Genomic DNA, 57,671 nt, shown 5'->3' on the forward strand with positions numbered 1-57,671 from the left:
CCACTAAAATTACAAAATTCCATCCGAAAACTTCCTTCTGCAATTTCCGTTCGACTTGCATGTGTTAGGCACGCCGCCAGCGTTCATCCTGAGCCAGGATCGAACTCTCTCGTTAAAAGTTTGATCCGGTTTAGACTTAAGCTTGGCTTATTCTTAACCGTTATTACTGTTTAAGGTTTTGTTCTTGAAAATCTCTCGAACTTAAGGCCTCTACCTTATCGGCCTTTGTTCTTGGAATTTTCAGGGTTTTATATACTGTTCAGTTTTCAATGTTCCTGTCGTTCCCGTCAGGCGAGCGACTTAATTATTATATCAAATCTTAATCGCCTTGTCAAGAACTTCTTTATTCTGTTATTTGTTTTCGCTCCGTCCCCGCTGATATGAGAATCGCTTCTGATCCGGATCGGCGCTGCGTTTCATTCGCAACGGAGCCTATCTTATCACCCTGAAATGGATTCGTCAAGCGAATTTTATATTTTTTAAAAACAATTTCTGTTTGATGGATCAAAAGCAGGAAAACCCTGTATTCCCGCCATTTTCATAAAAAGAGGAGCGCCGCGGCGCCCCTCCGAAAATGATTTTACAGTCTTATTTTTTGATATTGTGTTAATATCATATACAATTTATCGAATACTACCGGTTTGTGTTTGGAATTCACATTCATCGTTCACCGTTCTGCATTCACCGTTCCGGCTTACGCATTCCGCGCCCCGTGTTCAACATTCAGGCATTCTCCGCCGTCTGTGCAAACTGAGAATTATACAGATTGGTATAGAAGCCATTTTTCGACATCAGCTCTCTATGATTTCCCTGCTCAATGATCTTTCCGTCCCGCATGACAAGAATCTGGTCTGCATTGCGGATCGTCGAAAGACGGTGTGCGACAATAAAACTCGTCCGCCCCTTCATCAGCTTTGCGAACGCCTCCTGAATCAGAATTTCCGTTCTCGTATCGATGCTCGATGTCGCCTCATCCAGAATCAGCATCGGCGGAAGGCACAGCATAACTCTTGTGATGCAGAGAAGCTGCTTCTGTCCCTGACTCAAACTGTCATCGGTGACCGGTGTGTCCAGGCCCCTGGGCATGCGCCGGATAAATCCCCAGCTTCTTGCCTCTTTTGCCGCGCGGATAATCTCTTCATCCGTCGCATCCGGCCTTCCGAATGCGATATTTTCCCGAACAGTTCCCGCTTTCAGCCAGGTATCCTGAAGCACCATACCATAAGTGCGTCGAAGGGAATGTCTGGAAACCTCCCGAATATCCTGCCCGTCAATCCGGATACTGCCGGAATCCGTATCATAAAACCGCATCAGGAGATTGATCAGAGTTGTCTTGCCGCATCCCGTTGGTCCGACAATTGCCGTTGTTGTGCCCGGTTCCGCGCAAAAACTGAAATCCTGAATCAGTGCTTTCTTCTTATTATATGAGAAATCAATATGATCCAGTGCAACCTCTCCCCGACTTTCCTGCAGTTCATCTGTTGAGTCCGCGCTTTCCGGCCGGGCTTCGATCAGTTCAAATACCCGCGCCGCACAGGCAAGTGCATTCTGAAGCTCCGTCACGACCGAGCTGATGTCGTTGAACGGCTTCATATACTGGTTGGCATAGACCAGAAGCACCGAGAGTCCTCCTACGGTCAGAGAGCCGTTCAGAATCCGATGTGCTCCCACCAGCGCAACCACCGCATAGATCACATTGTTCACGGCTCTCGTGGACGGATTGGTCAGAGAGCTGAAAAATATTGCACTCCGGGAATATTTCTCCAGTTCGAAGTTAATCTCCCGGAACCGTTCGGATGCTGCCTTCTCGTGACCGAAAGCTTTCACAATCTTTTCGTTTCCGATCATCTCGTTGATCAGCGCTGTCTGCCGCCCGCGGGTTGTGGTCTGTTTCCGAAACATCTGAAAAGATCTGCCGGCAATGAATTTGGCCACAAGGAAGCTGACCGGAGTGAGCACCAGCACGATCAGGGTAATCTCAATATTTTTGGAAAACATGAAGATCAGCGTCACGCCGATGGTAATCAGACCGGAAAACAGCTGTGTGAAACCGAGAAGAAGTCCGTCGCTGAGCTGATCGACATCCGCGATCACCCGCTGAACTACATCGCCGGTGGAATGACTGTCCAGATAGGAAAGAGGAAGCTTCTGAATCTTCCGGATCGCATCCGACCGGATATCCCGTACCGTACGGTAGGTTAGACAGTTGTTGATCCGGTTCATGGCCCATGCCGCAATGGAAGAGACTGCGACAACCATTCCGATGTTCCGGAGGTACGATCCCATCTCCGCAAAATGAACGTTTCCCGGCGCGATGATCCGGTCAATTGCTTCTCCGAAAAGAATTGGCACGTAGAGCTGGGTGACCACGGAAATTCCGGCCAGAAGAATGCTGAACGCCAGAAGGATTTTATAGTTTCCGATCACCCGCATAACCTTCTTCAGTGTCTGTGAAGAAGACGAATCCCGAAAGCTTTTGTCATTTCGATTCTCTGCCATCAGACCATCGCCTCCTTCCCTGTTTCATCGCCTTCACCCGGCTGAACCCCACGTCCCGCTTCGAATTCCGTCACCGGTGTTTCAAACCGCCGCGCCGTTTTTCCCGGATCCTCATCGGCTTTTCGTTCTATGTTTCTTTCCGCGTTTCTTTCCGTTTCTTCCTCCGGACGCTCATCCGAAAACTGGGAATAATAAATCTCCCGATAGACCTCGCAGTCTCTCATCAGTTCTTCGTGAGTGCCGTTTCCGACAAGCTTTCCGTCATCCAGAACGAGAATCCGGTCTGCCTCCCGCACACTGGATGTTCTCTGCGAGACGATGAAGACGGACATATTGCCCGGAAGACTCCGGATCGCCCGTCGAAGGGCGAGATCCGTCGAATAATCCAGCGCACTCGCCGAGTCATCCATGATCAGAATCTCCGGTTTCTTGACCAGCGCCCGGGCAATTGTCAGTCTCTGCCGCTGTCCGCCGGAGAGGTTCCGCCCGTTCTGCTCGATCTTCGCGTCCAGCATTCCGTCTTTTCCCTCCACAACTTCCCTCGCCTGTGCGAGGTCAATTGCCTCCCAGAGTTCCCTGTCCGAAGCATCCGGATTTCCCCAGCGAAGATTCTCCCGTATCGTCCCCTCAAAGAGAACCGCTTTCTGTGGAATCACTCCGATCTTCCGGATCAGCTCACCCTCCGCGTAATCGCGGGCATCCTTTCCTCCGATCCACACCTCTCCGGAGTCCGGATCATAAAAACGGGGGATCAGATTCACGACCGTGCTCTTTCCGCTTCCGGTTCCGCCGATCACGCCGATGGTCTCGCCGGACTTCGTCTCAAACGAGATCCCGGTAACCGCATCCGCCCCGGATCCTGCATAGGAAAATGTCACATTCCGGAAACAAACGGAGGAATCCGTATCGCAGCCGTCTGCGACGGCCTTTTCCTCTGTGCTTCCGCTCGTGCAGTCTGCCGCGGCCTTTTCCTCTGTGCTTCCGCACGTTCCATCTGTGCCGGTCTTTTCTTCTCCGCTTCCATTCCTGCCGTATCCACCCGCTTTCTGCGACATTTTCCGGTACGTCATGGTGTTCTTCACGTCAAACATCGCGCTGATGCGCTCGGCACAGGCAATGGACTTGTTGATGGTAATAATCAGTGACGCAAGCTTGATCAGTTCCACGATAATCTGCGCCATATAATTATAGAGAGCAACCACATCTCCCTGTCGGATCGCGCCGAGTTCCACACGGATCGCTCCCTGCTGAATCAGAAGGATCGTCGCGGCATTGATCAGGAGATAGGTTCCCGGATTCATCAGAGCGGACAGTTTTCCGACTGCCTCATTCATGCGGGTCAGCGTGTCGTTCCTCTCCTCAAACTCGCGAATCGAATCCTCTTCTTTGCAGAATGCACGGATTACACGCACCCCCGTCAGATTCTCGCGGGTTGTTCCCAGAAGACGATCGAGTGCTGCCTGTGCACGGGCAAACATCGGAATTGACCGGAACATAATCCCGAAAACCACAATCGAGAGCACCGGGATCGCACCGAGGAAAATGAGCGCGCACCGCACATCAATTGCAAAGGCCATGATCATCGCGCCAAATACGATAAAGGGACTTCTCAGAAGAAGCCGAAGCGACATGTTGATTCCGGTCTGGACCTGATTGACATCGCTGGTCATGCGGGTAATCAGCGTATCGGTACCCAAACGGTCAATTTCGGTATAGGAGAGACTCTGGATGTGATCAAAGAGATCCTGCCGGAGTCCGGTCGCCGCGCCGACACTGGCCTTCGCCGCGAACCACTGGGCAGTAAACGAAAACCCCATCCCGAGTGCAGTCAGCGCAATCAGCATCGCAAATGACTGCCAGACGTAACCCATATCGCCACGGGCAATACCGTTGTTGATGATCCTTGCCACCACAATCGGTACAAACAGGTCCATCAATGCCTCCAGCAGTTTAAAAAACGGGGCGAGAACCGCCTCCGTCCGGTATGCCCGGATATAATACATGATCTTTTTCATGGTTAATCCTCCTGCAATTTTACATTGCCGAAATCATCATATCATATTAAAATCCATATAAGGCATATATCTTTTGTTAGCATCCATATCGAATGTATATAGATTATTGTTTTAGGGGTTCCCATCATTTCCCGGTGGAATCCCGGCAGGATTTCCGGCAGATTTCCATTCCATTCTCATACCTTAAGGAGATACCATGAACATTGATCAGCTCCATTACTTTGCCGTCATCGTCGAGACCGGAACCATTTCCGGCGCGGCGCGCCGGCTTCATATGTCCCAGCCGCCTCTCTCCCTGCAGATCCGAAATCTGGAGACAGAGTACGGCGTCCGGCTTTTTGAACGGGGATCCAGACAGATCCGTCTGACTGAGGCCGGCCGTCACCTGTACTCCTATGCCCGGAAAATCCTTGAACTCCGGGATCTCGCAGAGCATGATCTTGCCCGCATCCGGGAGGGCAAACAGGGAACCGTCCGCATCGGTGTCATCTCCTCCGGCTCCTGCCGCGCATTCTTTGACGGAATTGCGGCCTTTCAGAGCATTTCACCGGATGTCCGCTTTTCGATTTATGACGGGAACACGTATGAGATTCTGGAAGAACTTGAGCGTGAAAAGATTGAGCTGGCCGTCATCCGAACCCCGTTCCCGGATCGCGGTCTCGACAAGATCCCGCTGCAGGAGGATCACATGGTGATCGCGGGAAAGGAAGAATTTCTGAGGGTACTTCCGGACGGACCGCTTCATCTCTCCGATCTGGAAGGCACTCCGCTTGTCTGCTACCGCCGCTGGGAGAAGATTATCCGGGAAAAACTTCGGAATTCCTCTTTTTCCCTTGATTTTTACTGTGTCAATGACGACGCGCGAACAAGTCTTCAGTGGGCAAGGGCAGGATTCGGCGCGGCGCTTCTTCCCGCCTCCGCCCTCAATGCCGCACCCGATCTTCCTTTCCGCGCACTGGCGGATGAAGATCTTGCCAGTACCCTTTACCTGGTCCGTCCGGCCGGGCGGATTCTTTCCGACGGCGCAGAAGCCCTGTTCCGGACTTTTCGCGTCCCAAGGAAATCAGAATAAAAGAGCGGACAGATTCGTTCAGCAGACTGCGGCGCGGAAGCCCTGTCCCGGACTTTTCACAGTCAAAAAACAAGTATAAACAGATATAAGCATAAACGATGGATGAAAGTCATTCCGAAGACTTCAACGCCCCATCCCCTCATTCCTGAGGAGATGGGGCGTCATGTTCTCAAAGCATCTCTGCCAGTTCCAGAATCAGTTTTTCGCTCTTTTCCCAGCCAAGACACGGATCGGTGATGGATTTTCCGTAACAGCCCTCGCCGATTGTCTGTGCGCCGTCTTCGATGTAACTCTCGATCATCAGGCCTTTCACGATGCTGCGAACATCCGGATTCACATGCATGCTGTGAAGCACATCCTTCGCGATGCGGATCTGTTCCAGATATTTCTTGCCGGAATTGTTGTGGTTGGTATCCACGATGACCGCCGGATTCGGAAGATCATTTTCCTGATACATTTTCAGAACTTCCATAATATCTTCATAGTGATAGTTCGGTGTATTCATGCCGTATTTGTCGACGCTTCCGCGCAGAATCACATGTGCCAGAGGATTCCCCTTGGTCTGGACCTCCCATCCGCGATACAGAAACCGCTGCGGGCACTGCGCCGCATAGATCGAGTTCATCATGACCGTCTTGTCTCCGCCGGTCGGGTTCTTCATGCCGACCGGGATGCCGACACCGCTGGCGGTGATGCGGTGAATCTGATCTTCCACCGATCTTGCACCGATCGCCACGTAAGAGAGCAGATCCGAGAGATAGCGGTGATTTTCCGGATACAGCATTTCTTCCGCACAGGTAAAGCCGGTCTCCCGCACAATACGCTGATGAAGCTCACGGATCGCGATGATTCCCTCCAGAAGATCTTCCTCACCTTCCGGATCGGGCTGATGAAGCATGCCCTTGTAGCCGGTTCCCCTGGTTCGCGGCTTGTTCGTGTAGCATCGCGGAATGATGAAAATCTTGTCCTTCACTTTTTCCTGAATCCTGATCAGCCGGTTCATGTAATCCAGAACCGAATCCTCGCGGTCAGCCGAACACGGTCCGATGATCAGAAGAAACTTATCATTTTTTCCGGTAAAGATATCGGTTATCTCCTGATCTCTCGCTTCCTTGATCTTCGCCATCTCCTCCGTCACCGGATAACGCTCCTTCAGGAGCTTCGGAATCGGAAGTTTTCTGATGAACTGCATATCCATATCCATAATGATGTTCCTCCCTTTGCCATCCACTGAATCTGACCGGCACGGCAATGCAGGTGTTCTGCATTTCGTCTGCAATCGCGGCACCGTTCTGCTGTTCGTATGCCGCAAAAAAACGCCGGTATTCTCCGGAAAGGGAATCTCCATATCGGATTCCTTTTTTCTTTTTCCGAAGATACCGACGATTATACTTCTTTTACACTTTAAAGTAAAGAGGCTTTAAAGTGTTTTTTCTCAGAGCAGTGTCCGATTTGATTCATAACCATCCGGAAGCGCTGAACTGTTTTTTCTCTTCACGATGATGGCTCATCGTTCCCATCGATCAACCCGCATTTAAATCCGATCCGTTGTGATCTCCCCCGCAAGAAAGACGCGGAACAGTATCCACGCGATCACTGTCGTCACCAGATCTGTCACCAGCTGCGCGGAAATGACGCCCGTATATCCAAACATGGCAGACATAACCGCCATCACCGCGGCATACACCACTCCCTGACGGCAGATCGAAAGAAGAAGAGACGGAAGGCCTTTTCCTGTCGACTGGAACGCGCAGATCATGACCAGTCCGATCCCCATCAGCACCATACTCGGCATCTGAAGCCGAAGCATTACCGATCCCTGCGCGATCAGCGCCTCATCTTTGATGAATACGCCGACCATAACCGGTGCAATCAGCGCAAGAACTGCCGCGATTGCCGCTCCGCACCCGCAGACCATCTGAAGCGCAAACTTCATCACGCTGCGGAATCGGGGCATATTGCCTGCGCCGTAAGTGTAGCCCATCAGCGGCTGACCGCCAAATCCCAGACCGACGATCACAAGTGCGGCAATATTGACCACTTTCAGAACGATTCCCATGACCGCGATGGACTCATTGCCGTACGGCAGAAGATTACGGTTGGTAATGATCATGCCGATGGTCTGCATAAAGTTTGTGACGGAAGCCGGCAGTCCGATTGAAAAAATGGCCGCCAGCTCCGGACGGAAGATCCTGAGTTTCCGGACATCGAGGGACATCAGCGGACATTTTTTCCATATGTACCAGATGGAAAACACATCCGAACAGATGTATCCGATCACAGTCGCGATGGCCGCACCGGCGGCTCCCATGCCGAGTCCGAAGATGAATACCGGATCCAGAACCATGTTCACGACAGCGCCGATAAATGATGCGATCATGGATGCGTTCGGTGAACCGACCGACCGCAGAAGATTCGTCGGGACCAGCGAAAAAATGATAAACGCCGCTCCCATCACGATCCAGGTATAATATCCGGAGGCATAACTTACCGAAGCACCGTCCGCGCCGAGAAATGCAAGGATCGGGGTCCGGAATGCCATCATCACAAAAGACACGGCCACCCCGAACGCCGCTGCGCCGTACAGGCAGAAAATGCTGAGACGTCGCGCATCTTCATGACTTCCGCAGCCGAGAAGTCTTGAGATCACGCTGCTTCCTCCAAGGCCAAAAATATCACCGAACGCCAGCATCAGCATAAAGAGCGGCGCGCAGACCGACACACCGGCAATCAGATCAGTGTTTCCGGTCAATGCGATAAAATAGGTGTCCACCATATTGTAGATCAGCTGCACGACCATGCTCAGAACAACCGGGATGGCCATCTTCAGATACGCCCTGTGAATCGGCGCCCGTTCAAAAAGTTCGTTTTCCATTCTATCCCTCCGTATCCTCAACGTTCGCCAGCGGACTTTGGTTCCCCGTCCCCTCATTTCTGAGGGGAAGTCGCGGACTTTGCGCGCCGCCGCTGGTCACCGTTAGGTGACAGCTTCCTTGGCGAAGCTCTTAGCGACACATATTTCACTTAGCGGCTTTGCCGCTTAGTGAAATAGCGTGCTGCGGCTGGTCTTTTCGAGCTTAGAGCGTGCCATGGAAATTCACTTAGCGACACATATTTCACTTAGCAGCTTTGCCGCTTAGTGAAATAGTGTGCTGCGGCTGGTTTTCTCGAGCTTAGTGAATTTGCTTACAGCGGCGTGCGCATCCTCGCGGATCGTTTTTATTTCCTAGGGAATTTCGGAGAAATTTCCTAGGAAATAAAAAAACTCCGGACCAGGTGAAATCCTGATCACGGAGTTTCTATCATTTGTGTTATCGGGATACATCCCGAATAGCACGATCATTCGCAAAGCGACGTCCCGTAGAATAGCATATTGCTTCAAAAAAAGTCAAGCTTTTTTCGCCGTTCCGCCCTCCTGGCCGCCGGGGCATCACTGCACTTTCGGCGCATACGTTCGATAGAGATCGAGATACTCTTCCTCCACATCCGCAAACGGTCTCCAGCTGAAATTCAGATAGATATGCAGTTCCGGTTTCGGGCGGTCCATCTCCTGCCGGAGCAGTTCCGTCATGTCATACCAGAGCATATCGTCATCAATTCCCTTTACAATCGCTTTTTCTTCCTCCGTCAGTGGTGTTCCCAGAAACTTTTCGTAGATCATGTCCAGAAGCCTGTTCTCCTGCTCCTTATATTCCGGCATACGGATCTTCACCGGTCTCGGCACATCGGACAGATAGCACTCACTGGCGTCATGGATCAGGCAGGCCAGAATCACTCTCGGCGGAAGTCCTCTGGCCTCCGCCTCCCTCGCACAGTTGATACAGTGCTGTCCCACCGAAAAGAACGTGCGGACATGTCCGTTGCCGCGGCAAAGGTACGGAAGTGCGTGTGCGATATCCTCGATATCCAGCATTTCCGCTTCCGGATTCATCGGATCAATATGCTTTCCGGTGTATGTTGTGATTGTAATTGTCTTATCGGTATACATATAATGTTACCACTCCATCTTCCAGATATGGTCTGTGCGGTCCTTTCCGTCGGAATAATGCATCGCACCGGACTCAAAACTTACCAGAATCATTCCGTCCGGTGTTGCCGATACCGCTTCCGTCATTGGCAGCGCCGTCACGGCTTTGGTCAGACAATTGGAGTCCAGAATAAAGCCCGGCACTTTGGAACTGCCGACCTGAAAATCCTGCAGCGTCGCATGTGTTGAGCTCGTGTCAAAGGACATCAGACGGGATTCTGATTTTCTTCCGTAAGACTGGCTCAGCAGCATCTGACCGTTTGAGAGACTCGTGATTCCCTGAATCCGGTCCGGAGCTGCCATCACCATATCCGGGACCGGATATCCGTCCGGGCCGGCCTCATCGAAGCGCTCCACGCTCTTTTTGGAGAGATCGTATCCCAGAATATAGCAGCCATACTCGGCATTTTCAGCCTTGGTCGTATAATTCATGTCCGCGGACAGATCATAATTCCCCTTCGGGTGATAAAAATTGCCGACCCACAGACAACCGTCGGAAAAATTCATAAAGGACGGGGAAACCGGTACACGGAAGGTCTTTTTGATCTTAACTTCCTTTGTTCCCTCGCCTTCCAGTTCCTTCATCGGAATCTCCGCCACCTGATAGTGTCCCTCCGCATCCGCGGGCGCTGACACGAAGAGCGTATCGTCGGAGATCGCCAGTCCGCCGACATGGCTGGAAAAACGGCTTCCATCCGCATTATAGAGATATGCCTCCGCAGTCAGGACTCCATCCTCATCCAGAATGCTGATCACCGACGGAATATCCGCCTTGGAATAGCTTGCAATATACGTTCTCTTATCTTCCGCGCAGTAGCACATTCCCTGCGGGATCATTCCCTCATTCAGTCCCGGAATCACCGCCCACGGCTTTGCGGATTTGAGAAACGGTTTGTATTCTTTTATACCGGTATAAGTCGGCTTGCCGACCGTTTTGGTCTGTGTCAGACGCAAACCGGTTTCCGCAACGGATCCGCTCTCCGCCGCCGCGGAACGGTCTTCCGCATCCGCTGCGCTCTCCGCTGCCTCCGTGGAAACGTCTTCCGCGCCTGCTGCGCTCTCTGCATTTTCCACAGTCTCTTTTGCCGCCTCTGTCGCAACCGCCGCAGACGTATCCTTTGCATCCTGCTTCGGCCCGCAGGCGGCAATGCCCGCTGCCGTCAGCATTGCTGCCGCAAAAGCCGCAGCCTTACAGACCTTTCCGCTTCGTCCTGTTCGTTTTGTCATATATACTCTCCTGTCTGTTCCATTTTCCTGTCGGAGACAGCACTCCGCGGTCTCCAACATTCCGCGGCAGTCCTCACATCGGGAAACATTTCCTGCCCCGCCGTTTTCACAAACTCTGCCGGCACAGAATACCGCTTCTGTACCGGCAGAGTGTTCTGTTTTATTTATTCCGGACCGGCCGCATTTACTCCAGGCCCAGTTCTTTCCTGGTAAATGCCCTCGTATGCGCCTCTTTTCCGTAACGGTCGCGAAGAATCAGATACGCATATTCTGTATCTTCCGGAAGGTCAAAATCCGCCCCGGTGATCTCGCCGCCGTCCGGCCGGTAAACATTCTGGCACAGTTTCATGCTCCGCACAAGGATCGCTCTCTGAACTCCGCTCATCTCCACATGGACATGCCCGTGTTCTGCGGTCAGACACCGGATCTCCGGTCCCGTCGACGCATAAAAGTTTCCTTTTTTCAGTGCCTCCATAACAGCGGGATAAGTCAGTTCCTCCGCCATCACCATGGTCCAGCTTCCAAAGGAATCGCTCAGAAGATCATCAAAGGGCTTCTTGTTATGGTTATCGTCCGCGCCGTGGCAGTACAGCATCTTTCCGTTCATGAGAAATGCGTCATACAGCCCGTTGTTGCACTCGCTCCCGTTGATCGTATACGATCCCGTATTGTAGATCTCGAGGCTGTAGAGTCCGTTCAGCCGAAGAAGCGTATCCTCGCTTTCCATGGACCACACCGGATGGTTCATCGCCACAAGGTAGCCGGCCGCGCGGGCACAGTCAATGAAATTCTGGATATATTCCAACGTATAGAGGCGCGGTCCCTCCGGTCCGCACTTCGGCAGCTTTTCCGCAATCTCATGCGGAAGATATTTGCAGAACTTCGGATCATAGCCGACATAAGTCTCACAGTCCGGCCTTTTTGCCAGAAGGTTGATGTGGATCTCCGGATGGAGCGGATCATAGCGGCACTCGGGATCCGGCCGGATGTATGCCTCGTATCCGGTGATCATAAGAAAATCTTCGCGGTTCAGCTCCGGGTGCGCCATCGGCGCCTCATGATCGGTGATCGCAAGGATCGAATATCCGCGTTCCCGATAGGCCTGCGCCATCGCTTCCGGTGTCAGATTCCCGTCGGAAATCGTGGTATGACTGTGAAGATTCGCTTTGTACTGATGTTGTCCTTTTCCGATAATATCCATCTTTCGCCTCAATCTGACTGACAAGGTCCTCAGGACGACTTCCGTTCTCCTGTCCTTTCAGCGCTTGTCCCTTCATTTTACTTTATCCGCACAAAATGTCAAATTAAGAAACCCTTTCAGCGGTGTGCGCATCACACGGAGCGCTTTCTTTCGCAGGAAATGGAAATGCGAAACCGCCCTCTGAAACGAAACCGGCGAAAGTCTCCGTATCGATGCCGGAAACTCCCGCCCTGTTCCTTTTCATTTTTGCTATTTCTTTTTTCGATTTACTTTTTTCGTTTTTTCTTTTTCCGGATTTATTTTTTTGGTTTTCTTATTCGTTTTGTCTTATCCGGTTTGTCTTATTCTTTTTCTTATTCGGCTTTTCTTTCCGTTTTACCTTTTTCCGTTTTACCTTTTTCCGATTTTGCCCGGGCGTTTCTCCTTGTTTCAGTCCGGTTATTTCATCGCCGCCTTGGAGTATCCGGTCATCATATACTTCTGGAAAATGAAGAACAGAATGACAACCGGAAGAATGGCCAGAACTGCGCCCGCCATGATCTGGTGATAGTTGGATACCGCCTGGCCGGCAAAGGTATTCTTCAGATATGCGAGTCCGACCGTCAGGACTCTTCTCACCTCATTGCCCGCAATGATCTTCGGCCAGAAATAAGCATTCCAGCCGTTGGTGAAGGTCACGAGAGTGATGGTGTAAATGCTCGCCTTGCTCATTGGAACGAGAACATACCAGATGCAGCCGAGGCGGCCGAGTCCGTCGATTCTTCCCGCATCGATGTAGGACTGGTCAATGGACATAAAGCTGTTCCGGAGCATGAAAATATAGTAGGCCGAAACTGCCTCCGGAAGGATCAGTCCCAGATAGGTGTCATTCATGGTCCAGTCCGAGCACATGATGTAGATCGGGATAAAGGTGACCTGCAGCGGAATCATCAGTGCGCCGAGCACGATATAGAAGAACCCGTCGCGGAATTTGAAATGTCCTCTCGCAAAGCCGTAAGCCGCAAGGATTCCCGTCACCACCTGAGAGATCAGGATTCCTGCGGTCATCACGATCGTGTTCCAGTAGTACTTCAGGAAGTTTGCTTTCTGAAGCACATATCCGTAGTTTTCCGGGTGGAAGGATCTCGGAAACAGTGTCGGGAACGGCAGCTGCACCTCTTCCGCCGACTTGAAGGACGTGCTGATCATCCAATAGAGCGGGAACAGCATGATGACCGTGATCACCACCGCTGCCACGGTCTGTGCCCACCATCCCGCCGTATGTTTCTTGTTTTTCTTCTTTACCGAAAATTCGTGACCCTGCGGGTCCACTGCAACCATTGTATTCGCCATTTTCTTCCTCTCTTCCTGTGACCTGTGCGGGCAAAGCACGCACTGGGACTCTGTTTTCCCGTCCGATTATGAATCGTAGGTAATCTTTCCTTTCGAGATCTTCATGGTTGCTACCGTGATCACCAGAAGAATCAGGAAGAACATCACCGCTGCCGTCGCCGCGCGGTCCATGCGGAAATCAACCATCGCATATCGGTAGATCAGATAGACGAATACTTCGGTCGCACGGTTCGGTCCGCCGGACGTCAGGATATCCACCGACTGGAATACCTTCATCGACGAGAGGAAGGTGGTGACAAAGAGGAACAATGTGGTCGGTCCAAGAAGGGGAAGCGTGATCCGGAAGAACTGCTGTGTCGAATCCGCCCCGTCCAGCGCGGACGCCTCATAATAATCTTTCGAGATCCCTGCCATGGCGGCCAGATAAATCATCATGCCGTACCCGATGCAGCGCCATCCGGTGAGCATCAGCACCGACGGAAGTGCCGTCGCTTTCTGATTCAGCCAGTCGATCGGAGCGATGCCAAGGTAACTCAGCGCATAATTCAGAACACCGGACTCCGTGTTGAGAATCCAGAGAAAGATAACCGCCGCGGAAGACATGGCCACATACTTCGGCATAAAAATGATGGCTCTCAGCACGCTGAACGATTTCGTCATGCGGTTGAACAGCAGTGCAAAGATCATTCCGCCGACGATAGTTACGGTCAACTCCCCGAGCGAATAGAGGAAAGTAACCTCGAGAGAGTTCCAGAGATATTTCGCTCCGGTTCCGGCGAACAGCCACTCCCAGTTCTTGAGTCCGACAAAATGCCATGTCTCATTCAGAAGATTCCAGTCGGTCAGGCTGATCTGAAACAGCCGGACGATCGGATAATAAACAAAGACCATGAGAAGAACGAGTGCCGGCACAATGCAGAGGAAATCGCCGATTTTCTCTTTCTGCCGCGGATTCAGCCCGGCCTTCGCCGGTGTCTTTCCCGCCGAAGCGCCTGTCTCGGGTTTCGTATTCTCTTTTATTTCCATATCAACCATAGATTTCTCCCCCAAAAGCAAAGTCTGCAGGCGAACTTCGGTCCCCCGTATCCTGACTGTCAAAACTCTATGACACGAAACGCAAAAGTCCTCCCGCAGGGATAACCTGTAGGAGGACCGGGGACATTTCTCTTCTTCTTTGTCTCCTGCCGCAGTGGGCTTATTCAGTTTATCCGCTCATTTCCGGATCCTGCGGCCGGAAACATTTCTCTTTCGAAGTTCTCCGAATTACTTGTGATCGGCAAGGATCTCGTCGATCTCCTCAACCATGCTGTCGGACTGTTCCTGAGCATCGGAGAACTCGGTCATCATGGTAACCATGTAGTTCTTCCATGTGGTTGCAAGCTCGGACCACGCCGCATTCTGGATTCTCGGATTTACCAGATCCAGATTGTCGAAGATGCACTGGAATGCCGGCTTCTTCTCAAGGAATGCCTTGCCTTCATCGGTGTGAAGAACAGACTTACGGGTCGGTAAGTAACCGGTTCCCTCTGCCCACTTCATATTGACTTCCTTACCGCACAGGAACTGCAGGAACTGCCATGCAGCATTCTTGGTCTTCTGGTCGTTCTTGGACGGAATTCCCAGAACGCATCCGCCGACCTCAGAGTTCTTTGTGCCGTCTGCAGCTGCCGGATACCATGCCATGCCGACATTGAAGTCACACTTGCTGACATAGTTGTTGTACAGAGAGGAGGTATGCATAACGGCAAATGCCTTCTTGTCATAGAAATCCTGACGCATGTTCGCAGATGCATCGGTTCCCTGACGATAGTTTACAAGACCGGCCTTTGTCCAGTCCTGAATCTTCTTGGTGCGGGCAACGGCTGCCTCGCTGTTCAGATCGCACTTATTTTCCCCGTTGATGATCTTTACGCCATCGTTCAGATACAGTGTCTCGAAATACCACTGATCCCATCCCGGAATCTCCAGACCGTATACGCTTGTGGTTCCGTCTGCCGCCTTCTCGGTTGCCTTCTCGAGGAATGCGTCCATGTCATCGATCTTGGTCGGAATCTCAATTCCCTTTTCCTTCGCCATATCTGCATTGTAATAGATTACCTGCGTGGAGTGAAGGAACGGAAGGGAAACCTGTTTGCCCTCATACTGCGCACTGACCAGAAGTCCGTCCGCAAAGTCGGTTGCATCATAGCCGGTCGCCTTGATGTACGGATCCAGATCTTCATACAGACCGCTTGCTCCGTAAGATGCGACATAATCGGTGTTCGCAACGACAACCGCCGGAAGTCCGGTTCCTGCCGCATTTGCCGCGATCAGCGCCTCATTGATATCTTTGTATGCGCCCTTATATTCCGCCGTTACATGAATCTTGTCCTGACTCTTGTTGAATTCGTCCACCACTTCATTGACAAGATCCGTGTACTGATCCTCGAGTGCATGCCACCATACGATCTCAATCGGTTCGGTAACCTCATACTTGGAGGCATCTGCCGCTTCTGTCTTCCCGTCCGCTGCCTGAGACTCTGCTGCTGTCGTCTGGGCTGCTGTCGTTGCTGCGGCAGATCCGGTGGAACCGGAGCATGCGGTCAGAGCCATCGCTCCGGCCAGTGCAAGCGCTGCGCTTTTCTCGAGTGTCTTCCATTGCATTTTTTTCATATGTTTTTCCTCCTCTGAGCGATTCTATTCATAGCGGTCTTTCCGCAAATCGCCAAAAACGTTTGATTTGAAAATGCATGTAAATGATAATAACAGCAAAATGTCAGATGGTGCCGGTGGTTGTAAACTAAAATATATGCCAATAAAGCAACGTCTTTTTCGGCTTATTTTGTCATTTTGCCCACTTTCAAAACTCAGTATAATCCATATTATACTTTTTTACAATATTTATATATTGTTATAATTTTACCGAGAATTGTGTTTCTGAAACACAATTTTGACGTCATTTCCGTTCATTTCTGTTTCTTACACCGAAATCTTTACAAACACAAAATTCATAAGATAAGAAGACGCTAGGATCACTCCGCCGATCCAAAAGAAAAAGAAACCGCTCAACTGGTAGAACAGAAGGAAAAATGCCGCCGGAAGAAGCATCATCACAATGGTCACCGGCACACATTTCATCGCCATGGCGGGCGCATCCCGCAGAATTTTCCCGACCGGATGATCAAACACTGCCAGAATTCCGTACATGTACATGGTGATGACCAGAAAAAGATCCGCCATGATCAGAAGAAAAACCGTAAGCGCAAGGCCGACCTGTCCCCCCGCCGCGCTCATTCCCGTCAGTGCCACGCGTTCCGCAGTCTTTCCCGATCCCGCAGCCCAGAACGCCGCCGCAAACCAGATATCCGCTGCAAAGAACAGAAGTCCCGCCGATTGAATCATCCACAGAAGCGTTGCCTTACGGAAATGCCGTTTCCATGCTGAAAAATACCCCCGTATCACACCGCCCTCCTGATCCCGGACCGCTTTCAGGCAAAAGTCATAGAAAGCAGCCGTGGATGCGCCGATCGTGAAGATCGGTATGCAGGTGGCCAGCCAGATGACCGACATCGCCGATACGTCCGCCAGCTTTCCCACAAAATTCCAGAACCGGTTCTCCGGATTAAAGAGTTCGCTCATCCTTCCCTATCTCCTTTCTGTTCCTTATCGCTCCCGAATCCGGTTCTGCATGAACGATTCGCCGGCACCGGCGCTGTGTCTTCCATCCCTTTTCCCAAGACAGCACCGACCACAGGTTTCCGCCGGCATCCATTCCTTTCCCGCAAACGGCACCGACCACAGGGTCCCTGCCGGCTTCCATCCGGTTGAGAGATTCCCACAGCAGTGTTATCATAGACTTGTCCTGCATTTCCCCGCCGGCCCCTTTTCGGTCCGGTGCGGAACAGACAAAACCATCGCAAAGGATATACACTATGATTTCATCCCGATTTCACCGTTGGAAAGAGGAGGAAGCCGCCAAGCTCTCCCGCATGACATTCCGAAAAAAAGCGGAGTATATCGCTTACTACTACAAATTCTATTTTCTTGGACTTGCCGCTGCGGTAGTTCTCTTTCTTTTCGCCGGCGAGGTCCTCATCAACCGCTCCAAAACCGTCATCCTGTCCGGTCTGATCACAAATGATGACTGGAACCGTTTTTCCGCATCAGACATCTCCCGGGACTATGCCTCGAGGATCGGCCTGTCCTCCTCCCAGAAGCTTCTTCTCGACGACGGACTCTACATTGACGAAGAAGGTCAGGCCGCCGAGATCGCCGCGGCAAGCCGGGGCAAAATCATTGCCGGGATCACCACAAAATCCCTCGATTTTGTCATCACAGAAAAAAGCGTTCTCGATGAGTTCCGTCCTCAGATGACATTCTGTTCTCTAAATGAGCTTCTTCCGGATGATCTCTTCCGGGCGCTCCGGGATTCCATGGCGACGTACACGGACGAAAACGGAAAAACCGTCTATTACGCGCTTTCCCTGAAGGACTCCCGCTATCTGACCGATGCCCCCGAAGTCACCGGGACTTATTACCTTTTTGTTCCTTCCATCGCGCCGCACAGAGAACAGACCGCGGACTTTATCCGGTACTGTTTTGAGCAGGTTCCCTGACCGGATCCGCTTCGCAGAATCCGTTTTGCATTTTCTGCCCGCTATACGCGAAAGAAAATCCACCAAAAAAGTACAGCTCCGCACGGCATTTCCGCCGGGCGGAGCTTTCTTTTATGGAGAACTTCCGATCAGTTCAGAATGGTCTCTTCGGTTTCTTTGTCAAACAGATGAATCTTCGACTCATCCACCGCAACCGTGATCCGGTCTCCCCGTTTCGCCTTCGACGTGGAGGCCACTCTTGCCATCAGGTTCTGCCCCTGATAAATCATATAGAGGTAAATCTCTGCGCCCATCATCTCCGACACTTCCACTTCCGTCCCGAACTTTGAACCGGCATGCTTCTCCAGAAATTCCGAATCGTCCTTGATGTCTTCCGGACGGATACCGACGGTCACTTCCTTTCCGTCATACGGTGCAAGATTCGCACCGCCCGTCTTTTCCTCCGGAAGCGCGATGACCGTTCCGGCAATGTCCACCGTCCAGCCGGAACCGGACCGGTGAAGCGTGCCGCCGAGGAAATTCATCTGCGGGCTTCCGATGAATCCCGCCACGAACAGGTTGCACGGCTTTTCATACAGATTCTGCGGTGTATCCACCTGCTGGATAATGCCGTCTTTCATAACAACGATGCGGTCACCCATGGTCATCGCCTCGATCTGATCATGGGTGACATAGATAAATGTCGTCGCCAGTTTTTTGTGGAGTTTGATGATCTCGGTTCTCATGCTGGTGCGGAGCTTCGCGTCCAGGTTGGACAGCGGCTCATCCAGAAGAAACACCGCAGGATTGCGGACCATCGCACGGCCGAGAGCTACACGCTGTCTCTGACCGCCGGACAGAGCCTTCGGTTTTCTCTCTAAAAGCGGTTCAATCTCCAGAATCCTTGCCGCCTCCTTGACGCGGCGGTCGATCTCATCCTTCGGAACCCTGCGCCGCTCCAGACCGAATGACATATTCTTATACACGGTCATATGCGGGTACAGCGCATAGTTCTGGAACACCATGGCAATATCGCGGTCCTTCGGCGCGACATCATTGACCAGACGGTCCCCGATATACATCTCGCCATCCGTGATCTCCTCAAGACCGGCGATCATCCGGAGCGTCGTGGATTTTCCGCAGCCCGACGGACCGACAAATACCACAAACTCCTTGTCGCGGATCTCCAGATTGAAATCCTTTACCGCCGTAACGTTCCCCGAATAAACCTTATAAATGTGTCTGCAGCTGATACTGGCCATATTGGACCTCCCCTTTTGTCCTATTCTATGTGTGATCTGCAGTTTTTGGGCTCTTTTCCGCCGAAAAACCGCAGCGCATTCCAAAACAACATCCTGTGATTACATATTATTTGATTTATTTAGTTGAACTGTCTGATTTGAATGATAATTTCATTATAGCGGTTATGCCAAAAGATTCAACTGTATATCAAAAAAAACAGACAGATTACACAAAATTGTGAATCTGTCTGTTTTGAACTGTCAGGAGTGAGTGGATGGTGAAGCCGAAGTCCGCGTGCTGACTTTGTTCTTCATACTCTTCTGCATCACAACAAGAGCTACCAGAAGAACAATGCCGATAAGGTCCGTGACATTGCCCGGATAGAGCATGCACAGGCCTGCTGCCAGCGCCGCCGCGCGGAACGGTTTATTCAGCTCTGTCAGCAGATATCCCTCCATCGCCGATGCGAGAGCAACCATGCCGAGGAAACTGGTGACAACAATCAGCACAACCTGAACTGCCGTCGTATCAATAAAGAGCATGGCCGGATTAAAGCTGAACACATACGGAACGACAAATGCCGCAATCGCCAGTCTTGTTGCGTTGAATGCCGTCTTCATCGGGTCCGCTTTGGCGATGGCGCTTCCCGCATAGGCCGCCAGTGCAACCGGCGGCGTGATATCCGCCACGATGCCGAAATAGAACACAAACATATTCGCGCAGATCGGGTTGAGACTCATACCGGTGGTCAGGATCGGCGCACAGGTTGTCGCCATGATCACATAGTTCGCTGTCGTCGGAACCCCCATTCCCAGAAGAATGCAGCAGATCATGGTCAGGAACAGCGCGATAATGAGCTGTCCGTGTGCCACGCCGACGATGGCGGAGATGAAGATCTGTCCAAGTCCCGTCATGGTTACAACGCCCGCGATGATGCCGGCGATACCGCAGGCCACCGCAATGCTGAGAGAATTTCTCGCACCGGTCTCGAGCGCGCTGACAAACCTTGCCGGAGTCATCCGGTGCTCTTTGTCAAACATGCTGACCAGAATACAGAGTCCTGTCGCAATGATCGCCGAACGGCTCATCGTAAATCCCTGCACGATCATGACAACAAGGACGATCAGCGGAATCAGAAGATAACATTTCGGCAGAATGTCTCTTGTCTTCGGGAGTTCTTCTCTCGGGATTCCCTGCAGTCCGAGCCGCTTTGCGCGGAAATGAACCATCAGGAAAATGCCGGTAAAGTACAGAGCTGCCGGAAGGATCGCGCGGACAACAATGTCCGCATACGGGACACCGACCATTTCCGCCATAAGGAACGCTGCCGCTCCCATGATCGGCGGCATGATCTGACCTCCGGTGGAGGATGCCGCCTCAACAGCTCCCGCAAATTCTCCCGGATAACCGGTCTTTTTCATCATCGGAATCGTCACCGATCCGGTGGTTACCGTATTGCCGACACTGGACCCGGACACCATTCCGCAGAGCGCGCTGGAGATGACCGATACCTTTGCCGGCCCACCCGTTGCCGCCCCGGCCAGACAGTTCGCACACTGAATGAAGAAGTCGGAAATTCCCGTCGTTTCCAGAAAAGCACCGAAGACGACAAAGAGAACAATATATGTGCTGCAGACACCGATCGGAGTGCCGATGACCCCCGTAGTGGTGTAGAAAAGGTTGTAGATGATCTTCCGAAGGCTTGCCCCGGTGCCGAAAGCGTAGAGCACAAAACACGACGCGACAATCAGAATCGGCCATCCGGTCACACGGCGGCAGCATTCCGCCAGAATCAGAATTCCGATCACACCGAGAATCACCTCCGTCTGATTGATCCTGGTCGCATGGTTGATGATGGCGCGGTTATTCACCACGAAATAAAAGAAGCTTCCCGCTCCCGCAATGGCGAGAATCATGTCATACACCGGAATACGGTTTTCTTTCTGTCTCACCTTGCTGCCTTTTCTTGCCGGAAAGAGAATGAATACAAACAGGATCACCATTCCGACAAACAGCGGGCGGCGGATTCGCTCATCCCAGACCGCAAACAGGTTCATATACACCATAAACAGTGCAAATGCCGCAAGCGCCGCTGAAATCACTTTCTTCGGTCCCCCGCTCCATGGCCGTACATTCGATTCACGGTCAAATTTTTTCATAATTTCATCGACGTCAGCCATCGTACCGACATCCGGTTCTGTGTTTATTGTTGCCTCCACAGTCCCGCTCTTCTTCATTTCTTCCACGTTGATTCCCCCTGCCTCCGCCTCCGGCGTATGCCGTCAAACGGAAAAATACTCATATCCAAAAGTGTTCATATGAAAACCGCACTCTGGAATTCCGACCGCACAGGTCCCGAAGACTGATTGCCCTGTCTTCCCGGATCTTCATCGTATGATCGGATACAGTTCCGACAAAATAGGTCAGATCATTCATTTTTTGATCAAACCCGGACACAATCATGCTCCCGTCTTCTCCGTATGAAAGGGTCTGTCCGTCTTCCAGCTCCGTCTGAACGCCGGCGCCGAACCCGTAGTATACGGTTTTCTCCACATAGATCGCATGATCTTTGATTTCATAAAAGTCCGTAACCGGGCTCTTGTTGACTGAGTGCACGAATCCAACGCTGAACCCGTCGCCCTCACTGATCCGGTATCTTCCGTAAAGCTGCCCCGTTCCGGCATTTCGCAGCGTCAGATACCATCCCTGCCGCATAGAAAGGACGGCGGCGGCTGCGATCAGAATGACTGCCGCAACTGCCGCTGTTCGAAACTTTCCCCAAAACCGGATGTTCATTTCGTCATCCCCGCGTTTTCGGATTCCTCATCGAAGCCACCAGGTTCCGATCAGTTCAGCTTAACGCCCTTTTCCTCGTAGAATTTCTTTGCACCTGCGTGGAACGGAACACCGATGCCTTTCACCGCATCATCGAGGTTCAGCAGTTCAAACTTTGCATGGCCCTCAGCGAGTGCCTTCTGATTGTCGAACATGGCCTTGGTCAGTTCATAGATGGCATCCTCGGAAACCTCGTTGGAAGCGATCAGCGTTGCGCGAACGGATACCGTCTTCGCGTCCGCATCCACGCCGGTGTAGGTTCCTGCCGGAATAGTGGTTGCGGTATAGAAGTTGTACTTCTTCTGGAGCTTTTCGATGTGCTCATTATCCAGTTCCACAAGCTGAACCGCCTTGGTTGCCGCAAGATCCACAACCGCGGTGGTGGGAGCGCCTGCTACCACGAAAGCCGCATCAATCTTTCCGTCCTTCAGCGAATCGGCCGAATCACCGAAAGAAGCATTGACCACTTTAATGTCATCAAACGTCATATCGTATGCGTCCAGAATCTGCTTCGCGTTGAATTCGACACCGGATCCGGCATCGCCGACCGATACCGTCTTGCCCTTCAGGTCGGCAACAGACTTGATCGACTCGTTGGTGGTAATGATCTGAACGGTCTCATCATAAAGACCTGCTACCGCGCCGAAGGAATCATACTTTCCTTCATCTGCAAAAAGATCGGTGCCGGTATATGCGTAATACATGACATCGTTCTGCACGATTGCCAGCTGCGCCTCGCCGTCATCCACGAGCTGGATATTTGCCTTGGAAGCACCGGTGGATGTTACAGTGAGGGATGAATCCTTCAAAAGCGGATTCAGAACCGTTGCCATAACCCCGCCGACGGCATAGTAGGTTCCGGTCGTACCGCCGGTTCCGAGAACCAGTTCCTGTCCGGATCCGGAAGCTGCCGCTGCAGTTCCTGCTGCTGTGGTTTCGGAAGCTGTCGTTCCGGCCGAAGCAGTTCCTGCCGCTACTGCCGTCGTCGTATTCGCAGCCGGGTTTCCGCAGGCCGCCATCGAAAGAAACATCATGGATGACAATGTCATTGCAGCAATTTTTTTCATATTTTTTCTCCTCTCCTGAATCCCCTGTCATCGTTTTGCCGCGCGCTGGCATTTATTGTTATTTATAACAGTTATAATACTTATTGAATATTCAAAATGCAATATACATCTTTTGTTTTTCCTTTATATTGAATTATTTTGTTATATGTAGCATTTATGTATATTTCTACATTATATTCCGATAACTTTCCTTTATACTCTCCGTGCACTGTGAATATTTTTTTTTATTTTTGAAAAGTCTTTTTGTTGATAATCCCGTTCATCGTTCTTCCCGCTCTGTCACTTTTTCCTTTTCAGCAAAGTTGAAATAACAACGTCCTGTGAAACGCTCAAAACATGCTTCGCGATTTTTGAGCGTTTCTCGGCAGTCGCCAGGGCCTCTCTCAAGTGTGGGCTTTGGCGACTGGCCCGCGAAAACAACGAAGAAGCCGGTCTTCTCCGCTGCTTCCGCAGCAGAGAAAACCGGCTTCCGTTTATACCCTGTTCTGTTTTTTTACTCAGTTATCCAGCCACATTACGCCGTCAACACCCCGGATTCCGAGTCCCGGATCATCCGAAACCGTAATGTCCTTTTCACGGAATACCGCTCCGCCCTGAACCGGATCTTCCGTGCAGAGAACCGGGCCGTCAAGGTCCACTCTCGTGATCACGCCTTTCGCGCAGCCCAGATGAACGGCGGCATTGACGCTCACCTTTGCCTCCAGCATGCATCCGATCATACACTCTGCCCCGTACAGTTCCGCGGCGGCGGCGATCTTCAGTGCGTTGTAGATTCCGCCGCACTTCATCAGTTTGATATTGATCAGATCCGCCGCGTGAGTCTGAAGAATCGTCAGCGCATCTTCCGGCGAGAACACACTCTCGTCCGCAAGAACTGGCACGATGCTCCGTTCCGTGACATACCGGAGGCCGTCCAGATCATGCGCCGGCACCGGCTGTTCACAGAGTTCAATGTCCAGACCTTTATTCTGCATCTGATCCAGAATACGGACGGCCTGCCGGGCATTCCAGGCCTGATTGGCATCAATCCGGATCTTCACGTCCGGTCCGACCGCTTCGCGGACCGCCGTGAGTCTCGTTACATCCAATGCCGGGTCAATGCCAACTTTCATCTTCAGGGTGTCATAGCCCCGTCCGACCGCATTTCTCGCATCTTCCGCCATCACTTCCGGCGGATTGACGCTGATGGTGATATCGGTCACAAGCTTCTTTCTGCTTCCGCCGAGCATCTTGTACACCGGAATCCGGTAGAGTTTTCCGTACAGATCCCAGAGCGCCATGTCGGCCGCAGCTTTCGCGCTGCTATTCTTCACTACACAACGGTTGAGGTCGATCATCAGGTTCTCGAGATCATCCACATCCCGGCCCATCAGTGTCGGGATGATGTGATCCCGAAGGGCGCCGAGAATTGCACCGGTGGTGTCTCCCGTGATGACTCCGGTGGGCGGTGCTTCCCCGTATCCCTTTTCTCCGGTATCGGTCGAAATCTCGACAATCACATCCTCTACGCTGTTCACCGACCTCAGCGCCGTTTTAAACGGAACACGAAGCGGCACGGAAATCTTTCCAAGCCTTACACCCGTAATCTTCAACTTTTTCTCCCTTCCGCATCCGAATCAGACAATCGCTTCCGCAATTATACTTCGACCGGTCAGCCCTTAATTTGCCAGACGGTATACCGCCTCTGCAATGATCTGCATATTCAGTTTGAGCTTGTCAAGCTCCCAGAATTCATTTGGAAGATGTTCCCTCACCGTATCGCCCGGGAAAATGGGGCCGAACGCAACCGTATTCGGAATCGCTTTCGCATATGTTCCGCCGCCGATGCACATCGGTTCCGCCGGAAGGCCCGTGAACTCATGATAGACCGCGAGAAGTTTCTGCACATACTCTTCGTTCTTATCCACATAAAGAGATGCTTTATGCGCCTCCGATGTGAGTTCAAAGCCGTTCTCTTTCATCTCTCCGATCAGTTTCGGTGCACACTCCTCATAACTGCAGGTAACGGGATACCGATAGTTGATGGAAACCTTGATTTCCCCGCCGTTTCCTTCGATCATTCCGGTATTAAAGCTGAGACGGCCGGAAATCTCATCCTCCAGCGCAATGCCAAATCCGTCTCCGGTTCCCTTCAGGCCGATGCCACCGGCAAGGAAACGGATCTTTTCCGCCGCTTCTCCCGCAACCGGAAGCCGATTCAGGGCAAACAGAAGCGCACCGATGGCATTCACGCCCTTCCACGGAAGAGACGCATGCGCCTCCTTTCCTTCCGCAAGGACAGTGAGTGTTCCGGTCTCCGCATGATACTCTGCGGAGAGAATACTTTTTCCGCCTTCTGTGAGAGATGCGCAGGCAGCCTTCATTTCCTCATCCTCCGCAATCTCTTTTTCGAGATCTTTTTCTGCCGCGCGCACCGTCTCCATCGCCTTTCGGGCCGTTTCCTCGCTGCAGCTCAGTTCTGCTTTCGCGTGCCCCGGAACGATGTTAAATGCCGTACCGCCGGAAATGCTCCTGAGGAGAACCTCTCCTGCCCCGCACACGCCATCACCCGCAGTCTCTGCGGCATTCAGCGCTGCGGTAAACACAGCATTGATGATGCCCTTTTCGCCGTTGATCAGCGGATACTCTCCATCCGGCGTAAATCCGCTGACCGGAATCTCTCCGCCGTGCTCACGGTAATACGCCATGTCGGCGCTTCCGGTTTCCTCATTGGTTCCGAAAAGAATGCGGATTCTGCGCTTCAGCGGAAGTCCGGAGTCCATGATCGCCTTCATCGCGTAGAGCGCCGCAACCGCCGGGCCCTTATCATCCATGGTTCCGCGGCCGTAAATGTTGCCGTTCTCCACATCACCGGAATAGGGGTCTCTGTCCCAGCCCTCACCGGCCGGAACCACATCCAGATGTCCCAGAATCGCAACCATCTCCGGTCCCTCACCGATCTCGGCCCATCCCATGTAGTTATCGACATTACAGGTCTTCATTCCGAGCTTTTCGGCCTGTTTCAGGACATAGAGAAGACAGTCCCGCACCGGCTCGCCGAACGGCGCATCCGCCTTTGCCTCCTGTCTCTCACTCGGAAAACGGATCACCTGCTGAAGGCAGGCGATCATCTCCTCTTCCTGATTTTTTACCGCTGTCTTTAAATCCATTGTTCTTTCCCCCTGTGTCTCTATCTCTCCCGCGCGTCAATCCGCCGGTTGATTTTCATAAAAGGAATATCCGGAATACTCCTTTTATCGTAAAATCCGCTTCCCGCCTTTTCACCGAACGGTTGCGTTTTCTGCATCGCGCGGTTATCTGCGGATGATATCCACCACTTCACCGATAAACATATTGTGGTCATCGCCGTTCGGATAGATCTGATCAAGAATCTCCTTCGGCATCGCATTCATATCCATCCGCTGCATATATATCTTTTTGAGTATCAGCGTCACCTTTGCCTCCTCAAAACCGACGCCGTGCTCCAGTTTCTTCGCATGAAGGCTTGTCTCGGCAATCTTATTGCCGTCTCTGCCGGACTTTGATCCGAGAATTCCCAGATCCGGCTTTTTATCCTCATCAAACATGGTCAGCGTAAAATACTGGCTGTCCTTCATGAATTCGAGTGTATAGCGGCTGTCACGGACGTATACGGTCGCGGCCGGCTTTCCCCAGAACGTTCCCATCATGCCCCAGCTCACCGTCATGGTGTTGAAATGTGCCATGGAATCGCCCGCTGTCAGCAGCGCCCATCCTTTATCCAGTACCGAAAAAATATCGACATTCAGGTCCATCTCTCTTCCCCTTTCCGTAAGATCCAGGTCCGCCTGCGAACTCTGGTTTCTCCATCCACTCACTCCTGCGGGAGCCCGCGGACTTCGGCTTCTCCATCCCTTCTTATCGCGCAAAAACAGGTGTACCGGTGCGGTTATCTCCGCGTTCCTGCACACCTGTCATTTTAGCATTATTCCATATTCAAGTAAACCGGATCGGTCGCGCGTTCATCACTGCGCATACGCACTCAGAATATCGCTCAGCGCCGCTTTTGAGCTGGTATGGGATCTTACCACATCCGTCGTCTCCGCCTTGTTGTCCAGGGCGCAGCGAACCAGCTTGTGCGATACGGTATGGGTGAAAAGGATCAGCAGATCCGGATTGCCGATCCGGTCCGCGAGTCCCGCCTGATACTTGCAGAACACCTTCGCCTTACATCCATGCTGTTTACAGATATTCATATACTGGCGTTCCATACATTCATTTCCGCCTACGATTACAACACTCATGCCTGCCTCCTCGCTTTGAACATGACTTACTGTTTTTGGTTTGTTTCGACTAACCATTATCTTTTTGGAAAGCCTGCTCTCCGTTCCGAAAGCAGGCTTTCCGCTGCACTTGAGTAATACTGCTTGAGTAAACCGATTTAAATAATTCTTTTCCGAACGCTCTCAGGCCCGTACCCTTGCCGCCGCGCTCTCCTGTGCATGCACACGGTTCCGGAACGGATCCGGTGCAAAGAGCACATACAGAAGGCCTGCCAGAAGAACTGCTGCCACAACCGTCCAGATGCTGAATGCAACCTGACCAACGGCAAGTCCGATCAGCTGATAAACCATCAGGGTTACCACATACGCGCCGAGGTTCTGGAACAGGATCGCAAACCAGAATACCTTCCGGTTGCCGAGTTCCTTCGCCAGAGAAGAAATCGCCGCCAGACACGGAGAGTCAAACAGGTTGAACATCAGGTAGGACACCGCCGCCATTGTAGTCGGGAAGAATGCCAGATATGCTGCGTGATATGCTTCTTCGTACTCTTCCACTTCCTCACCGATTGCAGAAAGAAGGGACATGGTGGATACCAGACCTTCCTTTGCCACAAAACCGGAAAGGGTTGCCGCAACCGTCTGCCAGTTGCCGATACCCAGCGGAACAAAGAGCGGAGCAAGAATGCCGCCGATCATCGCAAGAATGGAATCCTTGGACTCTACCAGACCGAACTCACCGTCTGCAAAGCCGAAGCTTGCAAGGAACCACATAACCGCACAGCAGAGGAAGAGGATGGTTCCGGCTTTCTTCATGAATGCCCATACTCTCTCCCACACATGCATCAGAAGACCCTTCAGGGACGGAATGTGATACTGCGGAAGCTCCATGACGAACGGAACCGGATCACCGGCGAAGAAGCTGGTCTTCTTCAGCACGATGCAGTAAATGATAACCAGCGCGATTCCGCCGAAATAGCAGGCCGGTGCCATCCACCACGCACCGCCCATGATAAAGCCGGCGATGGCTGCGATAACCGGAAGCTTTGCGCCGCACGGAATCATGGTCGTTGTGATCATGGTCATTCTGCGGTCGCTCTCATTTTCAATGGTACGTGTTCCCATGATTCCCGGAACGCCGCAGCCCGAAGAGATCAGGAACGGGATAAAGCTCTTTCCGGAAAGTCCGAACTTGCGGAATGCGCGGTCCATGATGAAGGCAACACGCGCCATGTAACCGCAGTCCTCCAGGAAGGACAGGAACAGGAATACAACTGCCATCTGCGGAACAAAGCCGATCGGTGTGCCGATTCCGTGAATGATACCGTCAACGATCAGGGAAACCAGCCATTCGGAGGTTCCAACGCCCTCCAGGAATTCTCTCGCCCCCGGTTCAACGATCTCTCCGAAGAGAACATCATTGGTCCAGTCTGTCATCTGAGAGCCGATCGTTGTCACGGATACATAGTAAACGAGGAACATGACAACCGCGAAGATCGGAAGCGCAAGGAACCGGTTGGTCACAACGCGGTCCACCTTATCGGAGAAGGTCAGCTCGCCGGCCGCTCTTCCCTTCTTTACGGTCTTGTTAACCAGTGCCGTAATGTACTCATATCTCTGGTTTGTGATAATGCTCTCCGCATCATCGTCCAGTTCTTTCTCGCAGTCCACAATATGCTGCTCAATGTGATTCTTTACATCCGCACTGATCTTCACCTTCTGAACTGCTTTCTGGTCGCGTTCAAACACCTTGATCGCATACCAGCGAAGCTCTTTGGAATCGACAAATCCCTCAATGGACTCTTCGATGTGTGCGATGGCATGCTCCACACTTCCGTTAAAGACATGCGGAAGCTCTGCCTCGTTCTGCTCCATCGCCGCGCGGATGGCAAGTTCCGCCGCTTCGACCGTGGACTCGCCCTTCAGTGCGGAGATCTCAATCATCCGGCATCCGAGCTGGTCTCCGAGTTTCTTTATATCAATGTTATCGCCGTTTTTGCGGACCAGATCCATCATGTTGACTGCAACGACAACCGGGATTCCGATCTCAATCAGCTGTGTGGTCAGATACAGGTTTCTCTCAATGTTGGTTCCGTCGATGATGTTCAGAATTACATCCGGTTTCTCGCCGACCAGGTAATCTCTTGCGACCACCTCTTCCATTGTGTACGGGCTGAGGGAATAAATACCCGGAAGGTCCTGGACAATCACATCCTTATGGCCCTTCAGCCGTCCTTCCTTCTTTTCGACCGTAACGCCCGGCCAGTTGCCGACATACTGATTGCTTCCTGTCAGGCTGTTGAACAGTGTCGTCTTACCACAGTTCGGATTGCCTGCAAGTGCGATTTTAATTTCCATTTTTATCTGCTCCTTCTGCATATGTCTGTATGCACAGATTTACCATATCCTCTGAACCGGTCGCCCGGTACCGAAGGTATTCCCCTTTAGTCCGCCATCTCAAGAATGTCGGCATCCTGCTTTCTCAGAGAAAGCTCATATCCCCTCACGGTAACCTCCACCGGATCCCCCAGCGGTGCTACCTTGCGCACAAGAATTGTGGTACCTTTGGTGATACCCATATCCATAATTCTCTTTTTCAGCGCGCCTTCGCCGTGAATTTTTGCCACCGTTGCGCTGCTTCCTACCGGAATGTCTCTTAACGATTTCATCACATACCCCTTTCCGTCGGAGATCGATCACTGAACCATAATCTTTGCCGCCATCTGATCTGTAATCGCAAGCCGCGATTCTTTCAGTCCCACAATGATATTGCCGGATCCCGGGCTCGCAATGATCTGTACCGGAGTGCCGGCAACAAATCCGAGATCTTCCAAATGTTTCTTTATTTCCGCATTTCCGCTGACTCTGGTTACCATGACCTGTTCTCCCGGTTTTGCAAACGATAAAGGCATCATTTATCCATCTCCCTTCCGAATACTTAGGGTATTCTAACTCTGGTTAGAGTTTTATGTCAATAGTTTTTACTAACTAATATTAGTTTATTGATACTATCGTTAGAATTATATATTTTATAAGCAGATATTTTTCCGTTTTTGTGTCGGAACAAAGTCCGCAAGCGGACTTCAGCCTCATCCCCACCCCATCCCCTCGCTCCCGACGGGAGCGTGCGAATTATGCGCACCGCCGCTCGTTATCGCGACAGTCGCCAGGGCCTCACCGGGGCGAGGGCGAGTTCGCCGCAAAAAAACGCACCGTGCACAGACTGCACGATGCGCTCTTCTCTGTTCTGTAATGGAAACGGAATCCCGTTACTTTTGGCCGTTTACGATGGGATTTTCCTTCACATCCCACTGAACATTCAGCTCGCGAACCAGTTTCGGAAGCTCCGTATTCTTCTGAATATATACATGGACATTTTTCAGAACGTCCGAATCATTCTCAAACGTATAGCTTCGGATCAGAAGGTACTCGGCCGGATTCTGCACTTCCTTTCCGGCTTCATCGACATACGAAAAACCGAGTCTTTCGGGTGAGTATGCGGAAACCAGCTCATAGATTGTTTCCTTCTCGTCACCGGATACATTGCCCAGATACTCGTCCGGATTCAGAGAAAGAAGCGGAAACAGCTTCTTCGTTGCATTCTGCTTCGCATCCGCGCCGCTGATATCGGTTACCGTCCCGGTCTTCGGATCAGACTTCCGGAACGCGAAGGTCGTTCCATCCACATAAAAGGAATTCTCTTCCACACTGTCACCGATGTAATCTTTTCCGGACAGATAAACATTTCCCTTCTTTATATGTTTTTCCACATTGTTGGATTCCAGAAGTTCCGTGATCTCCTGCCGTCCCTCCGGTGTCTCACTGTCTTTCGCGAGCCGAAGGACTTCGGAACCGGAGCTTCCGTACTCCGTCTCCTCCGCCGAAGCATTTCCTGTCGTCTCCTCCGCGGCGGACGATGCCGCTGCGGTCGTCTCCGCCGGATTTGCCGCTGTCGTTTCCGTCTTCGCAGCTCCGCCGCCGGAGCATCCTCCGATTGCCAACGCTGCTGTGATCAGGAGTGCGCCGGCTGTCACTTTTGATCTTCTCATATGTATGCCCTCCCTTTTATCCGATGGCCGGCCGGCGCCCCCGCCGTCCGGTTCATCCTGTTTCCGAATCTGTGTATTCTCAACCCGTTTTCATTCTCACTCATCTGACACCATGATGGTCTCGTCCGCGATTCCGGTCCTTACATCCGGGCGATCCGGAAAATCAGAGAGAGAATGCCTCCGACCAAAAGAACCGGGAGAACCAGCATCCCGAGCCCGAACAGTCCCATGATAAGGACGCCCGCGATCGCTCCGAAAAGCAGTGTCAGAATAAATGTCAGCAGTCCGCCCATAATCGAAAACAGAACTCCGGTGATTTTAAACATCAGATACAGCGAAATAAAAAGAAATAAAATCCCCATCATCATTTTTTCCTCCGTATTAACCCATCCGTCACCGTTCCGCGGTATCAGGTACCGATGACAGACACTCGATTCATTCTTCGTACAGCTCCATCCGCCTGTCACCGAAGGACGGAAGCTTTTTTCGCACCTGCGCGATACGGTCCGTATCGATATAGACCGGAACCAGCGCGTCGGTCTCTCCGGCTGCCGCAATGGCAACGCCCATCGGGTCAACCGCCACACTCTCGCCGGTGGTCGCCCCGCCGCACTGGTTGCAGGCCAGCACGAAAACGGTATTCTCGATCGCCCTCGCCGTAACCAGGGTGCGGAACTGGAACGTCTTCAGATCTCCTTTCACCCAGGACGTCGGCATCAGAATGATATCCGCGCCATGGGTTGCCTCATAGCGTGCCACCTCCGGGAAGCGGACTTCGTAACAAACGAACAGTCCCAGTTTTCCAAATGGCGTATCGATCGGCGTGAAAAGCCGGTCCCCCGGCTTGAACCCGTTTGACTCCTTGTATCCGAAAGCATCATACATATGTGTCTTGTGATATTTCGAGATAATCTCACCGTGATTGTCTACTACAAGACATGTATTATACGCGCGCCCGTCGTCTTCTTCGGTCTTTTCCTTCATGCCGAATACCACCCAGACATCATTGTCCCTGGCCAGCTTCCGCATTCCGGTCACAAACGGTCCGTCGAGCGTTTCCGCTATCTTATTGCTCTCCAGAACCGATGTTTTGGACGGAAACATACTCATAAACACTTCCGGAAACAGAAGGAGATCCGCCTGAAATCTTTCTTTTGCCGCCGCTGCATATTTCTCTGCCTTCGCGAGATTCTCCATCGGATCTTCCACGGATTTCATCTGAACCATAACAAACGTACTCTGCATAGTGCCTCACTTTCTATTTCTCTATTGTAACCGAATTCCGGTTTTATGCCGATTATTTTTCTCTTACGCTTTCCTGTATGATATCGTCCCTCATCTCATAAAACATGAGTACGGGAAGCCGGTTCGATCTCCGTCACCCTCGACTTTCTCCGCTCATACAGATACCATACCGCGAGACCGGCGCAGGCCCCGGCGGCATCGATCAGAACATCCTGCACGCATCCTGCACGCCCCGCCACAAACGTCTGATGAAATTCATCCGTACATGCATAAAGAACGCTGACAATCAGCGCGGCCTCGTACCGGAGTGAACGCGACTCCTCCGCCATGTTCCGCTCCCGAAACCGGTCCTGAATCGTCCGGCAGCACAGAATTGCCAGAACCGCATATTCCGTCATATGTGCCGTCTTTCGCACAAGCAGAGGAAGCGCGGCATTTATCGTTCCCCGGGCGGACGCATCCATCCCGTCCAGAATCGGATTCAAAAAAATCCGCAGAAAATCGACAATGATTCCGCTCTGCTGATCCGACTCCGGTCCTGCGGTGGCGGACATCAGGAAGATCATTCCCATCCAGAGAACCGTCAGTTTCCCGTTTGTCGGCCGCAGAAGCCGAAAGACGCCTTTACTCATTTTTCTTCCCCCATTTTCTGTTCCGGGTCCTGTTCCAACGGCGGTCCGCCCCGGCGATTCCACCGCAGCATTCCGTCACGGCCTTCGTTCCCTTTAAGGTCTTCACAACCGTCGTTCCCGTCAGGTCTTCACGGCCATCGTCCCCATCGGGTCTTCACAACCATCGTTCCCCGCTGTCCTTCATGATGATCCGCCGCAGCCGTCCTTCCCGGAAATTCCAATCTTTTCCCGCCCCTGATTATAGCAAAAAATGACCGCAAAAACAGCGGATATCCGAAAAGGATACCCGCTGCCGTTTTTCAGATGATATGTTCCCGAAATTTTCAGATGATGTGTTCCAGAAAAAATGTGGTCTTTATTTCTCCTCCGTTCTGCAGCTCTCACACTTGTTGGAATACCAGTTGTAGAGATTGCCGCCGCAGCAGCTGCAGGTGCCGACCGGATAATATCCTGCCGCCAGATAATCGCGCTCATTTGTTGTAAGTTCCTTCTTGTTCAGTGTTGTGCTGATTTTTGTCATAGCCTTTTCCTCCTGATTTTATCCTGATTGACTTGTTCCGCCTGGTGGTGCTTCATTTGTTTTCATTTGCTATCACGTTACCTTGATAAAGTGTTAGCGTGTTAATCTGTTGATAATTTACATCTCTTTCTTTCCGATTGCAAGTGATATTTCATTTTTTTCTCATTGTTCTGAAATAAAAACAATTTTCTTTTTTCATCAAAATGACGAAACTTTGCTTTCAGCGCAAAAAAAGCAAATATTAATTCCCGTTCGGTCGATATTGTCATCAAATACATAATGACAGTTATGCCCGGAATGGGAAAGGATGCCCTTGGGCGCGCAAGGAGGTGCCGATATGTCAAGAATACAGGGAACAGGTTATGGCATCGGATCCGTTCCGTCCTATAAAACCAATATAAATAAAGTATCTGACTCCGACAAAGAGAACGGGAATTCCTCTTCTGTCGTTTCGAAAGATGATAATACAGCTCAGACACAGGCAGCGGTGAGATCCACCGATGTGTACGAAAAGAGTTCCAGACCATCCGCAGAAGAGCGTCAGAAAATCATCGATGCTCTGACCGGCGGAGGAAACGGCGCACCGGGCATTTCCTATACGAAAGAGTATGGCAGTGTGGTCGGTGACGTAAATCTCTCCGATGACGCCAAAAAAGTTTATGACAGTTTAAAATCCAAATACGGTGACATGGCCTTTGTGCTCGTCAGTGCCGAGCACAAGGACACCGTAGCCGACAACGCAGGCCGTTACGGCGTAGCCGGAAAAGCCACCGTTCTGATCGATGAAGAAAAGCTTGAAAAAATGGCGAGCGATCCGGAATACCGCAAAGAAATCGAGGCCAAGATCGAACTTGGCCGTACCAGTCTTCAGCAGATGGCGACGCAGATGTCGGCCCAGACCGGCGGAGATGACGGAGTTCTCGCTTCTTACGGCATGAAGTTCAATGATGACGGCTCCACATCGTACTTTGCAACCTTTGACAAGGCGATGCAGGCAAACCGTGAACAGGCGAAAAAACTGGATGAAAAGCGCCAGGCGGAAAAAGCAGAGCAGAAGAAAGCAGAAGAAAAATACGAGGCGAAGAAGGCGGAGCAGAAACGCGAAGCCGAACGAATCGAAAAAGCGGAAGAAACCAAAAAGTTGGAGAAAGAAGGGGCAGAAAAAGCCCGTGAGACTGAGAATTCGGATGAAACAGCCATTGACTGGGATTCCGGAAACTATGTCACGCTCTCCGCGAGCAGCATCGACGAACTGATGGAAAAGATTTCCGCCTTTATGGGTAACGGAAGCAGCACGGCCGTTGCCGGTTCGCTCTTCGACGCCTCCGTTTAACCGACCAAACCGGAGCCTGACCTTTTCCTCTGTCAGGAAGTCAAGCAAAACTGCCAGGCTCGGAAAAACGCCAAATAGTTTTCCATAGTACGCACTAAGCTCGAAAAGACCAGCCTCAGCACGCTATTTCACTAAGCGGTAAAGTCGCTAAGTGCTCCACGAATAAACCCGGCGCAGCTTCAGCCGCGTCCGGATCGAATCTGACGGCATCCCCGTCAGATATCCCAAAGCCGACAACAGCTTCCCCGCTGTCAGTCTTATATATATGAGTCCTGCGGCAGATTTCGACTCCTCTTCCATTGCCGCAGGAGGCCGGAATTTTGTTTCCGGTCAACACAAGGGCCAGCATCTTCGTACTCCGAAGATGCTGGCCCTTTCCCCTCGGCGAAGCACTTAGCGACGCATATTTCACTTAGCGGCTTTGCCGCTTAGTGAAATAGCGTGCTGAGGCTGGTCTTTTCGAGCTTAGTGCGTGCCATGGAAATCCACTTAGCGAGGTCTTTTCGAGCTTAGTGGATTTGCTTGGCGAAGCACTTAGCGACGCATATTTCACTTAGCGGCTTTGCCGCTTAGTGAAATAGTGTGCTGAGGCTGGTGTTATCGAGCTTAGTGCATTTCCGCTTTCATCACAGCAGGATGGAATAATTTCCGTCTCCGGATGACTGAATCGCGGACGAGAAGAGAACTTTCGCCGCCTCAATCAGATATGCCGTATCTTTTGCACCTGCCGTTTCGTACGGACTGTGCATTGCCAGCTGCGGCAGACCGATATCCACGGTATTCAGCGCCACCTGATTGCCCGAGAGGTTTCCGAGAGTGCTTCCGCCCAGCATATCGGACCGGTTTGTAAACGTCTGTACCGGAACCTCCGCCTTCTTGCAGATTCTGCGGAATATCGCGCCGGATACGGCATCGGTTGTATACTTCTGATTGGCACTGTATTTGATGACGATTCCCTGATTCATATACGGACGGTTTGTGGGATCCGCCTTATCCGTGTGGTTCGGATGAACCGAGTGCGCATTGTCCGCCGAAACCATAAAGCTGGACGTGAGCGAGCGGATGTATCCCTCTTCGTCTCTTCCCATGGCCGCATTGATCCGATGAAGGACATCCTTCAGGAATGTGGACTGAGCACCCTGCTTTGTGCCGGAACCGACTTCCTCGTTGTCATAGACGCAGTGAACCGCGATGCTCTCCGTCGGCTTCGCCTGAAGGAAGCCCTGAAGAGAGGCATAAGCGCACTGAAGATCATCCAGACGGCCGCTGCAGATGAACTCGCCGTTGAGACCCAGCGTCGTTCCTTTCATCCGGTTGTAGAGATACAGGTCCGTATCGAGAATCTGCGCCTCCTCCACTCCGGCCTCTTTGGCGATAAATCTGAGGAAGGATCCCTTTTCCAGCTTTTCGCCGAACAGCGGAAGCATATCGTTCTGCGCATTGAATTTGTATCCGTCATTGATCTCCCGGTTCATATGAATCGCAAGATTCGGAATAATGACAAGATCCCGGTCGATCCGGACCAGTCTCGTCTCAATGCCCTCCGGTGTCTCAATGATCACGCGGCCCGCCACCGAGAGCGGCCGATCCAGCCACGGAGAAAAAATCATTCCGCCGTATTTCTCAACGTTCAGCTTCACATAGGTTTTGTCCACCTCGATCTCCGCATTGGCCTTAATCTTAAATACCGGAGAATCACTGTGGCTCGCCATGATCTGAAAACCGCGGTAATCCTTCTTCGGAATCTCAAACGCTATGATTGCGGATTCATTTCTGGTCACATAATACTTTTTTCCGGTTTCCAGCTTCCAGGCATCACCTTCACAGAGACGCTCCGCCCCCGCTTCTTCCAGCATCCGGCGCATATTCTTCACGGCATAGAATGCCACCGGGCTCTCGTCCAGAAACTGCAGTAATCCTTCATTTACCCTGGTAAAATCCATCTCTTCCTCCCCGATATTTCTCATAATCTGAGGTTATTGGTCTCATACCGCTTATTATACATCAAATCAGGACTTTTCAGACATTTTCTGAAAGATGTCCTGCAGTCCCTGTCCCCGTCATCAGTCGGACCGGAAAGAAAAATCCCGAGGCACAGCAGCTGCTCCGCCCCGGGTAATTCCGTCTATTTCTTCTGTTTTCTTACCGTCAGGATGTCATATATCCCTGCAGGGCCCATTCGTAGGTCTGGATCGCCTGCTGCAGATTGATTTTCGCCGTGATAAGGTCCACTTCCGCGGACGCGGCGGATGCCTCCTGATCCAAAAGCTCATTTTTCGTGCAGAGGCCGGCGCCGAAGGACGTCTGCATGGACGAAAGTTTTTTCTGCTGCACATCCACAGCGGACTGCGCCGTCTCCAGCGCGGCCCGGTCGGTGAGGATCGTCTGATAGAGAGACTTTACGGAATTGCGGATGGTCTGCTCCTCCGATGCGATCGTGCGAACCTGATTCTGGTAATCCGTCGTGCCGGAATCCATATTCGTCAGTGTCTTCCGGTCCAGTTTCAGGGAAATGTTCTCGACCAGCGCCGTCTGAACATCCGCATCGGGATTCATCGTTTCGATCCGGGAAAGATCCGGTTCCGGAACCCCGCAGATCTCCGGACTATCCGTCGACGCCCAGCCGGTGTTCAGAAGAAGGCTCTGCCGAACCGACTCCACGCTGGCTTTTGTGGACGTCAGCGTGCCCTGCAGGGATTTCAGGGAGTTCTGCGCGCTGAGAAGCGCCGACTGCGTCGCAGTGCCCGCCGCAATCTTATTCTGCACGCGGGCTACATTGCGCTCCGCCATGGCAATGCTGTTCTCGATCACCGGGACCGAGATCCGGGCGAGATTGTAGGACGCAAACAGGCCCTGCGCCTGCACAATGAGAGCGGTCTGTTTCTTCCGCTGATTCAGTGCCTTCGTGTCTGCATCCTCATAAGAGGTATTCGCCGACTGCCGCGTCGTGATGGAATTCTGATGAAGGAGCGCCGAGGACGCCTTTAAGGAAGCGTAGCTCGACGCGAGGCCGGATGCTCCGGTTGCCCCCGATTCCACCAGTTCCTCCAGCTGATCCATCAGCGAATCGGCATTGTCCGCCATCTGGTCGGCACTGCTCTCCAGATCTTCCGCATCTTCCATTTTTCCCTGACGGATCTCATTTGCGTTTTCCGTCGTCTTACTGTCCGCATAAGACGCGGCGTTGTTCAGGTAATACGGGTTGTACTCCTGCACGAGAAGGGGAATCTCATCGTATTCCATCTTATTGTCCCGGAGTTTTTCCCAGGTTTCGGCGCTGTAGGCCGATTCCGGCGCGGCATACGCCGTCAGCGGGCAAAACGGCACCGCCAGCGCACCGGACAGAACCACAGAGGCGATCATCCTCCGGATTTGTTTTCCGTTTCTTGTTTTTCTGTTCTCCATCCGTCTGTTCTCCTTCCGTCTGTTCTCCTTCTGCTGTATCACAACCGTTTGCTCCGCAGTCCGATGGCGGTCTGTCATTTAGTGTCCGGCATACCATCGCTTCATCCGTTTGCGATCAGTCCGGCCACGGCCCAGTCATAGGTCTGCATCGCGGAGATCAGGTCCAGCTCCGCGCTCTTTTCGCTCGCAAGGGCATTTTCATATGCCGCCTCCGCGCTGAGATACTCCGACCGGCCGGAAAGGCCTCCGCGGTATTTGATCTGCGCGCTGTTCCAGTCATTCTGCGCTTTTGCCCAGGCATCCTGCGCCGCATCGTAAGCCTGCTGCTTTGACACCACCGCCGCGTAGAGCGTGTTCATCGAAGAGGTGATCATCGTCCTGGACGCCGTCACCGCCCGGTTCTTCTGCGTCTTTGCCGCTGTGGTCTTCGAGGAACCCTTTCTGGTGGTGATCAGGGAATAGTTGGAGGTAATCGCCGTCTGTGTGTCCGCCGCAAGGTCGATGGAGGCGATCAGACTCATATCCGGCGCCGGAATATCCGTGATCTCCACATCCGCATCCACATCCCATCCAAGGCTGATCAGAATCTTATTCTTCGCGCCGGAAAGCTGTGACTCAGCGCTCATCGTCTTTTTCTGCGCGGCGAGAAGCTTATTCCGCGCTTCCAGAACATCGGCTTCCGAGGCAAGTCCCGCCGACTGTTTTGTCTGTGCGGCCGAAAGGTCATTTTCGCATGCCGCCTCGCTCTTTCTTGCCGCATTCAGGGAGTATTTCGCCTTTTCATAGGCAATGTACTGGTTCTGTACCATCTTGATCAGGGAGTTCCGGCTCTGCCGGAGCGACGTTTCCAGGGAATCCGTCTCGGTATGCCGGATATCGGCTGCCTTCTTCCGGAGTTCTTTTGCCGTGAGACGGTAACTCTCATAGAGCGCCTTGTCCTCTTCGTCCATCTCGTCTTCCTTCAGATCATCCGCTTCCTTGGTGAGATCGCGGGCCTCCTCGGTCAGTTCGGAGATCACGCCCTGATTGATCAGTTTACCGAGTGTCGTGCTTTTTGTGTTGCGGAAGGAGACATTGTAATTCTCGATCCGGCCCGCAATCTCCGAAAACTCCAGTGTATTGTCCGCAAGAGCGGCCCGTTTTGCCGCTGCTTCGGCATTGTCCTCCACAATCTGATTCGGTCCTGACCCCGTCGACGCATCCAGCGCGGACGCTGCCGCAATGCCGTCGGCGCCGGAGATTCCGGCAATCCCGGTTCCGGTGGAGGCGGCATTGCCGGCGAGAGCCGGGCCATATGCTTCTTCGTCTTCCCCGGAAGTCCCGTAGGCATACGGCCGTTTTGCCGCCAGAGCCTCCACCGGACCGAGGGTGGAAAGACAGCCGACCAGCACCGCACCGGCGAGAAGCCGACGGACGATGCCGCCATTTCCCGCTTTTTTCTTATCTCTCATCTCTTCCGTCATCTCTTTTCTGTCTTTCACCATACATCTCTTATTCGTTTGCCGTATCCCGTTTTTTCTCATCGCCGGTCTCCCGGGCACCGGATCCCGCGCTTCCGCGCTCAGTCGATGTCCGCAAACGGGTCCTCTCTCAGCGCTTTTCCGCCGCTCATGATCTTGTAATATCCCGGAAGCACGATCAAACACAGAATGGTGGAAGTGATCAGTCCGCCGATGTTAACCAAAGCGAGGGCCTGTGTGTAAGATCCCGAGCTTCCGACTCCAAGTGCCAGCGGAATCATCGAGAGCACGGTTGTCATTGTCGTCATCAGGATCGGGCGCATTCGCGTCGCCCCTGCCTCAACGAGGGCCGTGTCCATATCCATGGTCGCGCGGTACTGGTTCGTCGTGTCCACATAGAGAATACCGTTATTTACCGCGGTTCCGATCAGCATGAGGAAGCCGATCAGGGCTACCATACTGAGGGAGACATCCGTCAGCCACAGAAGTGCGAAGGAACCGATGACGGAAAACGGGATCGTGGTCATAACCATCGCAGAGTATTTCACCGACTCAAACTGCGACGCCATCACGACAAAGATCAGGAACACCGCGATTGCCAGCGCGCCGCCGAGACTTTCGAACTCACTGTTCCGGGATCGGTCACGGCTGTTGACGCCGGTGGTGACCTGATCGCTCAGATTCGGCTGTACCACTTCCTGAAAAATCGTCTGCTGCGTTGATCTGGTGGCCAGGCCCGTGTAGGATGCGCTGATCGTCACGCGGTACTGCTTGTCCTCACGGGAGATGGACGCCGGAGAATCCTCATAGTGAACGTCTGCCACATCCGTCAATGCCACCTGTCCCTTCTTTGAGTTCGTCAGAAGAATATTCTTTACAGCCGAGAGATCCGCATAAGCGTCTTCCGGATATTCCACCGTGACCGAGACATCCTCTCCGTCCACCGTGATGTTGATAGGGGACGAACCGCTGAGCGCGCTGTAGACCGCATTGCCGATCTGGGAGGCAGTCAGGCCGTTGGCCTTCGCGCGGATCGCGTCGACGTCCACCGCAATCACCGGGGACGAGTTCTCGATGGAGGAGTGAACGCGGGTGACATCATCCCGTCCCTTCAGTTCACTCACAATCTTGTTGGTCACCTCCTTGACTTTCGAGTAATCCGCGCCCTGCAGAAGAACGGAATAACTGTTCGACCGGTCACTCATCATACTCATGGAACCGCTGGCACTGACGGAAATGGTGCAGTTGGTGATGTCCGCCAGCTCCTTCTGGAATTTCGTCACCGTCTCATCGGTGGAAAGCTCGCGGTCGTCCTTCAGCTCGCAGGTGATGGATGCGGATGAGCTTCCCCTCATACCGCCGGAGGAGAAGGAAGTGGAATAATGTTCCACATCCGGATCCGCCGTGACGATCTCCTCGATCTCATTCAGGATCGGCTCCATTTTTTCCAGCTGAATGCCCGGTCTTGTCTTTACGGAAATCGAGACTTCTCCGTTGTCATCCGCACTCATCAGCTCCATGGTGAGGTTGGATGCAAGGAAAATCGATCCGACAAACAGGACAATGGATAAAAGAATCGCCAGTTTACTGTGCGGAAGCACTTTTTTCATCAGTTTCCGGTATCCGTCCTGAAGACTGAGGATCGGCCGGTTAAACGGTGCTTTCTCGCGTTCTTTCGGCTGATACAGCATATAGCAGAGCGGTACCACGGTAATGGCGGAGAGGAGCGAAGCCACCATACAGAACACGATCGTAAATCCCAGCGGCTTGAACATCTGTCCCGCCATACCGGAGATCAGTGCCAGCGGAATAAACACGACGCAGGTAGTCGCCGTGGAGGCGGCAACGGACAGTCCGACAATATTGGTTCCCTCCAATGCGCTCCGGGCATACTCGATGAGTCCCGCTCTGGTATCCATCCTGGACGTCGCGCGGAAACAACTCTCCAGAACAACGATGGAGTTGTCAACCATCATGCCGACGCCGAGGGAGAGAGCCGCCAGCGTCACGACATTCAGCGAAAAGTTCATGAAATACATGCAGATCAGTGCCGCAAGAATCGAACATGGAATGGAACTTCCGACGATCATGGACGCCTTCAGATCACCGAAGAAGAGCCAGATGACGATCATGGAAATGATGACCGCCAGAACCAGTGTCTTCGCCACGTCGGTCAGGGAGTCCATGATGGAATCGGCATTGTCATCCACCACGGTGATCTTCAGATTCGGATCCGCGGCTTCCAGCGATGCCACCGTCTTTTTGACCGCGTTGGAAATACTCATGGCCGTCGAACTCTGCTGTTTGCTGAGGCCGATGGACACAACTCCCTTTCCGTCATAGCGGGAAATACTGCTGCTGGACTTCTGGGCATACTCGACGGTGGCGACATCCCCGAGGTAGACAATGGAATTGTCGGAAGTGGTCAGCGGAATCTCGCTCAGAAGCTCCATGGTCTTGTAGTTCATACGCGTGGAGACGGAGTATTCCTGACTTCCCTCCTTGGTGCTTCCGCCCGGAATCGTCGCATCCGCCGCCTTGAGGTCCGATACAATGGAACTCATGGTGACGCCGTACTGTTTCATGGCCTCCTCGTTCAGCGTGATGGAGACATATTTCTGTCTTCCGCCCCGGAGGCTGACATCCGCCACATCCGCCAGCTTCTCAAATTCCGGCTTGATGCGGTCCTTGACATAGTTGTAGAGATCTTCCTCCGCATATCCGCTGTTCTCAATATTCAGCCGGATATCCTCAGAAGAGTTCATATTCATCGAGATGATCTGCGGCGTCGAACAGTCGTCCGGAAGACTCGACTTGATCTGATCGACCTTCTTTTTTACCTCGTCATAGGCATCGTCCATGTCCGTTCCGTAATCATACGAGAGCATGATCCGGGAAGAACCTTCACTGGATGTGGAGGACATGGAGTCCAGTCCCGACAGTGTGCTGACTGAATTCTCAATCGGCTTGGTCACCAGCTCGGCGACGTCCTCCGCGCTGGCTCCGCTGTAGCTGGTCATGACGATCATCATGGACATATTCATGTCCGGCGACAGCTCCAGCGTCATGTTCCGAATCGACATGATGCCGAACACCACCAGACAGATGACCGATAAGATCGCGGTTACCGGCCGTCGAAGTACAAATTTTGTTAAACCACCCATGGTAAAATGTCTCCTCTTATCTCACATTTCCTTCGCCCGGCGCATGATCTTACGGTCTTCCGGCCGGTGCTCCCGACATTCCTTCCGGGCCGGCGGATGTTTCCGGCGAAGTCTCTGTGCTTTCTCCCTTCAGACGGACCTTTGTTCCGTCATCCAGCTCCGAACTCCAGGTCGAGCAGACAACATCATCGGTGGTGAGGCCATCGGTAATCTCGATATTTTCCGGATCTTCCATGCCGGTAGTAACCTGAACTTTTTTCAGCACATGGTCGGTCACGGTATAGACAAAGTCTCCCGCACTCTCACTGTAAATGCAGTCCTTCGGCAGAATCATGACATTGTCCGCATGGCTGGATACCACGCGGATCTTCGCCATCGATCCGTTGGAAAATGCAGACACATCCCCGGAAGTCTCATTGAACGCCGCCTTGATCTCATAAAGCCCGGTGGACGAATTCGCCATCGTGCTCACCTCCGTGATGTTCGCCGTGTATGTGTCATCATTTTTCTGAACTTTGAGTTCATCGCCGACTGCCAGTGCCCCGCGGATCCGCTCCGTCACGGAAAAATGCACTTCCCTGGCGCCGGCGCCGGTGATCACGCAGATGGACGCGCCCGCATTCAGCGAGTCATTGACTTCGATGCTGCACTGTTCCACCACGCCGCTGATCTTTGCCCTGACATTGGCGTAATCCATCTGCGTCTGATAAGCCGTCTGCGCGGACTCAAAACTGACTTTCGCCTTCTCCGCCTGATTCACATAATTATCGTAATCCTGCTGACTGAGATCTCCCGCATCATAGAGAAGCTTTTCCCGGCTCAGGGTATCCTGCGCCGACTTCAGCGAGAGTCTCGCGTTGTCCAGCGTCGTCTTGGCGGAGCTCACCTGCTTCGTGTCAATGGTGCAGATCAAATCACCGGCGTTGACGGTATCTCCGGCTTTCACAAAGACGCCGGTGACATCGCCGCCCGCTTTGGCAGTGACCGCAACGGAATCCGACGGCATGATGGTTCCGATGAGAGCCGTCTCGTTGCTGATCTTTCCGTACACCGGATTTACGGTCTCCACAACCGGCAGGGACTGTCCCGCCGCAAACGGCTTTGACTGATTCATCCGTCGAAAGACGGCAAAACCGATTACAGCGGCAACGGCAGCCAGAATAATAACTGTTGACTTCTTCATGTTCTTATGTCTCCTTTGTCTTTCCATTTTGCGACAACTGATTCTGTATGTGATTCTCACCGGAATACGCTTTCACAGGTTTGCCGGCATATCGGAACTGCCCCGCTTTTTCTTTTTCCGGCAACAGTTTCCGCGTTGTTACAGTTCGATCATAAACTCGGTTCCTTTTCCCGGCTCACTCTTCGCCGAGATTTTTCCGCCGGAGATCTCCACGATCTTTTTGGCCAGTGCCAGTCCCAGACCGTTTCCTTCCGCCTTGTGCGCCGTATCGGCCTGATAGAATTTATCAAACGCATGCCGGAGCTGCTGAGGCGTCATTCCGATTCCCTCATCGCCGATTGTCACAAAAACCCGTTTTCCCCTCTGTTCCAGTGTGGTCCGGATACAGCCGCCTTCCGGCGAAAACTTGACCGCATTCGCATAGATGTTGGTCCAGACCTGAAAGAGAAGATGCTCGTAGCCGGTGATATTGATCATCGGAAGATCCATATCAAATGCAATATTCTTCTCCGACCATCGCGGTTCCAGGGAGAGAATCGCCTCCCGGAGCTGTTCGTCCAGGGAAAATGCCGTCTTCTCCTCGGGAATCCCTCCCGTGTCCAGTCTTGACAGCGCGAGGATATTACCGATCAGCACCGACATCTGCGCGGTACTCGTCATGATCCGCCTGGCGTAATTCTTCATTTCCTCCGCGGACGCCTCCGGCGACATCATCAGCGTGGCATATCCCTCGATGGACGCAAGGGGCGTCTTGAATTCATGCGACACATTCGACACGAAGTCATTGCGCAGCGTTTCCGTTTCTTCCAGCTCCTGCACCATTTCATTGAAGGTGTGACTGAGTGCACGCACTTCATCCAGTCCGTCCCAATCGTTCAACCGGACGCTGAAATTGCCGTTTCCGACTTCTCCGAGGGCATTCGCGATCTGACTGATGGGCCGGAAAATCTTGATAGAGATAAAGCCGCCGATCCCGACAATCGCAAAACCTGCCGTGACGACGATCGGGATAATCGGCGAGCGCACGAGAACGCCGAACCGGTTTCCGAACCGCATGATATTGTACCCGACAATCAGACCGGTAAAAAACGACAGCACTGCCGTCAAAAACGAAATCACGATCAGATAGATCCACCATTTACGAAATCCCTTCATGGTCTTCCTTCCTCTATTCTCCGCAAAGAATCCGCGTCGCGCCCGTAAAAACGACTTGTTTCAGCCGCGCATCAAATTTCCGCTTTCCCGGAAAGCTGCAGAACCGCCTTGTATCCCAGTCCCCTCACCGTCTCAATCCGGAAATCCGGATCATCGGCGAAGCGCTTCCGGAGCCGGTTGATATGAACATCGACGGTCTGCGAATCGGATTCATTGTCCATCCCCCAGATCTCATCCATGATCTGACGGCGGGTAAAGATCTTGTTCGGCGAAGAGACCAGCTTATACAGAAGGTAGAATTCCTTCTTCGGAATCGTGACCTCCATGCCATTCCGCCGGATCGCCAGTGCTTCATAATCCAGTTCCGTCGATCCAATAACCAGTTTCCGGTCCTGCGCGATCTTGGCACGGCGGAACAGCGCGTCCACCCGCAAAAGCATCTCATTCACATCGATGGGTTTCACCATATAATCGTCCGCTCCGCTGTGAAAGCCGTTGCTCTTGGACTTGAAATCATCCTTCGCCGTGATCATCAGGATCGGCATCTCTTTGTTAAAGCTGCGGATATTCTGAACAAATTCATATCCGTCCATGTTCGGCATCATGATGTCCGTCACCGTCATATCGACATAATTCTTTTCCAGCGCATACGACGCCTCCACGCCATCCGACGCGGTCAGTGTCTGATATCCCGCTTTCCGCAGAACCAGCGCATAGAGCTCACGCAGCTCGGCATTGTCCTCCACCACTAAAATTGTCCGCATGCATACCTCCCGTGATGTCCGGATCCGATTGTCTTCCTGTTCCTCTCTGCCGGAACATCTTTTTTTCTGAACGATACCATATCGAATCAAGATGAACTGATCATGAAAAAACAGTTCATTTTTCAATTCTCTTCTTTTTTCATCTTACGCTGAATAAAATGTCAAATTCAATGTTTTAACCATACTTTGAACAAAGTCTGCCAGCGGATTTCGCCTCCCCATCCCCGAAAGTAACGGAAAGGAGACTGCGGACTTTGCGTGCAGACGCAGAAGACCCCCATGCCGAACCGGAATTCGGCATGGGGGTCCCCCGCATCAGTCTAAAGTGAAAAACTATAATAAAGCAGGAATCAGATCCGGATGGGGATGCGGGATCACGATCTTACTGATCAGAAGACCGTTCTCAGCCGCCTCCCTGGTTCCGGCCTGTACACTGGCTTCCACTGCGGATACATCGCCGGTCAGCGTGACAAACGACTTTCCGCCGATTCCGGTGCCGAGCCGCACTTCCAGAAGTGTTACGCCCGCAGCTTTTACTGCCGCATCCGCGCCGATCACTGCCTGCACCACGGAATAATACTCCATGACGCCGATCGCCCGGATGCGCTCCGGCATCACCGACATATGGATGGCTTCGATCACCTGCGGGTGAACTCTCGGGATGATCAGATCGTCGATCAGGGATCCGCCCGTCCGTTCTTTTCCCGCCGCCATCGCGGACTCTACTGCGGACACCTCGCCGCAGATCATAATATGGTACTTGCCGGGGCAGCTCGGCTTTGCGGTGACAAGACGAACCTCGGCCGCTTTCAGCATCGCATCCGCCGCCTCAACCCCTCTGGCAATACTGTTACTTTCAAGAAAACCGATTGATATCATAGTATATGCCCCTTATTCTCTTCGGATCACAACCGTATGTTCATCGACGGACACGACCCGGCCGCGGATACTTGCATGAATATTCGCGCCGAGACTCTTCTCCGGGATCGCTCCGATCCGGTCACCTTTCTCCACAAGATCGCCGGCGGAAACGACGGCCACAGACGGCGCGCCGATGTGCTGCTGCAGGGAAATGTGAACTTCTTCCGGCTGCATTTCGCACAGATCACGGATCGTGTAATGATAATACTTTTCCACCCCGAGACGGGCGGCGATCCGATACGACGGAATCCTGCGGTACTCTCGTTCCTCTCTCTTCCGGAACGTTTTTTCCGTTTCTTTCCGGTACCGGAATCCGCTCTCCCGGAGCGCTTTCTTGACAAAGACATTCACCTGACGGGGTGCAAGGCCCATCGGACATGCATATGCCTCACAGACGCCGCATTCCGAACAGGTCATCGCTTCCCTCACATCCGCGTCTTCCAGTATCTCCTTCACATCCCCGGCGTACGCCAGCTTCCGCATGATCTTGTGCGGGGCCAGCGGATGCCCGCTCAGATATCTCGGGCACATGCCGGTGCAGGTCTGACACTGGATACAGGCGCTCTTGGCGCGCCGGAGAATCGTGTGAAGCGGTGTCTGCCGCATCTCCACAAGTTTTGCCTCATCCGGAACAACCACAATGCCGGACGTGGTCTTTGTCACATAGTACTGATCGAGGTCTTCCTTCCGGTAGAGTTTTCCCATCAGCGGGCCGCCGGCGAGAATGTGATAGTCGCCGGTCAGAGCTCCTCCCGCCTGTTCAATGCACTCGCGGAACGGGGTTCCGAGCGGGGCTTTCACGATCGTCGGATGCGCCACCGCGCCGGTCACCGTCAGATATTTGTCTGTAAACGGAATGTCCCGGGACGCGTCATAGATTCCGCACATCGTCGCTGTATTCGAGACAACCGCTCCCACATCGAGCGGAATGCCGCTGGGCGGAACCGTTCTTCCCGTCACCTCCAGCACCATGATCTGCTCGTCTCCCGCCGGATAGAAATTCTTCAGCGGGAAGATCTCCACTCTGCTGTTTTTTGCCGCAATCGCCGCGTTCAGGGACGCGATCTCATCCGTATAAGTCTCCTTGAGCGCGATATATAGCTTCCGGGCCTTTACGGTCTCCGCGACGAGTTCCATCGCGGAGACAATTTCCGGAGCCCGGTTCAGCATCAGATACCGGTCGGTCCGCAGGAGTGGTTCGCACTCCGCCGCGTTCACGATCAGGTACTCTACCGTGCAGTTTAATTTCGCGTGCGTCGGAAAGCCTGCGCCTCCGCACCCGACGATTCCGGCTGCCATGATTTTCTCTAATAAGTCCATAACAATCTCCGGTTCTGATCAAACACAATTAACGGATATGAAGCGCATCGGACAGCACACATCTTCTCTTTCGGCAGAAGGAGCGGGCACTGGTCAGGCCTTCGCCGGTCGGTCCGGCGATGGTAAATGTCGTATGTCCTTCGCCGCCGACACCGATTCCGGCATAAGACGGGTTATTCTTTACGAAAATGGTGGTCTCCAGAAGTTTTGCCATTCTGGTCAGCTTGTCGACATTCTTCGAGTGCATCATCGCCGTATGGCGGTTTCCGTGTTCGGCGATATACGCCTCGTCAATCGCCTCATCCACATCCCTGCAGCGGACGATCGGAAGGATCGGCATCATCATCTCCTCGGTGACAAGGTGATGGTCCTTCTTTGTCTCCATGATAATGACACGGATATCATCCCCGACGCTGATGTCGAGCTTATCCAGAATGTACTTTGCGCTCTTTCCGACAAATTCTACCTTCGGCTTACCCTTTTCATTGGTGACAAGCGCGTCCAGACGCTCGATGAGATCGCGGTCCGTGATCTCGTACGCGCCGTTCTGCTTCATGCAGTGAATCAGGTAATCGGTGATGGAATCCACGGCAAAGACTTCTTTTTCCGCGATGCACGGAACGTTGTTGTCAAAGGAGCATCCGTCCACAATATCCTTTGCCGCCTTCTCGATGTCCGCGGTCTCATCGACTACTACCGGCGGATTTCCTGCTCCGGCGCCGATGGCTTTCTTTCCGGTGGACATAACTTTCCGGACGATGGCCGGACCGCCGGTTGCTACCAGCATTCTGACTTTCGGATGTTCACACATGATGTTGGTATTCTCAATGGACGGCTCCCGGACAGTCGTGATCAGATTGGCCGGTGCACCGGCTGCCTCCAGCGCCTTGTTCAGAATGTTCACGAGAAGATGCGATACCTTGGTTGCTCTCGGATGCGGGCTGAAGACAACGGTATTGCCGCCTGCGATCATAGAAATCGAATTACAGATGATGGTCTCGGTCGGATTGGTGGTCGGCGTGATGGCACCGATGACGCCGAACGGGCAGTACTCGATCAGTGTCAGTCCGTGGTCTCCGGTGATTGCTTCCGTGATCAGATCTTCGGTTCCCGGCGTCTTCACCGCTGCCAGACGGTTTTTGATGAGCTTGTGCTCATACCGTCCGATTCCGGTTTCCTCGACGGAAAGCATGGAGATCATCTCCATATTCTGCTTGTCGAGCACCGCAGCACGGATCGCGTCGCAGTATTTCTGGCGTTCTTCCATCTTCGAGAACAGAAGCTTTTTCTGTGCTGCCGCCGATGCCTCGATGGCATCGTTCATCGTCTCAAAGATGCCGTAGTTTCCCTGCTTTTCCGGAGCAGCGCAGCACGCCTTCGGTGCGGACTCCGCCGTCACCTCCGCAACTGCCTTCCGTACCATTTTCTCAATTACATTTACATCGATTTCCATGTTAAAAACCCCTTTCTACATCCTTCCTCTGTATTTTTGGATATTCTCCTCGTTCCGCACGCTGTTCATGGCAATTCCCAGCGGCGTTACCAGAAGCGGCTGATTGGACTTGATCGTCTGAATGCCGAGTTCCTTTTCAAACACGTCGGTGAACTCGCGGAAGCTGCACGCGCCGCCGACCACATAGACCGCCGGCACCTCGTAGCCCGTGAGGAACCGCTTCACGATGGAAGCCATCTTCTGAATGACCGGTTTTACAATCGGGAAAATGTCCGCTTCCCGCGCCGGATCTTTTTTCATCGCTTCCGCTTCCTCGATGGACACGCCGTAGTAGCCGGCGATGACCAGTGTCATATGCGTTCCGCCGGTCGGCTCGTCTGCGGTGTAGATGACCTTCCCGTCTTTCAGAATGCTGATCCCCGTCGTACCGCCGCCGACATCGACGACCGCGCCGTCCGTGATCCCGAGAACCGACGCGGCTGCCGTCGGCTCATCGACGATATTGACCACGTCAAATCCCGCGCCCTCGACCACATTGGAGATGGCTTTCACACTGCCGGACTCCACACCCGGCGGAATAGCGCAGGACGCTTCGGTCAGTTCTCTTCCGATGACCGCTTCCACCTTCGCTTTCAGATTGCGGACAATCCGGATTGCCCCCATGTAATCCACCACGATGCCGTCCTTCACGACCGAGGAAGGAAATGTCGCGCCGGCCACCGGTTCATTGTCCCCGTTCACCACCGCGAGAACGATATTCGCGGTTCCGAGGTCCACGCCGGTTTTCAGCCCGCCGTCGGATAAATTCCCGGTCTCCTCTTCCACCAGCGCAGCGAATGAATCCAGAACACCTTTTTGTATAATCACTCTCTCAGCCCCTCATTATCTCTTCGCAATCACCACGTAGTCTTTGTTTTTCAGCGAGCAGGCGTTCGCCTCGTCCATATCCACATGCATTTCCAGCGCAAATTTGTCGGAAACCCGGACCAGAACATTGCCCAGAACGCCTTCTCTCTCGCCAAAGGTTTCCACATCCACGATGTCCTTGTCTTTGACGCCCATACGCTCCGCATCCGCCGGTGTCATGTGAATGTGGCGGAGTGCCACGATCGTTCCCTGCGGCATCTCCACGGTCCCCTTCGGTCCGATCAGCGTCAGGCCAGGCGTTCCGTCGAGATGACCGGACTCTGTGATCGGGGCCCGGACGCCAAGCTTGAATCCGTCGGCCAGCGAGATCTCCACCTGACTTTCCGGCCGGATCGGCCCGAGAATTCTCACGCCCTTAAATTCGCCCTTCGGCCCGCGGACCGTCACGGTCTCTTCCGCCGCAAACTGTCCCGGCTGGCCGAGATCCGATTTTTTCGTCAGCTCATAACCTTTTCCGTAGAGGACATCCAGATCTTCTCTGGATACATGTACGTGTCGATTTGAGACACCGATGGGAATCTTAAACCGGTCATAATATTTCAGCTGCTCCATGACTTTTTCCACAACCCTGGAGATCAGCTGTTCCTGATTTGCGAGATCCTTTTCCATGTTACTTCTGTACTCCTTTCCGAAGAAATCCCCCATACAACTCTCCCAGTGCCTTTCTCCGAAGCACTTCCGCGAGGTCCGTCTTCTCCCAGCCGAATTCCTCCGACCGGCCGAAATGTCCGTACGCCGCGGTCTTCCGGTACTGCGGTCTTCTCAGATCCAGTTTTCGGATCATCCCCGCCACCGAAAAATCGAAGACCTCCGTCACGATGTTCTCGATGATCCGTCGGTCCAGATGCTCGGTTCCGAATGTCTCCACCGTCACCGCCTCCGGCCGGATCTGACCGATCACATAAGCGATGGCGACCTCACACCGTTCGGCCAGTCCCGCCGCCACAATGTTCTTTGCGGCGTATCGGGCCATGTATGCGGCCGACCGGTCAACCTTGCTCGGATCCTTCCCGGAGAAGGCGCCGCCGCCGTGTTTTCCGATGCCGCCGTAGGTATCGACCATAATCTTCCGCCCGGTGAGCCCCGTGTCTCCCATCGGGCCGCCGATGACAAAACGTCCCGTCGGATTGATAAAGATCTTTTCCGGCGGAAGAAGCTCCGCCTCCGGAACAACCGGAAGAATGACTTTCCGGATCAGGGCTTCCCTCAGATTCTGCGGGTTTACACCTTCCTCATGCTGCGCGGAAACGACCACACTCTCCACGGATACCGGTGTCCCGTCCTCCGCATACGACATGGTGACCTGCGCTTTCCCGTCCGGGTAAAGACCCGGGACGGTTCCGTCCTTCCGGACCTCCGCCAGCTGACGCACCAGACCGTGGGCCAGCTCGATCGTCTTCGGCATGAGATGAGCGGTCTCCCGGACGGCATATCCATACATGATTCCCTGATCTCCGCCGCCGATCACTTCCATTCCGTCCGCCGACCGGTTTACGCCCATCGCGATGTCCGCAGACTGTACATTGAGGTTGGTCAGAACCAGACACCGGTCCGCGTCGATTCCGGCTTCCTGCGAAGTATATCCGATCTCCCGCATCACCTCCCGGGCGATCGCCTCGGCATCGATCCGGGCTTTCGTCGTGATCTCTCCGGCAATCATCACCGTATTCTTCGACGCCATCGTCTCCACCGCCACGTGTGATCGCGGATCCTGCGCCAGGCAGGCATCGAGGATGGCATCCGAGATCTGGTCGCACAGCTTATCCGGATGTCCCTCGGTCACCGACTCGGAAGTCACATAATGTGTTGTCATCGTCTCACCCCTCTTATCTTTCCTTTTGTATGTTTTCTTTTCCCGCCGCACCGGCCGTCTCATTCACCGGATCCGTTCCGCAGCGCCGCTATCTTCCCTTTTGAAAAAAGATGTCATGCCGCACGTTTTGTCGCAGCTCGCTTGTCTTATTGCGGTTTGGTTTGGTTCATTTCGTTATTATTTGTTATTTTTTATTCTATGTATAGTATCTATTTTCCTATTTTTTAATTATTTTATGTTATAAAATGCCCCTTGATGCTCTAAGCTCGTTTTTTCAGGAACAAGGGGCATGTTCCGACTGATTGTCAACGGTTGGATTTGGCGTTCCGGGTTCTTCACCCTTCTGCGCTGGAGATGCGCTCACGCAAATATAGATTTTCTGTATTGCTGAATGGTTTTGTGTTCATACTTCTTGAACACCTTGCTGAAGTAACTGCTCTCGCTGTATCCGAGACGCTCCGCCACCTCCGCGATGCTTGAATTGGTAAAGAAGAAATAATTCTTTGCGATGTGAATCTTCCTCATGTGAAGATATTCCATCACACTCACCTGAAACTGGCTCTTGAAGATCCGGCTGAGATAACCCTGACTGATCGCGCACTCTTCGGTGATTTTCTCCAGACCGATCTCGGAGTAAATGTTGGCCTCGATAAAATCAAACACGCTCTGCAGCACCGGATAGCGCTGGACGCTGTTCTGTCCGAACACATAATTGATGACCCGGAACAGCCACATTTCGCCGACGACCTTCTCGGTCAGAAACTCGGTATTGATCGGAAACAGCTTTTTCACATCCGGCATTTCCGTCTCATCCATATTGACGGACGAGATCAGCCGATGTCCGATGTATCCGAAGATCTCTTTCAGTTTTCCCGGATCCTCGCCGTACTGGCGGTAGATCTGCGCCACCACATCTCCGATGCTGTAGTACATCTTCCGGAAATCTTTCTCCGCGACCATCTCCTGAATCTGATTCAGATAGTAGTTCGCATCTCCCTCACGATCGGTCTTATACGTCATCAGAATCCGTTTCAGTGTCTGGAACGTCACCAGTTTCATCACATATTCCCGGACCTGAAGCTGTACGGCTTCCTTGGCGAGTTCAAAATTGGAATAGGCGGAAAAAATGTAAATGACCACATCCGGATCCATCTTCCGGATCTCGCGGATCGCGTCAATTCCGTTCATCCCCGGCATAAAGATATCCATAAAGACAATATCCGGCTTATAACGGCAGTAAAAGTCCACTCCCTGCTGGCCGGTGACCGCCTCCGCGCAGACTTCAAATCCGTCTATTTTCCCGATCATGACCTTAAATGCCTCGCGCATGATGCGGTCATCGTCTACGATTAGGATTCGATACATTTTGTCTGACCCCTTCATCCAGATACTTCGGATACCGGATACAAACCCTTCGGCCTGTTCCTTCTGTCACTTCCGTCGTCACATCATATTCTCTGCCGAAGAGAATCCTCATACGCCGGCTCATCACTTCCACACTCTGGGATACGCCGCAGCTGTCGTTATTGTCCAGCCGCCCGTAGATTTCCTCGAACTGTTCATTCGTGTAACCCGGGCCGTCGTCCTCGACATAGATGACCACATCCTCGCCGTCTGTGCCGACACGGACCAGAACGGTTCCGCCTTCTTCTTTCAGACCGACGCCGTGAATGATCGCCTGCTCCACAAAAACAGGAAGCGTGTTGGACGGAATGCGCTGCATTCTCATGTTTCCCGGAAGTTCGATGGAATAATTCAGCCGGTCTCCCATCCGGATCTTCTGAATCTCCAGGTAAAGCTCGACGTTGTCCAGCTCCTTCTCCATCGTCCAGAAATCACTCCGGTCCAGATACAGCGACTTCATATACTCGGAAAACTTGATCGCCGCCTCACTGGTTTCTTCCGCCCCCTCCACAATCGCCAGGTTCGCGATGGAAGTCATTGTGTTGATGATAAACTGCGGATGTCTCGCATAATTCATGCTTGAGATTTCAAGACTCTTCAGCTTGTTCTGATAACGGAGTTCATCGATTTCGCGCTCCAGTTCCTCGATGTCCCGTTTCTCATCCCTGCTCTTTTCAAACTTCGCCAGCTCGCTCTCCGTCAGCTGATTGATGATCATCGCCGCCAGATCGACCACATTGATGAACTGGTCATAAGTGAGTTTTGTCATCTCATCCTGCAGTTCGTAGTCGATGTTGGCTTCCTGCTGAATATCCGGCCGCATCAGAATCTTATCCAGATGAACGACTCCCTCAGGGGCGTCATGACAGACAACCTGCCCGCCGATAAACCCGCCGAGGTAATGTCCCCGGACGATCAGCGGAATCGCGACCTCCAGAAGTCCGCACGGGCAAAAATACACGCTCGGTTTCTTCCGGATCGTTCCCTGAACGGCTCCGTACGCGTCCGACGACCAGCAGATCTGCTCAGTGACCGGATTCTTCCGCATACACCAGCAGAACTTGGAAAAATACGTGGCTTCCGTTACGGGTTCCCCCTTAAAATCCACCGTAACGAATGCCAGTCCCGTCACTTTCGAAATAGTTCTCTGGATGTCTTCCAGCTTTTCTTTGCCGAATAAATGCACAATGTCAAATTGATTGAGGTCTACCGGACTATGCTGCTTTTCGGCCCTTACGGGTGGACAAACATCCGCGGTGCTTTGCGCATCCGCAAAGTTGCTGCCTTCAGAATAGATTTGTCTCTTCATTCTCTAACCACTCTCTCAGCCCAAAAGTTGTATGAATTAATTTTCTCAATTAAATTATTCTATCATAGCTGTAAGACATCCTCAACATCGCACTGATCAAAACGCCAAATTGCGGTATCGGAACACATATCTTTCTGTGCATTTTTCCATATTTCTGTGCTTTTTTCCATCACTGACTCCGGTCGGATTCCCGCTTCGGCAAATGTCACCGGAATCTTCATTTCCATCTGGCAGCTCCGGATCTTTTCGCACAGAAGTGTCACCGCCTCGGAATCGGAGTGCTCTTTTCCGGCCAGATTCAGTTTTCTTGCCAGAACCGCGTACCGCGCTCTCATCTCACAGACGTTGGAATTCTTCCGGATCACATTGATCAGGATCAGAGAATTTGCCAGTCCGTGCGGAATATGGAAGATTCCGCCCAGCTGATGTGCGATCGCGTGGTTCATGCCGAGACCGGCGATATTGAACGCACTTCCCGCCAGATTCGACGCCTCCTGCATCCGGCTTCTGGCCTCCATATCGTGTCCGTCCGCGCAGCACCGCTTGAGATAACCGAAGACATATTCCACAGCCTTCTCCGCCAGTGCATCCGAGTACGCGTTCGCATTTCGGGATACATAAGCCTCCAGCGCATGGGTCAGAACATCCATCCCCGTGTTCGCCGTCACCGACGGAGGAACCGAGCAGGTGAGCTGCGGGCAGAGGATGACTTCATCGGGGAGAATTTCGTCATCGACGATGGGATGCTTGATCTTCGTGTCCGGGTCCGTGATTACCGTGACCGAGGATACCTCCGAGCCCGTTCCGCTGGTGGTCGGAATCGCGATAAACCGCACACCGTCCGTAAACCCGCTGAACTTGGCAAAATAGATGATTCCCTTTGCCGTGTCGATCGCCGATCCGCCGCCGAAGGCAATGATGATATCCGGATGAATGTTGCCCATCAGTGCCACGCCCTTCGCCACCGCGCTCAGCGGCGGATCCGGCACCACATCGCTGCAGAGCACCACCCGGTTGGAGCGGTCCAGCTGTTCCGTGATCCGGTCGATGGTGCCGTTGTCCACCAGAAATGTGTCCGAGATGATCCAGATTTTTTTCTTCTCGAATTTTCGCAGCCTCTCCAGGGAGTCCTCACCGGAAAATACTCTCGTTTTGATATAAACCTGATTCATGATCTGTTCCTTATCTGATTGAAAAACCGTTCGTCATCATGCACTTCCGGCGCCGCGCGAAGTGCCGTGCGCTGACCGCTCCCTCGCCGGTCGTGTTCGCCACCATCATCGAGCACGGTCCTTTCATCCCGGTTACACCGATGGCCGAAAGCGCCGGTCCGTTTTTGATAAACACGCCTGTCTGGAGTTTTTTCGCCGCCTCATTCAGACGGTCAATGCAGGTGGAGTGAATCGACGCCGTATGGCGGTACCGCTGTTCGATCTCCAGCATCTTCTGAAGTCCCTCTTCATAGTTTTCCACCCGGACCAGTCCGAGAACCGGAATCTTCAGTTCTTTGGTCACGAGAGGTGCCTCTTCGTCCGATTCGAGAAGAATCAGGCGCGTTCCCTTCTCCGCCCGGATGCCGGCTCCGCTTAGAATCTCCTCCGCCGACCGTCCGATCCATTTTTTCCGGAAGGAACCGTCCTCCGCAAAAAGAAGCGACAGAATCTCGTTCATCTCCGCCCGGTCGCGGATCACACGGGTTCCGTTCCGCTCGAGCTCATTCTCCAGCCGGTCCGCGATACTGTCCACCGCGAGAACCGACTTCTCGGAAGAATGCATGAGATTGTGGTCAAAGGACGCGCTGAGCGCAATGTCCCGGGCCGCTTTCCCGATGTCCGCCGTCTCATCGACCAGCGTCACCGTATTGGCACAGCCCTCGCCGATTACTTTTTTCCCGCCGGTCAGCGCCTTCCGCAGGAAGTCTTCATCCGCTCCGCATACAATCATATCGATGTCCGGATGATGGATCACTTCCTCCGTCATGGCAATGTTGCTCTCATCGAGAGAGACCACGAGATTGTCGATACCGCAGATCTCCACGATCGTCCGGCTGATCAGGCTGGTCACATAATTCGAAGTCCGGATGGCTCTCGGATGCGGGCAGATGAACACCGCATTTCCTGCTGCCAGCATCCCGATCACGTGACTGATCAGGGACGCCGCCGGATTCTCCAGCGGTTCCATCGCGCAGACGATGCCGAATGCGCTCAGCTCATAGAGCGTCATGCCCCGGTCTCCGGTCCGGACTTCCGTGATGAGATCCTCGAGAGCCGGTGTTCTCCGGATTG

Annotated in this window: 47 protein-coding genes and 1 rRNA gene (1 of these 48 running past the window's edge); 3 read left to right on the forward strand and 45 right to left on the reverse strand. The window is 52.8% G+C overall.

The features are described from left to right. The 3 genes from BR86_RS0100005 to BR86_RS0100015 form a co-directional block, all read right to left on the reverse strand. A 16S ribosomal RNA gene (locus BR86_RS0100005) occupies positions 1-115 on the reverse strand; the annotation flags it as partial. Positions 116-723: 608 nt separating this feature from the next. Next, positions 724-2,499 carry an ABC transporter ATP-binding protein gene (locus BR86_RS0100010; protein ID WP_031470982.1) on the reverse strand — a complete coding sequence of 592 codons (1,776 nt, stop codon included), beginning with the start codon at positions 2,497-2,499 and terminating at the stop codon, positions 724-726. Next, the gene (locus tag BR86_RS0100015) at positions 2,499-4,514 is read right to left on the reverse strand and encodes an ABC transporter ATP-binding protein (protein WP_075034378.1); all 2,016 of its coding nucleotides are present in this window, start codon (positions 4,512-4,514) and stop codon (positions 2,499-2,501) included. Before BR86_RS0100015 ends, BR86_RS0100010 begins: the two co-directional genes overlap by 1 nt. 196 nt (positions 4,515-4,710) lie before the next feature. Between BR86_RS0100015 and BR86_RS0100020 the strand changes: the two genes are divergently transcribed. Beyond that, positions 4,711-5,586: a LysR family transcriptional regulator gene (locus BR86_RS0100020; protein ID WP_031470984.1), complete on the forward strand. Its 876-nt coding sequence runs from the start codon at positions 4,711-4,713 to the stop codon at positions 5,584-5,586. Between the two features lie 169 nt (positions 5,587-5,755). On the opposite strand, the gene BR86_RS0100025 is transcribed toward BR86_RS0100020, so the two are convergent. From BR86_RS0100025 to BR86_RS14915, 9 genes are all read right to left on the reverse strand, one after another. After that, positions 5,756-6,790, reverse strand: a complete 1,035-nt coding sequence (locus BR86_RS0100025; protein WP_031470985.1) for a 3-deoxy-7-phosphoheptulonate synthase — start codon at positions 6,788-6,790, stop codon at positions 5,756-5,758. Between the two features lie 330 nt (positions 6,791-7,120). Then, on the reverse strand, positions 7,121-8,461 hold the full coding sequence (locus tag BR86_RS0100030) for an MATE family efflux transporter (RefSeq protein WP_031470986.1): 1,341 nt from the start codon (positions 8,459-8,461) through the stop codon (positions 7,121-7,123). 555 nt (positions 8,462-9,016) lie between these two features. Beyond that, on the reverse strand, positions 9,017-9,574 hold the full coding sequence (locus tag BR86_RS0100035; protein WP_031470987.1) for an HD domain-containing protein: 558 nt from the start codon (positions 9,572-9,574) through the stop codon (positions 9,017-9,019). A gap of 6 nt (positions 9,575-9,580) precedes the next feature. Continuing rightward, the gene (locus BR86_RS14910) at positions 9,581-10,840 is read right to left on the reverse strand and encodes a hypothetical protein (protein WP_143099275.1); all 1,260 of its coding nucleotides are present in this window, start codon (positions 10,838-10,840) and stop codon (positions 9,581-9,583) included. Positions 10,841-11,024: 184 nt separating this feature from the next. Next, entirely contained in the window at positions 11,025-12,041 is a 1,017-nt protein-coding gene (locus tag BR86_RS0100045; protein ID WP_051684474.1) for a PHP domain-containing protein, read from the reverse strand. 438 nt (positions 12,042-12,479) lie between these two features. Then, on the reverse strand, positions 12,480-13,373 hold the full coding sequence (locus BR86_RS0100055; RefSeq protein ID WP_242841530.1) for a carbohydrate ABC transporter permease: 894 nt from the start codon (positions 13,371-13,373) through the stop codon (positions 12,480-12,482). A gap of 66 nt (positions 13,374-13,439) precedes the next feature. Then, entirely contained in the window at positions 13,440-14,408 is a 969-nt protein-coding gene (locus BR86_RS0100060; RefSeq protein WP_242841531.1) for a carbohydrate ABC transporter permease, read from the reverse strand. Positions 14,409-14,636: 228 nt separating this feature from the next. Continuing rightward, positions 14,637-16,025, reverse strand: a complete 1,389-nt coding sequence (locus BR86_RS0100065) for an ABC transporter substrate-binding protein (protein WP_031470992.1) — start codon at positions 16,023-16,025, stop codon at positions 14,637-14,639. Positions 16,026-16,331: 306 nt separating this feature from the next. Continuing rightward, positions 16,332-16,991 (reverse strand): YesL family protein, encoded by a 660-nt coding sequence (locus tag BR86_RS14915; RefSeq protein ID WP_031470993.1) that lies wholly within the window; start codon positions 16,989-16,991, stop codon positions 16,332-16,334. Positions 16,992-17,284: 293 nt separating this feature from the next. Between BR86_RS14915 and BR86_RS0100080 the strand changes: the two genes are divergently transcribed. Continuing rightward, a complete protein-coding gene (locus BR86_RS0100080; protein WP_031470995.1) occupies positions 17,285-17,968 on the forward strand; it encodes a hypothetical protein in 684 nt (227 codons plus the stop codon). Positions 17,969-18,096: 128 nt separating this feature from the next. On the opposite strand, the gene BR86_RS0100085 is transcribed toward BR86_RS0100080, so the two are convergent. From BR86_RS0100085 to BR86_RS15855, 16 genes are all read right to left on the reverse strand, one after another. After that, entirely contained in the window at positions 18,097-19,209 is a 1,113-nt protein-coding gene (locus BR86_RS0100085; protein WP_031470996.1) for an ABC transporter ATP-binding protein, read from the reverse strand. A 240-nt stretch (positions 19,210-19,449) separates the two neighbouring features. After that, the gene (locus tag BR86_RS0100090; RefSeq protein WP_143099292.1) at positions 19,450-21,426 is read right to left on the reverse strand and encodes a TRAP transporter permease; all 1,977 of its coding nucleotides are present in this window, start codon (positions 21,424-21,426) and stop codon (positions 19,450-19,452) included. A 61-nt stretch (positions 21,427-21,487) separates the two neighbouring features. Further along, entirely contained in the window at positions 21,488-21,985 is a 498-nt protein-coding gene (locus tag BR86_RS0100095; protein ID WP_031470998.1) for a DUF1850 domain-containing protein, read from the reverse strand. A gap of 50 nt (positions 21,986-22,035) precedes the next feature. Continuing rightward, the gene (locus BR86_RS0100100) at positions 22,036-23,091 is read right to left on the reverse strand and encodes a TAXI family TRAP transporter solute-binding subunit (protein ID WP_038287359.1); all 1,056 of its coding nucleotides are present in this window, start codon (positions 23,089-23,091) and stop codon (positions 22,036-22,038) included. 497 nt (positions 23,092-23,588) lie between these two features. Continuing rightward, positions 23,589-24,683 (reverse strand): dipeptide epimerase, encoded by a 1,095-nt coding sequence (locus tag BR86_RS0100105; RefSeq protein WP_031471000.1) that lies wholly within the window; start codon positions 24,681-24,683, stop codon positions 23,589-23,591. Positions 24,684-24,749: 66 nt separating this feature from the next. Further along, positions 24,750-26,240 (reverse strand): M20 family metallopeptidase, encoded by a 1,491-nt coding sequence (locus tag BR86_RS0100110; protein WP_031471001.1) that lies wholly within the window; start codon positions 26,238-26,240, stop codon positions 24,750-24,752. 144 nt (positions 26,241-26,384) lie between these two features. Further along, positions 26,385-26,864, reverse strand: coding sequence for a flavin reductase family protein (locus BR86_RS0100120; RefSeq protein WP_031471002.1), 480 nt, complete (start codon positions 26,862-26,864; stop codon positions 26,385-26,387). A 210-nt stretch (positions 26,865-27,074) separates the two neighbouring features. Then, the gene (locus BR86_RS0100125) at positions 27,075-27,353 is read right to left on the reverse strand and encodes a DUF2325 domain-containing protein (protein ID WP_031471003.1); all 279 of its coding nucleotides are present in this window, start codon (positions 27,351-27,353) and stop codon (positions 27,075-27,077) included. 162 nt (positions 27,354-27,515) lie between these two features. Beyond that, on the reverse strand, positions 27,516-29,687 hold the full coding sequence (feoB, locus tag BR86_RS0100130; RefSeq protein ID WP_031471004.1) for a ferrous iron transport protein B: 2,172 nt from the start codon (positions 29,685-29,687) through the stop codon (positions 27,516-27,518). 86 nt (positions 29,688-29,773) lie between these two features. Continuing rightward, positions 29,774-29,998, reverse strand: coding sequence for a FeoA family protein (locus tag BR86_RS0100135; protein ID WP_031471005.1), 225 nt, complete (start codon positions 29,996-29,998; stop codon positions 29,774-29,776). 27 nt (positions 29,999-30,025) lie between these two features. Beyond that, entirely contained in the window at positions 30,026-30,244 is a 219-nt protein-coding gene (locus tag BR86_RS0100140) for a FeoA family protein (RefSeq protein WP_031471006.1), read from the reverse strand. A 354-nt stretch (positions 30,245-30,598) separates the two neighbouring features. Further along, positions 30,599-31,378, reverse strand: coding sequence for a hypothetical protein (locus BR86_RS0100145; protein WP_031471007.1), 780 nt, complete (start codon positions 31,376-31,378; stop codon positions 30,599-30,601). Between the two features lie 140 nt (positions 31,379-31,518). Next, positions 31,519-31,746 (reverse strand): hypothetical protein, encoded by a 228-nt coding sequence (locus BR86_RS0100150; RefSeq protein ID WP_031471008.1) that lies wholly within the window; start codon positions 31,744-31,746, stop codon positions 31,519-31,521. A gap of 67 nt (positions 31,747-31,813) precedes the next feature. Beyond that, a complete protein-coding gene (locus BR86_RS0100155; RefSeq protein ID WP_031471009.1) occupies positions 31,814-32,623 on the reverse strand; it encodes a carbon-nitrogen hydrolase family protein in 810 nt (269 codons plus the stop codon). A 95-nt stretch (positions 32,624-32,718) separates the two neighbouring features. Further along, a complete protein-coding gene (locus BR86_RS0100160) occupies positions 32,719-33,255 on the reverse strand; it encodes a VanZ family protein (protein ID WP_051684475.1) in 537 nt (178 codons plus the stop codon). Positions 33,256-33,610: 355 nt separating this feature from the next. After that, entirely contained in the window at positions 33,611-33,775 is a 165-nt protein-coding gene (locus BR86_RS15855) for a hypothetical protein (protein ID WP_154661351.1), read from the reverse strand. 337 nt (positions 33,776-34,112) lie between these two features. Here BR86_RS15855 and BR86_RS0100175 point away from each other — a divergent pair, with 337 nt between their 5' ends. Next, complete coding sequence (locus BR86_RS0100175) at positions 34,113-35,108, forward strand: DUF6033 family protein (protein ID WP_031471011.1); 996 nt, start codon at positions 34,113-34,115, stop codon at positions 35,106-35,108. Positions 35,109-35,734: 626 nt separating this feature from the next. Here BR86_RS0100175 and BR86_RS0100185 read toward each other — a convergent pair. The 17 genes from BR86_RS0100185 to BR86_RS0100270 all read right to left on the reverse strand — a co-directional run. Continuing rightward, positions 35,735-37,051, reverse strand: coding sequence for a M18 family aminopeptidase (locus tag BR86_RS0100185; protein ID WP_031471013.1), 1,317 nt, complete (start codon positions 37,049-37,051; stop codon positions 35,735-35,737). Positions 37,052-37,256: 205 nt separating this feature from the next. After that, positions 37,257-38,513 carry a TolC family protein gene (locus BR86_RS0100190; protein WP_161767245.1) on the reverse strand — a complete coding sequence of 419 codons (1,257 nt, stop codon included), beginning with the start codon at positions 38,511-38,513 and terminating at the stop codon, positions 37,257-37,259. 101 nt (positions 38,514-38,614) lie between these two features. Then, positions 38,615-39,994: a TolC family protein gene (locus BR86_RS0100195; RefSeq protein ID WP_161767247.1), complete on the reverse strand. Its 1,380-nt coding sequence runs from the start codon at positions 39,992-39,994 to the stop codon at positions 38,615-38,617. Between the two features lie 80 nt (positions 39,995-40,074). Next, positions 40,075-43,137, reverse strand: coding sequence for an efflux RND transporter permease subunit (locus BR86_RS0100205; RefSeq protein WP_031471016.1), 3,063 nt, complete (start codon positions 43,135-43,137; stop codon positions 40,075-40,077). A 49-nt stretch (positions 43,138-43,186) separates the two neighbouring features. Continuing rightward, complete coding sequence (locus BR86_RS0100210; protein WP_038287361.1) at positions 43,187-44,320, reverse strand: efflux RND transporter periplasmic adaptor subunit; 1,134 nt, start codon at positions 44,318-44,320, stop codon at positions 43,187-43,189. A 138-nt stretch (positions 44,321-44,458) separates the two neighbouring features. Beyond that, positions 44,459-45,475, reverse strand: a complete 1,017-nt coding sequence (locus BR86_RS0100215; protein ID WP_031471018.1) for a HAMP domain-containing sensor histidine kinase — start codon at positions 45,473-45,475, stop codon at positions 44,459-44,461. A gap of 71 nt (positions 45,476-45,546) precedes the next feature. Further along, on the reverse strand, positions 45,547-46,239 hold the full coding sequence (locus tag BR86_RS0100220) for a response regulator transcription factor (RefSeq protein WP_031471019.1): 693 nt from the start codon (positions 46,237-46,239) through the stop codon (positions 45,547-45,549). A gap of 333 nt (positions 46,240-46,572) precedes the next feature. Then, the gene (locus tag BR86_RS0100225; protein WP_031471020.1) at positions 46,573-47,118 is read right to left on the reverse strand and encodes a BMC domain-containing protein; all 546 of its coding nucleotides are present in this window, start codon (positions 47,116-47,118) and stop codon (positions 46,573-46,575) included. 12 nt (positions 47,119-47,130) lie between these two features. Continuing rightward, the gene (locus tag BR86_RS0100230; RefSeq protein WP_031471021.1) at positions 47,131-48,480 is read right to left on the reverse strand and encodes a 4Fe-4S dicluster domain-containing protein; all 1,350 of its coding nucleotides are present in this window, start codon (positions 48,478-48,480) and stop codon (positions 47,131-47,133) included. A gap of 28 nt (positions 48,481-48,508) precedes the next feature. Then, positions 48,509-49,933 (reverse strand): aldehyde dehydrogenase family protein, encoded by a 1,425-nt coding sequence (locus tag BR86_RS0100235; protein WP_031471022.1) that lies wholly within the window; start codon positions 49,931-49,933, stop codon positions 48,509-48,511. A 15-nt stretch (positions 49,934-49,948) separates the two neighbouring features. Continuing rightward, positions 49,949-50,800 carry an ethanolamine utilization protein EutJ gene (gene eutJ / locus BR86_RS0100240; RefSeq protein WP_031471023.1) on the reverse strand — a complete coding sequence of 284 codons (852 nt, stop codon included), beginning with the start codon at positions 50,798-50,800 and terminating at the stop codon, positions 49,949-49,951. 15 nt (positions 50,801-50,815) lie between these two features. Further along, on the reverse strand, positions 50,816-51,412 hold the full coding sequence (pduL, locus tag BR86_RS0100245; protein WP_408644129.1) for a phosphate propanoyltransferase: 597 nt from the start codon (positions 51,410-51,412) through the stop codon (positions 50,816-50,818). A gap of 58 nt (positions 51,413-51,470) precedes the next feature. Beyond that, complete coding sequence (gene metK / locus BR86_RS0100250) at positions 51,471-52,673, reverse strand: methionine adenosyltransferase (protein ID WP_051684511.1); 1,203 nt, start codon at positions 52,671-52,673, stop codon at positions 51,471-51,473. Positions 52,674-53,033: 360 nt separating this feature from the next. Beyond that, positions 53,034-54,038: a response regulator gene (locus BR86_RS0100255; RefSeq protein ID WP_031471026.1), complete on the reverse strand. Its 1,005-nt coding sequence runs from the start codon at positions 54,036-54,038 to the stop codon at positions 53,034-53,036. After that, entirely contained in the window at positions 54,010-55,386 is a 1,377-nt protein-coding gene (locus tag BR86_RS0100260) for a sensor histidine kinase (protein ID WP_051684477.1), read from the reverse strand. Before BR86_RS0100260 ends, BR86_RS0100255 begins: the two co-directional genes overlap by 29 nt. A gap of 62 nt (positions 55,387-55,448) precedes the next feature. Beyond that, positions 55,449-56,558, reverse strand: coding sequence for a 1-propanol dehydrogenase PduQ (locus tag BR86_RS0100265; RefSeq protein ID WP_031471028.1), 1,110 nt, complete (start codon positions 56,556-56,558; stop codon positions 55,449-55,451). Between the two features lie 10 nt (positions 56,559-56,568). After that, positions 56,569-57,671: the 3' portion of an aldehyde dehydrogenase gene (locus BR86_RS0100270; RefSeq protein WP_031471029.1), read on the reverse strand. 214 nt of this gene lie beyond the right edge of the window; the window shows 1,103 of its 1,317 coding nt (coding positions 215-1,317); its start codon lies off the right edge, out of view — the gene reads right to left on this strand; the stop codon is at positions 56,569-56,571.

It is taken from the genome of [Clostridium] aminophilum DSM 10710 (genome assembly GCF_000711825.1).
GTDB classification, from domain to species: domain Bacteria; phylum Bacillota; class Clostridia; order Lachnospirales; family Lachnospiraceae; genus Clostridium_R; species Clostridium_R aminophilum.

Bases quoted from the DNA above. Each gene is read 5' to 3' on its own strand.
- BR86_RS0100010 (WP_031470982.1), bottom strand. From the start codon at position 2,499: ATGGCAGAGAATCGAAATGACAAAAGCTTTCGGGATTCGTCTTCTTCA.
- BR86_RS0100015 (WP_075034378.1), bottom strand. From the start codon at position 4,514: ATGAAAAAGATCATGTATTATATCCGGGCATACCGGACGGAGGCGGTT.
- BR86_RS0100020 (WP_031470984.1), top strand. From the start codon at position 4,711: ATGAACATTGATCAGCTCCATTACTTTGCCGTCATCGTCGAGACCGGA.
- BR86_RS0100025 (WP_031470985.1), bottom strand. From the start codon at position 6,790: ATGGATATGGATATGCAGTTCATCAGAAAACTTCCGATTCCGAAGCTC.
- BR86_RS0100030 (WP_031470986.1), bottom strand. From the start codon at position 8,461: ATGGAAAACGAACTTTTTGAACGGGCGCCGATTCACAGGGCGTATCTG.
- BR86_RS0100035 (WP_031470987.1), bottom strand. From the start codon at position 9,574: ATGTATACCGATAAGACAATTACAATCACAACATACACCGGAAAGCAT.
- BR86_RS14910 (WP_143099275.1), bottom strand. From the start codon at position 10,840: ATGACAAAACGAACAGGACGAAGCGGAAAGGTCTGTAAGGCTGCGGCT.
- BR86_RS0100045 (WP_051684474.1), bottom strand. From the start codon at position 12,041: ATGGATATTATCGGAAAAGGACAACATCAGTACAAAGCGAATCTTCAC.
- BR86_RS0100055 (WP_242841530.1), bottom strand. From the start codon at position 13,373: ATGGCGAATACAATGGTTGCAGTGGACCCGCAGGGTCACGAATTTTCG.
- BR86_RS0100060 (WP_242841531.1), bottom strand. From the start codon at position 14,408: ATGGTTGATATGGAAATAAAAGAGAATACGAAACCCGAGACAGGCGCT.
- BR86_RS0100065 (WP_031470992.1), bottom strand. From the start codon at position 16,025: ATGAAAAAAATGCAATGGAAGACACTCGAGAAAAGCGCAGCGCTTGCA.
- BR86_RS14915 (WP_031470993.1), bottom strand. From the start codon at position 16,991: ATGAGCGAACTCTTTAATCCGGAGAACCGGTTCTGGAATTTTGTGGGA.
- BR86_RS0100080 (WP_031470995.1), top strand. From the start codon at position 17,285: ATGATTTCATCCCGATTTCACCGTTGGAAAGAGGAGGAAGCCGCCAAG.
- BR86_RS0100085 (WP_031470996.1), bottom strand. From the start codon at position 19,209: ATGGCCAGTATCAGCTGCAGACACATTTATAAGGTTTATTCGGGGAAC.
- BR86_RS0100090 (WP_143099292.1), bottom strand. From the start codon at position 21,426: ATGAAGAAGAGCGGGACTGTGGAGGCAACAATAAACACAGAACCGGAT.
- BR86_RS0100095 (WP_031470998.1), bottom strand. From the start codon at position 21,985: ATGAACATCCGGTTTTGGGGAAAGTTTCGAACAGCGGCAGTTGCGGCA.
- BR86_RS0100100 (WP_038287359.1), bottom strand. From the start codon at position 23,091: ATGAAAAAAATTGCTGCAATGACATTGTCATCCATGATGTTTCTTTCG.
- BR86_RS0100110 (WP_031471001.1), bottom strand. From the start codon at position 26,240: ATGGATTTAAAGACAGCGGTAAAAAATCAGGAAGAGGAGATGATCGCC.
- BR86_RS0100120 (WP_031471002.1), bottom strand. From the start codon at position 26,864: ATGGACCTGAATGTCGATATTTTTTCGGTACTGGATAAAGGATGGGCG.
- BR86_RS0100125 (WP_031471003.1), bottom strand. From the start codon at position 27,353: ATGAGTGTTGTAATCGTAGGCGGAAATGAATGTATGGAACGCCAGTAT.
- feoB (WP_031471004.1), bottom strand. From the start codon at position 29,687: ATGGAAATTAAAATCGCACTTGCAGGCAATCCGAACTGTGGTAAGACG.
- BR86_RS0100135 (WP_031471005.1), bottom strand. From the start codon at position 29,998: ATGAAATCGTTAAGAGACATTCCGGTAGGAAGCAGCGCAACGGTGGCA.
- BR86_RS0100140 (WP_031471006.1), bottom strand. From the start codon at position 30,244: ATGATGCCTTTATCGTTTGCAAAACCGGGAGAACAGGTCATGGTAACC.
- BR86_RS0100145 (WP_031471007.1), bottom strand. From the start codon at position 31,378: ATGAGAAGATCAAAAGTGACAGCCGGCGCACTCCTGATCACAGCAGCG.
- BR86_RS0100150 (WP_031471008.1), bottom strand. From the start codon at position 31,746: ATGATGATGGGGATTTTATTTCTTTTTATTTCGCTGTATCTGATGTTT.
- BR86_RS0100155 (WP_031471009.1), bottom strand. From the start codon at position 32,623: ATGCAGAGTACGTTTGTTATGGTTCAGATGAAATCCGTGGAAGATCCG.
- BR86_RS0100160 (WP_051684475.1), bottom strand. From the start codon at position 33,255: ATGAGTAAAGGCGTCTTTCGGCTTCTGCGGCCGACAAACGGGAAACTG.
- BR86_RS15855 (WP_154661351.1), bottom strand. From the start codon at position 33,775: ATGACAAAAATCAGCACAACACTGAACAAGAAGGAACTTACAACAAAT.
- BR86_RS0100175 (WP_031471011.1), top strand. From the start codon at position 34,113: ATGTCAAGAATACAGGGAACAGGTTATGGCATCGGATCCGTTCCGTCC.
- BR86_RS0100185 (WP_031471013.1), bottom strand. From the start codon at position 37,051: ATGGATTTTACCAGGGTAAATGAAGGATTACTGCAGTTTCTGGACGAG.
- BR86_RS0100190 (WP_161767245.1), bottom strand. From the start codon at position 38,513: ATGGAGAACAGAAAAACAAGAAACGGAAAACAAATCCGGAGGATGATC.
- BR86_RS0100205 (WP_031471016.1), bottom strand. From the start codon at position 43,137: ATGGGTGGTTTAACAAAATTTGTACTTCGACGGCCGGTAACCGCGATC.
- BR86_RS0100210 (WP_038287361.1), bottom strand. From the start codon at position 44,320: ATGAAGAAGTCAACAGTTATTATTCTGGCTGCCGTTGCCGCTGTAATC.
- BR86_RS0100215 (WP_031471018.1), bottom strand. From the start codon at position 45,475: ATGAAGGGATTTCGTAAATGGTGGATCTATCTGATCGTGATTTCGTTT.
- BR86_RS0100220 (WP_031471019.1), bottom strand. From the start codon at position 46,239: ATGCGGACAATTTTAGTGGTGGAGGACAATGCCGAGCTGCGTGAGCTC.
- BR86_RS0100225 (WP_031471020.1), bottom strand. From the start codon at position 47,118: ATGATATCAATCGGTTTTCTTGAAAGTAACAGTATTGCCAGAGGGGTT.
- BR86_RS0100230 (WP_031471021.1), bottom strand. From the start codon at position 48,480: ATGGACTTATTAGAGAAAATCATGGCAGCCGGAATCGTCGGGTGCGGA.
- BR86_RS0100235 (WP_031471022.1), bottom strand. From the start codon at position 49,933: ATGGAAATCGATGTAAATGTAATTGAGAAAATGGTACGGAAGGCAGTT.
- pduL (WP_408644129.1), bottom strand. From the start codon at position 51,412: ATGGAGCAGCTGAAATATTATGACCGGTTTAAGATTCCCATCGGTGTC.
- metK (WP_051684511.1), bottom strand. From the start codon at position 52,673: ATGACAACACATTATGTGACTTCCGAGTCGGTGACCGAGGGACATCCG.
- BR86_RS0100255 (WP_031471026.1), bottom strand. From the start codon at position 54,038: ATGTATCGAATCCTAATCGTAGACGATGACCGCATCATGCGCGAGGCA.
- BR86_RS0100260 (WP_051684477.1), bottom strand. From the start codon at position 55,386: ATGAAGAGACAAATCTATTCTGAAGGCAGCAACTTTGCGGATGCGCAA.
- BR86_RS0100265 (WP_031471028.1), bottom strand. From the start codon at position 56,558: ATGAATCAGGTTTATATCAAAACGAGAGTATTTTCCGGTGAGGACTCC.